Here is a 50,517-nt window from a genome sequence, read left to right on the forward strand (position 1 = left end):
TGTCGAGGGCACCGCCGTGTTCTCGCGACTTTTGTACAGAGCCGCGCATGCTCACCACCTTGCTGAAACCGACCGCGGGCACGGCGACCGTCGGCGGGCACGACCTGCTCACCGACGCGGCGGGGGTGCGCCGCAACATCGGGTACGTCGCGCAGGGCGGCGGCACCGCGCCCGAAGTGCGCGTGGACGAGGAACTGGAGCTGCAGGGCAGGCTGTACCGGATGAGCAAGGCCGACGCGATCGCGCGCGCCAAGGTGCTCACCGAGCAGCTCGACCTGACCGGCCTCGGCCAGCGGGCCACGAAGACGCTGTCCGGGGGTCAGCGGCGCAGGCTCGACATCGCGCTGGGGCTGATCCATTCGCCGGGACTGGTGTTCCTGGACGAGCCGTCCACCGGGCTCGACCCGCAGAGCCGGGCGAACCTGTGGGAGCACATCCGGCGGTTGCGCGCGGAACAGGGCGTCACGATCTTCCTGACCACCCACTATCTCGACGAGGCGGACGCGCTGGCCGACCGGCTGATCGTGATCGACGACGGCCGGATCGTCGCCGAGGGCCATCCGGACGCGCTGAAGGAGCAAGTCTCCGGCGACGGCGTGGCGATCGAGGTGGATCCGCGCTCCGCCGAAGCCGCCGCGGACCTGGCCCGGCAGCTGCCCGGCGCGCACGAGTTCACCGTGCGCGAGGGGTCGATCCGGTTCCGGGTGCCGCGCGGCGACACCGCGATGCCGGAGCTGCTGCGCGCGCTCGACGCCAAGGAGATCCCGACCAGCTCGATGCAGGTCACGAGGCCGACCTTGGACGACGTATTCCTTACTCTCACCGGCCGGTCGCTGCGCGAAGCCGAGCAGCCCGCGCCGGCGGAACCGGAGGTGTCCGGTGTGGCATGACACCTGGCTGATCTTCCGCCGCGACATGTTGGGCGCCCTGCGGAACCCGGCCTGGCTGCTGATCGGCCTCGCCCAGCCGCTGCTGTATTTGTTCTTCTTCGGCCCGCTGCTGGTGAAGTCGCTCGGGGCGCAGGGGATGTCCGAGGTCGACGGCTGGATGGTGCTCACGCCCGCGCTGATCGCGCAGCTGGCGCTGTTCGGCAGTTCGTTCGTGGGCTTCGGGCTGCTGGCCGAGTTCCGGTCCGGCGTGGTCGAACGGCTGCGCGTCACCCCGGTGCACCGGTCCGCGCTGCTGCTCGGGAAGGTGCTGGCGAACGCGTTGCAGGCGGCCGTGCAGGCGGTGCTGATCATCCTGCTCGCCTACCTGGTGTTCGATCTGAACGCACCGTTCGCCGGCGTGTTGCTGAGCCTGCTGATCGTGTTCCTGCTCGCGCTCACGCTGGCGTCCTGCTCCTACGCGCTGGCGCTCACGCTCAAGAGCGAGGAGGCGTTCCCGGCGCTGCTCAACGCGGTGCTGATGCCGTTGCTGCTGCTGTCCGGCATCCTCATCCCGATCACGTCCGGGCTGGCCCCGAAGTGGCTGTACACGATCTCGCAGATCAACCCGTTCCGGCACGTGGTCGACGTGGAGCGCAACAGCTTCCGCGGCGACTTCTCGATGGGCGCGCTGTTCACCGGCAGCGTGGTCGTGCTGGTCATGGCCGTTTTGGCCGTGTGGTGGGGAACGCGCACCTTCCAGCGGGAAAACGCCTGATCAATCCCTATCGACACGCCGGGAAAGGTCACCCCGCTCCGGAACCGCGGACGTAGGGTGGCCTTTCACCCGTCGTGGGGCTGGTCAGGGGTGCTAGGTGGCGGAACCGGAGAGCGGGCGCGGACTCACGCTCACTCATCGCGAGCAGGTGCTCGATTGGGCGGCGGTGCGCGGCGCCGACGTGCGGTTCGCCTCGGTCACGATCAGCGAAAACGTCAATTGGAGCGATCCGGGCGCGGAGCGGACGCTGGCCGCGGCTCAGCACGCGGGCATCCACACCGGGGCCCGGCATTACGCACGGCCTGGCGCGGTGCACGACCAGGCCGACCATTTCGTCCGGACGGCAAGCAGGCTCGGCGCGTTCGCGCCCGGGTCGCTCGCCCCCGCGCTCGAGGTGGACGCGCAGAGCGTCGACGACCGGTTCGTGAAGGCGTGGATCAAGCACGTGCGGCACGCCGCGCGGATCCGCCGGGTGCTCGTGTACGCCGGGCACGACTGCTGGGCGCATCGCCTGCACCCGGACCGCTGGGCCGATTCCGACGTCGTGCTGTGGCTCGTGCGGCACAACGGCATTCCCGGGCGGCCCGGCTGGTTCCATTCGCGGCTCGGGCTGCACCAGCACGCCTTCACGTCAGGAGTGCCGGGTGTCTGCGGTCCGGTCGCCCAGGACGCGGTGGTCTATCCGTTCGCGCTGTCCGATGTGCTGCTCTGATCACCTTTTCCGCTGGTCATCGCCGGTTTCCGGCACAATGGCGCGATGCGTTTCCAGCGGCTGCGGACCGACCTGACGCCTTCGCGGGCGCTTGTTCTGCTGTCCGCGTACGCGCGGGCGCACGGTCTGCCCGAGCCCGCCGCGGTGTGCGGGGACTGGTTCGGGTCGCGGGCGGTGGTGGCACCGTTCGTGGCGGTGACTCCCCGTCCGTTCCCGTCGGATTTTTCGGTGTCGGGTCCTTCCGAGCGCATCGGCGGTGGGTGGTTCGGTTTTCTGGCTTACGACCCGGCGGATCCGTCCGGACGTTCGACCGGGGTTCCCGCGTCGGCCTGGGGCTGGGCGGATCACGTGCTGCGCTGGGACGCGGCGGGCGGGTGCTGGTTCGAGTCGCTCGAAGGGGACGCCGACGCGCAGCTTGCCGTGATTGAGCGGGCGCTGGCTGGTTCGGCGGAGTTCGCGTGGTCCGCTAGTGCGTTGGACCGGCCGTCTGGGCACGAGCTGGCGGTGAAGGCGTGCGTCCACGAGATTGAAGCGGGCGAACTGTTCCAGGCGAACATCTGCTCGCGGTTCACCGGGACGTTCGAGGGATCGCCCGCCGCGCTGTTCGCGGAAGGAGTGCGACGGCTGGCTCCGCGACGGGCGGCTTACGTCACCGGTGAATGGGGTTCGGTGGTTTCGCTGTCGCCGGAACTGTTTGTGGAACGCCACGGCCGCCGCGTGCGGTCGTCGCCGATCAAGGGCACGCTGCCCCGCCGCGGTCCGGCGGACGACGGCAACGCGCTGCGGTTGCGGCAGTCGGCGAAGGACGTCGCGGAGAACGTGATGATCACCGACCTGGTGCGCAACGACCTGGGCCGGGTGTGCGAGGTCGGCAGCGTCGTGGTGCCGGAACTGCTCGCGGTGCGTCCGGCTCCGGGGGTATGGCATCTGGCGTCCACTGTGGAGGGTGTGCTGGCGGACGGCGTGACCGACGCCGAGCTCCTGGCGGCGACATTCCCTCCGGGTTCCGTCACCGGCGCGCCGAAAATCCGGGCTCTGGAACTGATCGCCGAACTGGAACCGGCCGCGCGCGGCGTGTACACCGGCGCGGTCGGGATGGTGTCGCCGCTGGCGGGGCTGGAGCTGAACGTGGCGATCCGGACGTTCGAGATCGCCGGGGACCGGATCGCGCTCGGGGTCGGCGGCGGGATCACCGCGGATTCGGACAGCGCCGCGGAATGGCAGGAATGCCTGCACAAAGCGGCACCGTTGGAGGAACTGCTGGCCAACCCTCGTGAGTGTTGATCACGGTGAGAACCGTGATCAACACTCACGAGGGTTATCGGCGCGGGTCGAGCAGCAGCTTGCCCGTCGTGCCGCGGGAACGCAGCGCCTCGTGTGCCTTCCGCGCGTCCGCCAAGGCGTACTCGCCGCCCGCGATCGCGCGGAGCTTCCCGTCCTGCACCATCGCGAACAGCTCGCTGAGCGCGGTGCCGAAAACGTTGCCCGGCAGGCGGAACACATGCGGCAGCCACATCCCGGCGACGGTCGTGCTGTGGCCGAGAAGATTGCGCAGCTCGATCGGCTTCGGCGACCGCCGGCCGGCCATCCCGTAGAACACCAGACGGCCGAACGGGGCGAGCGCGGCGATGCTCTGGTCGGTCGTCGGGCCGCCGACCATGTCGAGGACGACGTCGACCCGCTTGCCGTCGTTGGCTTCCCGGAGCACCTCGGTCATGTTCTCCGCGCGGGAATCGACCGCGACGTCCGCGCCGAGTTCGATCGCCAGCGCGCGCTTTTCCTCGCTGCTCGCGGTCGCGATGACCCGGCCCGCGCCCCACGCGTTCGCGAGCTGCACCGCGATCGACCCGACCCCGCCCGCCGCGGCGTGCACGACCACGGACTCGCCGGGTTCGAGGTGAGCGTTCTTGCGCAGCATGATCCACGCGGTCGCGCCCTGGACCAGCATCGAGAGCGCGTTCAGATCGTCGACGCCGTCCGGCACCGGGAACGTCATGGCCTCGTCGGCCGCGACGCGCTCGGCGTAACCGCCGCCGTCATTGAGCAGCGCGACCACCCGCTTGCCGTCCGCCGTGCGGCCGACGACCTCGCCGCCCGGCACCAGCGGCAGTTTGCTCGGGGCGAGATACGAGTTCTCCGCCTGATGCGTGTCCGCGTAATTCAGCCCGACGCGGTCGACCTCGATCAGCACCTGCCCCGGCCCGGCCACCGGATCGGGCAGCTCGACCGGCTTCAGCACCTCGGGACCGCCGAACTCGGTCACCTGCACAGCACGCATCTCCGCGGCTCCTCTCGCTCTCGGTGAGACATCCTGCCACATGTCTCATTCCTGCGACACTCTCTGCTAACGTCTCACCCATCGACACGCCACTGTCCGCCCGCGCCTCGCGACCCGACGCCGTCGCGGCCTTCCGTCTTGCCCGCGCCCGGTTCCTCGCCGGAGACCGCGTCGACATGCGAGACCTGGCCGGCGACCTCGGCGTCAGCCGCGCGACCCTGCACCGCTGGGTCGGCAGCCGAGACCACCTCCTGAGCGAAATCCTGTGGGCGGAAACGGCGGCGGTGCTGGATAACGTGAGTTATGCGGGCCGCGGCGGGGACGGCATCGCGGAAGCGATCGGGGCGTTCGTGCGCACGGTCAACGCGTCCCCGCCGTTCCGCGCGTTTTTGCGGCGGGAGCCGGAGCGCGCACTGAGGTTGTTGACGACCAAGGCGAGTTTGGTGCAGTCGCGCACCATTGAGAAGGTGTCCGCGCTGCTGTCGGACGAGCTCGCAGCGGGCCGATTGGAGTCGCCGCTGCCGGTGACGGATCTGGCGTACCTGCTGGTGCGGGTCGGCGAGTCGTTTATTTACACGGACGCGATCACCGGGGAAGAGCCCGACGCGGAAAAGGCTTTGGTGGCAGCGAAAATGCTTCTCCGCGGCGGGAGTGCCTACTAGAGACGGGTGTTCGCTCCAGGCCGTCCTCTGCGAACACCACGTGGCCGCAGACACCCCCGAAGCTGACTCACTTCCGTGCCGCAAGCACCGCCGCGTAAAGCTCCTTTGTGGACACCCCCGCCGCACCGGCCACCTCGGCCGCCACCGTTTTCAGCCGCTCCCCCGAGGCGACCCGGTCCGCCACCTCCGGCACCAGGTCCGATACCTCCACCTGCCGAGGCGTCGCGCCCTCCAGCACCACCGTGATCTCGCCGCGCACCCCGTCCGCCGCCCACTCCGCCAGCTCCGCAAGGGTGCCGCGTTTGACCTCTTCGTACGTCTTCGTCAGCTCCCGGCACACCGCGGCCCGCCGCGACTCGCCCAACGCGGCAGCGGCGTCCGAGAGCAGCGAAGCCACCCGATGCGGCGACTCGAAGAACACCACCGTCCGGCGCTCCGCAGCCAGTTCCGCCAGCCACTTCGTCCGCTCGCCAGGCTTGCGCGGCGCGAAGCCCTCGAAGCAGAACCGGTCGCACGGCAGCCCGGACAGCGCGAGCGCCGTCGTCACCGCCGACGGGCCGGGAAGGCAGGTGACCGGCAGGGCCTCCTCGACGCACGCGGCCACGAGCCGGAAGCCCGGATCGGACACACTCGGCATCCCGGCATCGGTCACCACCAGCACGGTCTCACCGTCGCGCAGCGCCTCCAGCAGCTTCGGCAGCCGGGCAGTCTCGACGTCCTCGTAGAAGCTCACCACCCGGCCGGAAGGCGACACGCCGAGCGCGGAGGCGAGGGTGCGCAGGCGCCGCGTGTCCTCGGCCGCGATCACATTCGCCGAGCCCAGCGCCTCGATCAGCCGGGCGGACGCGTCGCCGGGATCGCCCAGCGGGGTGGCGGCGAGGACGAGCCGTCCGGACGCAGAAGTCATGGCAGTCAGCCTAACCAGACGCCACCGGTGGATCAGGCCGTACTATCGGGCCCCGTGACCGCGCTGCTGACCCGTGCCGACGACGAGAGCGTGCGGCCGGACCCGGTCGACGCGCGCCGTCCCCCGACCGACCGCGAAGCCACCCTGCTCGGCCGGGCGATGCCCGCCGACCGGCTGCGCGGCTGGATCGTCACGATCGTGCTGACCGTGATCGGCGGCGTCGTCCGGATGCAGAATCTGGGCTTTCCCACTGACCACCTCAGTCCCGTCTTCGACGAGAAGCACTACGTGCCCCAGGCCGCGCAGATGCTGCGCAACGGCGGGTACGAGGACAACGCCGGGTACGAGCTGATCGTGCACCCGCCGCTGGCCAAGGACTTCATCGCGCTGGGCGAGTGGCTGTTCGGCTACAACGGCTGGGGCTGGCGGTTCATGTCGGCGGTGGCCGGCACGCTGATCGTGCTGCTCACCGTGCGCGTCGCGCGCCGGCTGACCCGCTCTACGCTGCTCGGCGGCATCGCGGGCGTGCTGGTGATCTGCGACGGTGTGCTGCACCTGCAGTCGCGGATGGGGATGCTCGACATCTTCATCGCGTTCTTCGTGCTCGCCGCGTTCGCCTGCGTGCTCTGCGACCGCGACCAGGTGCGGCAACGGATGGCCGTAGCGGTGCGCGAGGGCTGGGTCAACGAGTCGCCGTGGGGACCGAAGCTCGGCTTCCGCTGGTGGCGGTTCGCGGCCGGGCTGATGATCGGCCTGACCTTCGGCGTCAAATGGTCGGCGCTGTACTACATCGCGGCGTTCGGCCTGCTCACCGTGTTCTTCGACGTCGCGGCCCGGCGCGCGGCGGGCGTGCAGCGGCCGTGGGTCGGCACGATCCGGCGGGACGTCGCGCCCGCGCTGTGGGCGATCCTCGTCGTGCCGGTGCTGATGTACCTGGCGGCGTACTGGGCGTGGTTCGCCAGCGAGACCGCGACGGACCGGCATTACACCGAGATCAAGAACATCGACCCGGGCATGTTCGGCTGGATCCCGCCCGCGCTGCGCTCGCTCGGCAGCTACACGGCCAACGTGCTGCATTTCCACGAAACTCTGGTGACGCCCAAGGACAATCCGCATCCGTGGGAGTCGAAGCCGTGGACGTGGCCGATGGGCCTGCGCCCGATGCTCTACTACTACGACGGCAACGTCACCGGCTGCGGCGAATCGCGCTGCCTCGGCGCGACGATGCTGATCGGCACGCCCGCGATGTGGTGGCTGGCCGTCCCGATGCTCGGCTGGGGCCTGTGGCGCTGGTTCTTCCGCGCGGACTGGCGCTACGCCGCCGTGCTCACCGGCTACTTCGCCGGCTACCTCCCCTGGTTCACCAACATCGACCGGCAGATGTACTTCTTCTACGCCACGCCGATGGCCCCGTTCCTGGTGCTCGGCCTGGTGCTCGCGCTCGGGCAGATCCTCGGCAGCGCCCAACGCGGGTTCGAGCGCCGGGGCACCGGTCTGCTCGTCGTGTCGCTCTACGTCGGGCTGGTGGTCGCGAACTTCGCCTGGCTGTGGCCGATCCTCAACGGCGTCCCGATCACGAACGACCATTGGCAGGCGGAAATGTGGCTGCCGTCGTGGCGCTGAAGTAGGCACCCGGCGGCACCCCGACCGCCCGGCGGAAGGCGGCGACGAACGCGCTGGCCGTCGCGTACCCGACCCGGTGCGCGACGGTCGTCATCGGCGTTCCTCGCGCCAGCAACGGCAACGCCGCGCGCAGCCGGGCTTGCGTGCGCCAGGTGCCGAACGTCATCCGGCAGTCGCGGACGAACGCGCGGGCCAGCGTCCGCTCGCTCGCGCCGACGTCCCGGCCCAGCTCGGCCAGGCCGCGCGAGTCGGCGGGGTCGGCGAGCACCGCGTCGGCGACGTCCCGGGCTCGGGGGTCGGCGGGTGTGGGGACCACGATCGGCGCGACGTCCATCGGCTCCAGCAGGTCGAACGCGACCGCTTCGGCGCGGCGGCGGGCGTCGTCGCTGATGCCGTCCGCGGACAGGTGCTCGAGCAGTTCCCGCAGCAGCGGCCGGACAAGGACGATTCGCGGGGACGGCCAGTCGACCGGGCACTGCTCCGGATCGGCGTAGATACCGCGCAGTTCGACGTTCCCGGCCGCGCCGGTGCGATGGCGGACGCCGGCCGGGATCCAGAGCGCGCGCGTGGACGGCAGCACCCACTGCGCGTCGCCGACCATCACCGCGGCGACCCCGCTCGCGGCCCACACCAGCTGATGCGCCGGATGTTCGTGCCAGGGGAACCAGGCTCCGGCCGCGATCGGGAGGTCGCCGAGCAGCATCGCGCCGGTTTGACCGTACTGCGACATGACGTGACAGCCTATCGTCTTCCAGTCAGCGCGGCGTCTCCCTAGCGTCGAGGCCATGCCGATGAACCTGATGCACCGCAAGCTCTGCAGCTCGGAGAAGTGGGCCGCCGCGGTGGCCGAGGTGCTGCCGGACTGGCTCGCCCGGTTCGAACTGGGCGACGACGTGCTCGAAATCGGGCCTGGTTTCGGGGCGACCACGCGGGTGCTGGTCGACGCTCTCCCTCGGGTGACCGCTCTGGAAATCGACCCGGCGTCGACCCGGCTGCTGCGGGAGAAATACGGCGACCGGGCCGGCATCGTCGAGGGCAGCGGCGCGGAAATGCCGTTCGAGGACGGCCGGTTTTCCGCGGTCGTGTGCTTCACGATGCTGCACCACGTGCCGACCGACGACCTGCAGGACCGGATCTTCGCCGAGGCGTTCCGGGTGCTGCGGCCCGGCGGCGCCTACTGCGGCGTGGACAGTCAGCTCAGCTTCGGATTCCGGCTGCTGCACCTCGGGGACACGATGAACGTCCTCGACGCGGACACCCTGCCCAGCCGGTTGGCGGCGGCCGGGTTCGAGCAGGTGCGCGTGGGGACGGAGCGGAAGCGGCTGGAGTTTTCCGCCGTGAAGCCTTCGTGAGTGCCAATCCCGGTGAGAACCGTGATCACCACTCACGAGACTCAGCGGGGTGAGCGGCGCGGCACGATCTGCGTGACCGGCCCGTCCAGCGCCTTGCCCGACCGGCTCAGCCAGCCGTCGACCTCGCGGCGCACCGAGTTCAGCGTCGGACGGCGGCGCGGCTCCGGATCGAGCGACGCAGCCAGGATCCGCGCGTGCACCGAACGCTGCGGCAGGTGCGTCACCGGATCGGCCCGGGCCGCGGCCATCAGCGCGGCCATCGGCGTCTCGCGGGTGCCGCGCGGCGGCTGGCCGGACAGCGCGTAGCTGACCGTCGCGGCGAGCTGCCAGGCGTCCGACGCCGGGCTCGCCGGGGAGCCCATCGCCTGTTCCGGTGCGACGAAATCGGGCGTGCCGATCATCATCCCGGTGGCGGTCATCTTGGAATCGCCCTGGCTGCGGGCGATGCCGAAGTCGATGAGGTGCGCGATGCCCGCCGGGTCGAGAATGACGTTGGACGGTTTCACGTCGCGGTGCAGCACGCCCCGCTCGTGCGCGGCGACCAGCGCGCCCGCCATCGTCGACCACAGCCGGCCCGCGGCGACGTCGTCGATCGGGCCCTGTGCGTCGACCACCTCGGCGAGCGGGCGGCCCTGCAGGTACTCCATCACGAGCGCGAGCCCGTCCGGCTCCTCGACCAGGTCGTACACGCGAACGCAGTTGGGGTGGTTCACCACGGCCAGCGCCCGCGCCTCGCGCTGCATGCGCTCCTCGGTGTCGCGGTCGGGCGCGTGCGCGATCTTGAGCGCGACGGTGCGGTTGAGCTGCGTGTCGACGGCTTCCCAGACCGTGCCGAACCCGCCGTGCCCGAGCTGGCGGACGCGCCGGTACCGGCTGCTTCCCGCGTTGCGCGAACCGGGCGGCGGCGGGATCGCGCCGGGCGCGGCGGCCAGCATCCCGGCGGGCGGCGGCTCCGGAGCGGACGCGAGCGCAGTGGCGGGGTACGGCTTGTTCTGCGGCGGCGGAGGCGGCGGCAACGGCTCCCGGCGCGACGGCGGCGGCACGGCGGGCGGTTCGTCGCGGCGCGGCTCCGGCCGGTTGATCACCGACCACGGAGGCGGGCCGACCAGCGCGACCGGGATCAGCCCCAGGACGCTGAACGGCAGGAATCCGAGCCAGAAGTGCACGGCGGTGTTGGCCGACATGCCCGCGGTCGCGACCGCCATGACCACGAAGGGAATCCAGAAGAACCGCGACGGCCACTTGGGCCCGCGGCGGAATGCGGTGCGTGCCTGCAGCATCACGAACAGCAGCGAACCGACCGGCAGCACGGTGAAGGCGAGCAGGTAAAGCACGTAGGCGAGCTTGAGGCCGCGCGGGTAGAAGAGCGTCTCGAAGACGTTCGACCCGCCGCCGAGGTAGGTCTTCTGCGTGCCGATGAACGAGCAGTAGTTCGTGCTCAGCGAGGCCCCGCCGGACAGTCCGCTCGCCTGGCCCGCGTTGGCCGCGCGGAAGGTTTCCGAGATGCCCGACGCCATCAGCCACGGCAGCACCAGCACGCTGATCACGCCGATGAGCCCGAACACGGTGAGCGTGGTCGTGTCGTACCGGTTGCCGGTCCCCTTGCGCACGATCGCCACGATCAGCGCACCGGCCGCCGGGAAGAGCGCGACGAGCGCACCCGCTGTGGTCGTCGCCCACACCCAGTCGCCCGGGCAGAACCCCGGGCCGAACAAGGTGTGCGCGAACGAGAGCAGCGCGCTCGCGATTCCGCTCACCGGCTGGTTCCCCTCACTGTCAGTGTTGCCCATGTGCCGCTGCGCGGCCGATCCCCACGGTCCAGCTTAGGACGCACGCGGCCTCCGCGGGGTTGCCGGGTCGCGCCGGGAACGTGATCCACTGCATCGATCTTGCCGGGCCGACGATCTCCGCTGGCCGCACCCGACTCGATCAACTCGCCCGTGCGGCGGCGCTCCCCGCGCTACGTTCCGCGTCCGCACGAACACAGTCCCGCGTGGTGATGCCTGGGGAGGGTCACGTCCTGCCGGCGACCAGTACGCCTGCTGCGCCTCGCCTCGATCACCAGCCTGCCGGAAGCCGTCGCGCCGAGCAGGTCGGGCAGGTGCGGCCCCGCTGACCTGCGACCAGCCGCGGGAAAGGCCATCATGAGGGCAGATTCGGCCGTCAGACGTCAAAGGAGACCTCGTGGGCGCGTACACGGAGACGTATCGGCGCAGCCTGGACGACCCGGAGCACTTCTGGCTCGAAGCCGCCCGGGCGATCGACTGGACCAAGCGGCCCACCCGCGCGCTCGATTCGTCCGCCGCGCCGTTCTACCGCTGGTATCCCGACGGCGAGCTGAACACCTCCTACAACGCGCTCGACCGGCACGCCGACGGCGGCCGCGGCTCGCAGGACGCGCTGATCTGGGACTCGCCGGTCACCGGGCGCAAACGCCGCTACACCTACTCCGAGCTGCGGGACGAGGTCGCGACCTTCGCCGGCGCGCTCGCGTCGCTCGGCGTCACCCGCGGTGATCGCGTGATCCTCTACCTGCCGATGATTCCGCAGGCCGTCATCGCGATGCTCGCCTGCGCGCGGATCGGCGCGGTGCACTCCGTGGTGTTCGGCGGGTTCGCCCCGAAGGAGCTGGCCGCGCGGATCGAAGACGCGAAGCCGAAGCTGATCCTCGCCGCGTCGTGCGGGATCGAGCCGACGCGGATCGTCGAGTACAAGCCGATCATCGACGCCGCTCTCGAGACCACCGAACACCAGCCGGAGCACGTCGTGGTGTTCCAGCGCGAGCAGGCACGCGCGGAGCTTTCCGGCACCGACCTCGACTGGTCCGACCTCGTCGCCGACGCCGACCCGGCGGATCCGGTTCCGGTGAAGGCGACCGACCCGCTGTACATCCTCTACACGTCCGGCACGACCGGGCGGCCGAAGGGCGTGGTCCGCGACACGGGCGGGCACGCGGTCGCGCTGGCGTGGTCGATGGGCGCGCTGTACGACATCCACGCCGGGGACGTGTGGTGGACGGCCTCCGACGTCGGCTGGGTCGTCGGGCATTCGTACATCGTCTACGCGCCGCTGCTGATCGGCGCGACAACTGTGCTGTACGAGGGGAAACCCGTCGGAACTCCGGACGCCGGCGCGTTCTGGCGGGTCATCTCCGAGCACGGCGTGCAGGCGCTCTTCACCGCGCCGACGGCGTTGCGCGCGGTGAAGAAGGTGGACCCGGACGCGGACGAGCTCAAAAAGTACGACCTGTCCCAGTTCCGCACCCTGTTCATGGCGGGCGAGCGGCTCGACCCGGAGACCTACCACTGGGCGCACGACATCCTCGGCACGCCGGTCGTCGACCACTGGTGGCAGACCGAAACCGGCTGGCCGATCGCGGCCAATCCGCGCGGTCTCGAACCGATGCCGGTCAAACCCGGGTCGGCGACGAAGCCGGTGCCCGGCTGGGACGTGCGCATTCTCGACCAGGCGGGCGAGGAGCTTCCGGCTGGCCGCGAGGGTGCGATCACGCTGAAACTGCCGCTGCCGCCGGGTTCGCTGCCGACGCTGTGGGGCGACGACGAGCGCTACCGCGAGGCGTACCTGTCGCGCTACCCCGGCTATTACCTGACCGGCGACTCGGGCTACCTCGACGAGGACGGTTACCTCTTCGTCATGGGCCGCACCGACGACGTGATCAACGTGGCCGGGCACCGGCTGTCGACCGGGTCGATGGAGGCGGTGCTGGCGTCGCATCCAGCGGTCGCGGAGTGTGCGGTCATCGGGGTCGCGGACCAGCTGAAGGGGCAGGTGCCGCGTGGTTTCGTGGTGCTGAAGTCCGGTGTGGACGTGCCCGAGGACCAGCTCCGGGACGAGCTGGTCGCGCTGGTTCGCCGGGACATCGGGCCGGTGGCGGCGTTCCGGGACGTCTCGGTGGTCAGCGCGCTCCCGAAGACGCGTTCGGGGAAGATCCTGCGCAAGACGATGCGCGGTATCGCGGACGGCCGCGACGAGGCGGTTCCGTCGACGATCGAGGATCCGTCGGTGCTCGACGCGCTGCGGGCGATCCTGCGGCCCTGAGCATCCCGGCGAACGGGACACGCATCGCCGGCCGACCCTTTCGGGCGTTGTCAGCGGCACCGCAGTGGTCTATACCTCTTGAGGTCCGCCTTCTCCGCGACGCGACCGGAGGTATGCCGTGAGGAAGACCCTGTCCAGGGCCGTGCTTGGGGTGGCTGTGCTCGGGCTCGCCGCGGTGGGAGCGCCCGGGCCGGCCACGGCGAGTCCGGCGGCCGGCGAACGGCAGGTCACCGATCTCGTGCCGGTGCCGGTGCACGCTGTGGCGAAGGCGGACACCTTCCGGCTCACGCCGCTGACCGTGATCCGAGCCGGGCGCGGCGCCGGTGACGTCGCCGCGTACCTGCGCGGCTTGCTGCGGCCCGCGACCGGATTCCCGCTGCCGGTCGTCCCGGCGAGCCCGGGGCTGTCCGCGATCTCGCTCGACCTCGGCCACGCCGACCCGCGCGTCGGCGACGAGGGATACCAGCTCGACGTCACGAAGAACGACGTCCGGCTGCGCGCCAACACCGCCGCCGGACTGTTCGAGGGCGTCCAGTCGCTGCGGCAGCTGCTGCCGTCGGCGATCGAGGCGAAGACCGTGCAGCACCGCACGTGGACGATCTCCGGCGGCAGCGTGCTCGACTACCCGCGCTTCGCCCACCGCGGCGCGATGCTCGACGTCGCGCGGCATTTCTTCACGCCCGCGCAGGTGAAGAAGTACATCGACCAGATCGTCCAGTACAAGGTCAACACGCTGCACTTGCATCTCAGCGACGACCAGGGTTGGCGCATCGAAATCAAGAGCTGGCCGCGGCTGGCGACCGAAGGCGGCAAAACCGCGGCGTACGGCGACCCGGGCGGCTACTACACGCAGGAGCAGTACCGCGACATCGTCGCGTACGCCGCGAGCCGACACCTGACGGTCGTGCCGGAAATCGACATGCCCGGACACACGAACGCGGCGCAGTCGGTGTACGCGGAGCTGAACTGCGACGGCGAGGCAGTCCCGCCGCGCACGGACATCGAGGTCGGGTACAGCTCGCTGTGCATCAATTCGCCCACCACGTACCGATTCGTGGAAGACGTGATCCGCGAGCTCGCCGCGATCACCCCCGGCAAATACCTCGGCATCGGCGGCGACGAAGCGCATTCGACGTCCGCCGCGGACTACAAAACCTTCTACGAGAAGGTAAGCCCGATGGTCGCCAAGTACGGCAAGCTGATCACCGGCTGGCACGAAATCGCGAAGACGCCGTTGCCGACGTCCGCCGTGCCGCAGTACTGGGACCAGGGCGGCCCGAACGCGGACGTGGCCGCCGCCGCGGCACGCGGGAACAAGTTCGTCATGTCTCCCGCCAATCACGCCTATCTCGACATGAAGTACACGGAATCGACGAAACTGGGCCAGGATTGGGCTGGCCTGGTCGAAGTCCGCGACGCGTACGAATGGGACCCGGCGACGCTCGTTCCCGGCGTCGGGGAGAAGTCGGTCGCCGGGGTCGAAGCTCCACTGTGGACGGAAACCATCCGGACCAGCGACGACATCGAGTACATGGCCTTCCCGCGCCTGCCCGGCATCGCGGAGATCGGCTGGTCGCCTAAGTCGGCCCGGGCCTGGGACGGCTACCGGCAGCGCATCGCCAAGCAAGCACCGCGCTGGGAAGCGCAGGGAATCGACTTCTACCGCTCACCGCAGGTCGACTGGAGGTAGCTCCCGCGTGCGGTCCACTTTGGACTGAATCATCGCCAGATAGGTCTTCGGCAGCGCGGTGCTGGCCAGCACCCGCTCGGCCAGCTCCCGGACGTCCTGCTGCGCGTAGTTCGCCGAGGACGCGAGGAACGCCTCGCTGACGGTCGGCTCCTCGGCCCGTTCGATCAGGTCGAGGGGCCCGGCGGTCGGGACCGTGCCCGGCCGCAGCACGCGCAGGTACCAGCCGCACCGGCCGGTGCTGATCATCGCGGGCACGACGTCCTTGCGGCCGGTGCGCATGGCCAGCTTGAAGCACGGGTTGCGCGGTTGCGAGACCTGCACGATCGCGTCGCCCCACGCCCAGACGTCGCCGATCCGGGTCTCGTCCTCCAGCATGCCCCGCACGGAAAGGTTCTCGCCGAAATCGCCGTGCGCGACGTCGTAGCCCTCGCCGGTCCAGGACGGATAGTGCTCGGCCGGGTAGACGTAGACGGCCTTGTCCGGACCGCCGTGCACGGTGAGGTCGGCTTGCCGGTCGCCGTTCAGGTTGAGCTCGGACAGCGCCAGTTCCGGTGCGTCGACCCGGGTTTTGCGGATGGCGCTCAGGACCGGCGTGTCCCGTCGAAGACCGAGCACCGCGGGTTCTCCGACGTAGACTTCGTTCAGCGACAGCATGGCTCCGAACCTAGCAAGAGCGGGACGGCGTTTCCCCCGGTTTTCCCGGCGGCGGAGCCTGGACGAGCGTCGTCAGCACCGCGGTGAACCGGGTCAGCGCCGGCGGCAGGGATCGTCCGGCCATCGTCTGTACCTGCGCCTCCCGCTTCCGGAAGACCGGGTTGTCCACGAGCACGTACGCGACGCCCTCCGCGGCCGCGTCCTCGTGCGGGTCGCCGAGGCCGCCGACCAGCGCGATGCCGCCGCCGCGCCGGACGAACTCGTACTGCGGGGCCAGTTCGCCGCACTCCAGGACCCCGTTCACCGTCCGGTCCTCGATGCGCAGGGCGATGTCCAGCAGCTCCCGCAGGCTTTGCCCGGGGACGGGCAGCGCGATCGGGTGCTCGCACAGGTCGGCCACGCTCAGCCGGTCGCGACCGGCCAGCGGATGGCCGATCGGCACGATCGCGTACACCGGCACCACCACCGCGCTTTCCACCCGCACGCCGCGCTGCAAACCGGTCGCGTAGGTCACCGCGACGTCCGCCGAACCCTCCAGCACCCGGCGGGTCGCCTCCTCGCGGCCGACGACTTCGAGGCGGAACGCCACTTCGGGATGGTCCTCCCGGAACTGCGCCATCGCCTGCGGCACGACGCGCCGGGCGAATCCTTCAGAACACGCCACGGTCAGCGTCCGGGCCTGCCGGGCGCGGCCGGAACGCAGTTCGCCGAGCAGCGCCGCGGACTCGGCTTCGGTGCGGCGCAGGTAATCGAGCAGCAAGCTCCCGGCTTCGGTCGGCAGCATGCCGCGCGGATGCCGGACGAACAGCGGCACGCCGATCGACGTTTCGAGTTTCGCGATCTGCCTGCTGATCGCCGACGGCGCGACAGTGAGCGCGGCCGCCGCCTCGGTCACCGACCCGGTGCGGGCGACCTCGAGGAAGTAAGTCAGCCCGGCTGGCAGGAGGTGCATCGCAGCGCCCTTCGGTCTGGTTTGCCGAAATGAGAACGACAACCCGCCCAATCGGCAATGGTCAGGACGTATCGGCGCAGCTTACGCTGCCCGGACTGCTGGCACCGACTTCGGGAGAAGCGCCCGTGACACCGACCGAATTGCTCGCGAAAGCCCGGGACCAGGTGGACTCGGGCGCGTTCTTCGCCGAACTGGCCCGGATGGTCAGCTATCCGACGGTGAGCACCAGTCCGGACGGCCGGGTTGCCGTATCGGCATACCTGGACGAGGTGCTGGCTCCCGCGTTGACGACGCTCGGCTGCACGGTCGAGACCTTCCCGAACCCAGATCCGAGCGGCGGGCCGTTCCTCGTCGGCACCCGGACGGAATCGCCTGAGCTGCCGACACTGCTGTGTTACGGGCACGCCGACGTGGTCGACGGGCACGCCGGCCAGTGGAGCGAGGACCGCGACCCGTGGACGCTGACCGCGGACGGCGAGCGCTGGTACGGCCGCGGCGCCGCCGACAACAAGGGCCAGCACCTGGTCAACCTCACCGCGTTGCGGCTGGTGCTGGATCACCGCGGCGCGCTCGGGTTCAATCTGAAGTTCCTCTTCGAAACCGGCGAGGAAATCGGCTCCCCCGGGCTCGCCGACTTCGCCGCTCAGCACCGGGACCTGCTGGCCGCCGACGTGCTGATCGCCTCCGACGGCCCGCGCCTGGACGCCGCGACGCCGACGCTGTTCCTCGGCGCGCGAGGCGGAGTGCGGATCAACCTCGACGTCGACCTCCGGCCGGACGCCTACCACTCCGGCAACTGGGGCGGTCTGCTGCGCAACCCCGCCACGACGCTCGCCGGAGCGATCTCGTCCCTGGTCGACGGACACGGCCGGGTCCAGGTGCCGGAACTGCTGCCGAGCGACCTGCCGGAGACCGTGCGCGAGGCGCTCGCCGACGTGGTCGTCGCGAACACCCCGGGCGATCCGGTCCCCGACCCCGGCTGGGGCGCGCCGGGCCTGAGCGCGGCCGAACGGCTCTACGGCTGGAACACCCTGGAGGTACTCGCCTTCGGTGCGGCCGACGTGGACCGTCCGGTCAACGCGATCCCCGGCCGGGCCCGCGCGGTGCTACAACTGCGTTACGTCACCGGGACGACGCTGGACGGAATGACCGAGGCGATCGAGAAGCACCTTGCCGCGCAAGGGTTCTCGATGGTCGAGGTGAGCCTGTCGGAGAGCTATCCGGCCAGCCGGACGCCGGTCGACAACCCGTGGGTGCGGTGGGCGCAGTCCGTGCTCGCCGGCACCGGTCTCGCCACCCTGCCCAGTTTCGGCGGCGGGCTGCCGAACCACGTCTTCACTGACATTCTCGGCCTGCCCACGCTGTGGCTGCCGCACTCCTACCCGGGTTGCCTGCAACACGCGCCGGACGAACACCTGCTCGCGCCGATCGCCCGTAAAGGTCTCGTCCTCGCCACTTCGCTGTTCGACGCCCTCGGCCAGTCCGGAAAGGATGTTCGATGAGCACCTCCGCGACCAAAACCCGCAGCGGTGCCGTCACGCGCCGCGCCGTCGCCGCGGCGGTCATCGGGAACGCGCTGGAATGGTTCGACATCGCCGTCTACGCGTTGATGGCGGGCTATATCGGCAAAATGTTCTTCCCCGGCCACAATCCCGGCATCCAGCTGGTGGAGGCGTACGCCGTCTTCGGCATCACCTTCCTGATCCGGCCGCTGGGCGCGCTGGTCCTCGGCTCGTACGCCGACCGCCGCGGCCGGAGGCGCGCGCTGGTGGTGACCATCCGGCTGATGGTCGCCGGCACCTTCCTGCTGGCGATCCTGCCCGGGTACGACACGATCGGCGTGTTCGCGCCGATCGGCGTGATCGTCGCGCGGCTCCTGCAAGGGTTCGCGGCGGGCGGCGAATTCGGCGCGGCGACGTCGTTCCTGATCGAGCACGACGACCGGCGCAAGGGCTTCCTCGGCAGTTTCCAGTTCGCCAGCCAGGGTTTGGCGACGCTGCTGTCGTCGGCGTTCGCCGCCGGGCTGACCGCGCTGCTGCCCGCGGCCGAGATGACGTCGTGGGGCTGGCGGGTCCCGTTCGTGTTCGGCCTGCTGGTCGGCCCGGTCGGCTACTACCTGCGCCGGCACGTCGACGAAGCTCCTCGCCCGAAGGAGGACCGGCCGGAGTCCGCGGTGCGCGAGGTGTTCCGCCGGAATTGGGGCGGACTGCTGATCGCCGGCGGTGCGCTGGTGGTGTCGACGTCGCTGAACTTCATCCTGCAGTCGCTGCCCGCGTTCGCGATCAAGAATCTCGGGCTGAACGCGTCGGCCTCGTTCGCCGCGCTGCTGATCACTTCGGTGCTGCTCACGCTGGTGCCGCCGGTGGCCGGGCTGATGTCGGACCGTTACGGGCGGATCCGGATGATGGCCGTCGCGGCGACGGTGATCGGGATTTCCGTGGTGCCGCTGTACGTGTGGGTCACGTCGGCACGATCGTTCGCCGTGCTGGCCGTCGCGATGGCCGTGCTCGGCTTGCTGAAAGCGGTCTACTTCGGACCGTTGCCCGCGGTGATGGCGGACGCGTTCCCGGCGCGGACGCGAGCGACCGGTCTGGCCTTCAGCTACAACACGGCGGTCGGCGTCTTCGGCGGATTCACCCCGGCGATCGCCACCGCGCTGGTCACCACCACCGGCTCGCCGGTTTCGCCGGGCTACTACCTGGTGGCGACCGCCGCGGTGAGCCTCGCCGCGTTGTTCGCCGCTCACCGGACCCGCGGGATCCGGTGAGCGGCCGGCGCTATCCGTTCAGTTCCGCGGATTCCTCGTCGCTGAACAACCGCGACCGGATCAGGAACCGCACGCCTTCCGGAGCCTCCAAGGAGAAACCGCTCCCGCGTCCGGGCACCACATCGATCGTCAGATGGGTATGCCTCCAGTACTCGAACTGCGGCCCGGACATCCACACCGGCACCGCGTCGATCCCTTCCACCGTCAGGTCACCCAGATGCACGTCGCGAGAACCGACCCGGAATTCGCCTACTGGGTAACACATCGGGGCGCTGCCGTCGCAGCATCCGCCGGACTGGTGGAACATCACCGGTCCGTGGGCTGACACCAGCCGCCGCAGCAGGTCGGCGGCGGCCGGCGTCAGGTCCACCCGCTGGGGCATCAGAAGAAGCCCAGCGCCTGGTCGGAGTAGGAGACCAGCATGTTCTTCGTCTGCTGGTAGTGGTCCAGCATCATCTTGTGGTTCTCGCGGCCGATGCCGGACGCCTTGTAGCCGCCGAAGGCCGCGTGTGCCGGGTAGGCGTGGTAGTTGTTCACCCACACCCGGCCCGCCTGGATGTCGCGGCCCGCGCGGTAGGCGGTGTTGCCGTCGCGCGACCAGACGCCGGCACCGAGGCCGTACAGGGTGTCGTTGGCGATCTTCAGCGCGTCGTCGTAGTCGTCGAACTTCGCCACCGACACCACCGGGCCGAAGATCTCCTCCTGGAAGATGCGCATCTTGTTGTCGCCCTCGAACACCGTCGGCTGCACGTAGTAGCCGCCGGACAGGTCGCCGCCCAGGTCGGACTGCGCGCCGCCGGTGAGCACCTTCGCGCCCTCCTGCTTGCCGATGTCGATGTAGGAAAGGATCTTCTCGAGCTGGTCGTTCGAGGCCTGCGCGCCGATCATCGTCTCGGTGTCGAGCGGGTTGCCCTGCTTGATCTTCTTCACGCGCTCGACCGCGTCGCCGAGGAACCGGTCGTAGATGCCGGCCTGGATCAGCGCGCGCGACGGGCAGGTGCAGACCTCGCCCTGGTTCAGCGCGAAGAGCGCGAAGCCTTCCTGCGCCTTGTCGTAGAACGCGTCGTTGGCCGCGGCGACGTCGTCGAAGAAGATGTTCGGGCTCTTGCCGCCCAGTTCGACGGTCACCGGGATGATGTTTTCGCTGGCGTACTGCAGGATCAGCCGGCCGGTCGTGGTCTCGCCGGTGAACGCGACCTTGCGCACGCGGTTGCTCGACGCGAGCGGTTTGCCCGCCTCGACGCCGAAGCCGTTGACGATGTTCAGCACGCCCGGCGGGATCAGGTCGCCGATGATCGACAGCAGCAGGTGGATCGACGCCGGGGTCTGCTCGGCGGGCTTGAGCACGATCGCGTTGCCCGCGGCCAGCGCCGGGGCGAGCTTCCAGACCGCCATCAGCAGCGGGAAGTTCCACGGGATGATCTGGCCGACGACGCCGAGCGGCTCGTGGAAGTGGTAGGCGACGGTGTTGTCGTCGATCTGCGAAATGCCGCCCTCCTGGGCGCGCAGCGCGCCGGCGAAGTAGCGGAAGTGGTCGATCGCGAGCGGAATGTCGGCGGCGAGGGTCTCGCGGACCGGCTTGCCGTTCTCCCAGGACTCGGCGACCGCGATCTTCTCGAGGTTCTGCTCCATCCGGTCGGCGATCTTGAGCAGGATGTTCGCGCGCTCCTCGGGCGAGGTGCGGCCCCACGCGGGCGCGGCGCCCTCGGCCGCGTCGAGCGCCCGGTCGATGTCGGCCGCCGTCCCGCGGGCGATCTCGGTGAAGGTCTTCCCGGTCACCGGGGTCGGGTTCTCGAAGTACTGCCCGCCGGCCGGCGCGACGTATTCGCCGCCGATGTAGTGGTCGTAGCGGGTCTCGTAGTCGACGACGGAGCCGTCGGTGTTCGGTGCGGCGTATACGGCCATCTTGCCCTGCCTCGTTGCTGGTCGGTGACGGTCGGCGGCGACCGTAGGCCGGGCAACGTTGCGCCGACGTTGCAGCCTTGTGACCAGGGTCTCTACTCTCGAGCACGTGGCAGAGCCGCCCGAACCCGACCTGCTGCGCGACCCGGAGTCGTACGCGCAGCTGCTCCGGCACGTCCGCGAGGCGGTGCTGTCCGGGGCCGCCGCGCCGCGCTCGCCGCGCTCGGTGGTGTCGGAATCGTGGGAACGCTCGCTGGCCGCGCACGTCGACCCGGACGCGGGCGAGGCCCCGCTGATCTGCGAGGCGGACGAGCTCACCGACCTGCGCGCGGAGCATCCGCTGGCCCCGGTGCTGCCGCTGTTGCGCGAGATGCTGGTGAGCATCGCCGACGACGCCGAGCACATGATGATCGTGACCGACGCGAACGGCCTCATCCTGTGGCGCGAGGGCGCGACCGGCGTGCTGCTGCGCGCGGACCGGGTCGCGCTCACCGAGGGCACGCGGTGGAGCGAAGAGGCGATCGGCACGAACGCGATGGGCACCACCCTCGCGACCGGCCAGCCGGTGCAGATCTACTCCGCCGAACACCTCGTGCGCCGCTATCACACGTGGACCTGCGCGGCGGCCCCCGTGCGCGACCCGGACACCGGCGCGCTGCTCGGCTCGATCGACGTCAGCGGACCGCTCCGCACGGTGCATCCGGCGATGTTGTCGCTGGTCACGGCCACCGCGCAGCTGGCCGAGGGACGGCTGCGGGCCCAGCTGGCGGTCCGTGACGAGAAGGTGCGGCGGGCGAACATGCCGCATCTGGCGTCGTTGCGCGGCCGCCCCGGCGCGCTCCTTTCCGCGGGCGGACGGGTGCTGGCCGCCGAGGCGTGCACCCTTCCGTCCACTGTGGAGGTGCGGAAAGGCGGCGGCACCGTGACGCTGCCGGACGGCCGGATCGCCACCGTCGACCCGCTCGACGAGGGTTATCTCCTCCGGATCGCGACGTCCGGCTCCGCGCCCCGGCGGAAGTTGTCGCTCGAATACCTCACCGACGGTCCTGGATCGACCACGGTGGACGGTCGAGACATCCCGTTCACCTTGCGGCACGCCGAATTGCTGACCCTGCTCGCGCTGCAGCCGCGCGGCCTGTCGGCGGAGAAGCTGGCGCTGCAGCTGTACGGCGAGTCTGGCAATCCGGTGACCGTGCGCGCCGAGATCCACCGGTTGCGCACCCAGCTCGGCACCGGGGTGTTGCAGACGCGCCCATACCGGATCGCGGCCACAGTGGACGCGGATTTCCTGCGCACCAAAGCCGCCCTGCGTGCCGGTGACGCCGCCGCCGCGGTCCGGTCGTTCCAGGGACCGCTGCTCGCGGAGTCGGAATCGCCCGCGATCCTGGAGGAACGCGAGTCGATCAGCGCGCAGGTCCGGCAACTGGCGCTGAACAGCCGGGACGCGGACACGTTGTGGGCGTTCTGGGAAACCTCCTGTGGCGCGGACGATCTGGCGATTCTGGACGCGTTGTGCGCGGTCCTTTCGCCGTCGGATCCGCGACTGGCCGCGGTGCGGACTCACCGCGCCCGGCTCGGCTGATTCTTACCGCGCCACAGCGGTTTCCCGGATCGCGTCGTCGACTGTCGCCCGGCGGGACGGCTCCAGGTACAGCTCTCGCAGCAGCAGACCGTCCATGTGCTGCACCGTCAGACCGGGTTGCTTTCCGGTGAGCCCGTTGAGGAATCCGCCGAGTTTGAAGGCACCGCGCACCGGCCAGGACGGCATCGGGCGCACCCGGCGCGGTCGTCCCGCCGCCGCGGCCAGCCGGGCGAGCATGTTCGCCCATTGCAGGTTTTCTTCCGCCACCGGGATATCCGCGCCCGATGCCTGTTCCAACGCGTCCACCGTCGCGACGCCGACCCCGCGCGCGCTCGTCGCCGCGGTACCACCGGCAGGCGCGAACAGCGGTGTGTTGGAGCGGACCCACTTCACGATCGGCACCGACCACTGCGGCACGCGATCCTCGGCAACACCGAAAACGAACGGCACCTCGATCACCGCGACCGGCAACCCCGGCCCCGCCGTTTCGCGCGCGACGCGGGCCTGCTCCAGCCGACTACGCACGTACGGATGCTTCGCGGCCAACCCCCACTCAGGGTGTATGCGGTCGAAGTACGTGTAGTACGACCCGAGAACCGCAGCGCGCGTACAGCCTGCTTCGTGCGCCGCGCGCAACAACGCGGCGACAGGTGCGACGTTGCCCGCGCGCAGCCGAGGCTCGACCGGCCCGCGTCCGACCGCACGGTCGTCCATGCCACCGGCGAAGACGACACCGTCATGTCCGTCGAGTGCTTCGCGCAGCTCGTCGTGCGAAGCCTTCGAGACGTCGAGCGTCCGGTCGACACCCTCGCGCGCCGTACGTGCGATCGCGGTCGTCTCGTGCCCGCGTTTCCGCAGTTCATCGAGCACGTGCTGACCTAGCAGGCCGCTGCCGCCCACTACCAAGATCTTCATGCCGCGTCCGTTTCTCCGTGCAGGTCTGAGCTGGCCACGTCGGCGAGTTTGGCAGGCCCGCCGCGTGGCTCTGCTGAGGCCTCACGGCTCGAGGTCGACGACTCCCTTGCCGGTCGCGATGTCGAACGGCACGGACGCCTGGTCGTGGACGATCACCCAGTCGCCGCCGGTCTTCCGGAAGACGAAGGTGGCCCGGACCCACATGCCGTTCGCCTCGGTCCCGTCGCGGAGCAGCCCGCTCACGCGGCCGAAGCCGTGCCCCACGGCCAGGTCGGCGCCCACGGTGACGGTCAGGTCGCGGACCTCGTAGTCCACCTTTTCGAAGAGCGTGAACACCTTCTCCCAGTTCTTCAGCTTCGCGTCGATCCCCACGTGCTGCAACGGCGGCTCGACGTCGAAGGAAACGACGTCCGGGGCGTAGACCCGCTTCAGGCCTTCGAGATCCTTCGCCCGCAACGACTCGATGATCTTGTCGATGCGCCCCCTGATCTCGGCTTCGTCCCCTTCGCGTCGCGCGCGCACCGAGGCGAGCGCGGTGCTCCACCGGACGACGTGATCGAGCAGCATGTCCAGCGCCGCGACGTTGTACTCGCCCGGCTTGAAGACCTCGCCCTCGAACTCGGTGGCCAGGGGCAGCGTGACCTGCGGGGCGACGTCGGCCATTTGCAGCGCCCCGCAGACCAGCCGCAACTGCTCGACCGCGCGTGCCCCGCCGACGCCGCCGTACGACACGAAGCCGGCCGCCTTGTCGTTCCACTCGAAGTACACGGTGTCCATGGCGTTCTTGAGCACGCCGGGCGCGGAGTGGTTGTACTCCGGTGTGACCAGTACGAACCCGTCGAACGACGCGAGGACCGCCGCCCACGCCCGGGTGTGCTCGAACCGGTAGCCGCCCGGCGCCATCGGCGGTTCGTCGAGGTGCGGCAGCGGGTGGTCGCGCAGGTCGACGAGCTCGAACTCGGCGTCCGTACGCCGAGTCGCCGTCTCGTGCACCCATCGCGCGACCTGGTCGCCCATGCGGCCCGGGCGAGTGCTGCCGAGCACGATTCCGATCCTGATCATCGTTCTCCCCTGTTCGGAAGTGTCTTCGCCCGGTACGACGAAACCGCCCGCCGGAACGTCAGGCATGACATTCCGGCACGCTGTTTCGTCGGAGGAGACATGACAACAGCACCGGAGCCGGTCACCGGCGAGCGCAGGCACCTGGTCAACCTCGCGTACCGGCTTCTCGGTTCACTCGCCGAAGCCGAGGACGCCGTTCAGGAGGCGTACGCCCGCTGGTACGCGTTGTCGCGGCCGCAGCGGGAAGCGATCTCCTCACCCGGCGCGTGGCTGACGACGGTCGCCAGCCGCATCTGCCTTGACCTGCTCGGGTCGGCGCGGATCCGGCGCGAACGGTACGTGGGCGAGTGGATCCCCGAGCCGGTGCCCGACCACGCCGAGGGGGCGCACGGCGACCCCGCCGACCGGATCACCCTTGACGAGTCGGTCAGCATGGCGTTCCTCGTGGCGCTCGAAGCGATGACCCCGGCCCAGCGCGTCGCGCTCGTGCTGCACGACGTCTTCCGCTACTCCTTCGCCGAGGTCGCCGAGATCACCGGCCGCACCCCGGCGGCGTGCCGCGAACTGGCCTCCGCGGCCCGTCGCCGCATCCGCACCGCGCGGCCGTCCGCGACCCCGGCGGCGCACCAGGCCGGCCTGGTGCGCACCTTCAAGCAGGCCTGGCAAGCCGCGGACATCGACACCCTGATCGGCCTCCTCGACCCCGACGCCACCTTCACCGCGGACGGCGGCGGTCTGGTCCAGGCCGCCCTGGAACCGATCAACGGCGCCGAGGCGATCGCCCGCTACCTCACCGACCTGGCCGTCCGCGGCGGCGGCTCGATGACCTTGGTGGAGCGTGCCGTCAACGGAAGCCCCGGCCTGGTCATCCGGCGCGGGGAGGAGACCTCGGCGGTGTACGCGTTCGACGCCGCGGGCGGCCGCGTCACGCACATCTGGGCCGTCCGCAACCCGCAGAAGCTCCGGCTGTGGACCGGCGGCTGATGCGATGTCCGTCCGCCTGAAGGTGCCGGCGGCCGGGCGCGCCTAGCTGCACTTCGACAAGTTCGAGCTCGCATCTCCGCCAGATAGTAGCCATGGCTATAGTTTCCATTTACACTATCTACATGGAACCAACGCTCGGGCATCTCGTCTGGCGGCTGTCGATGAAATGGCGGTCCTCCGTCGACCGGGCACTGGCCCCGCTGGGCCTGACCCACGCGCAGTACGTGGTGCTGGCGTCCCTCAGCGGTCTGTCGGCGCGCGGTCCGGAGCCGAGTCAGCGTCAGCTCGCGGACCACGCCGGCCTGGAGCCGATCTACGTCTCGAAACTGGCCAAGGCACTGGAGAACGCGAACCTCATCGAGCGGCCGGTGCATCCGGACGATCCGCGCGCCGTCCGGCTCGTGCTGACCGACCGCGGCCGGAAGACGGTCGCCGAGGCCATCGCGATCGTGCATGCGCTCATGGCCGAGCAGACCGCCGCCATCGGCGGACCGAAAGGCAAGCAGGCCAAGGAGTTCCAGGAAACCCTGCTCGCCCTGCTGGGCGAAACCCCCTCACCGTAAGGAATCAGACATGACCGCGTTCAACGCTCGTACCGTCGTGATCGCCGCCGCCGCTTTGACCGCGCGGCGGGACACCATCCTCGGCCAGGCAGGGCTGGGTTTCGTGGAGTCGCTCGTGCTGCGGGCCGTCGCGGCCGGATCGGCGACGCCGGAAGAAGTTGCGGCCGCCGTCGTGACGCGCAACGTGATCGACGAAGCGCAGGTGTCGGCGGCGCTGGAAAACCTCACCACGGCCGGGCTGATCGACGGCGCGATCTCCGCGACGACGAAGGGCGAAGCTCTCAACGACCGGATCAACGCTGCCAACGCGCGTTCCTCCGCCCTGCTGCTCGACGGGATCGACGAGCGGGACCTGGCCACCGTGACGCGGGTGCTCGATCTGATCACCGAGCGTTCGGCGACGCCCGTGGCGCTGTAGGCGGCCCCCGACTAGCACCTCCGGACACTGCCACCACGGCACCCCGAGGTAGACACCGTCTACATACTTTGATAGACAGTGTCTACAAGATGAACCAGGGGTTACGGAGAGCGGAATGGGTTTCCACACGTTCGTCGCCGTCGGCGACAGCTGCGCGGAGGGGCTGGACGATCCCTACCCGGATCACAGCCAGTACCGCGGCTGGGCGGACTACGTCGCCGGGCGGCTCGCGCGCGACGAAACCGGCTTTCGCTACGCCAATCTGGCCGTTCGCGGGCGGCGGCTCGACCAGATCACCGCGGAGCAGCTTCCGACGGCCGAGCGGCACGAACCGGACCTGATCGCGTTGTTCGGCGGCGGCAACGACGTGATGAGCCGCGGCTGGGACGCTCGCACGGTCGCTCGTCGCGTGGACACCGCGATCCGGCAGTGCACGCAGATCGCGCCGACCGTCGTCACGTTCACCTTGAGCGACATCGCGCATCGCATGCCGCTGGGCGGGCGGATGCGGCCGCGGGTCACCGCGCTCAACGACGCCATTCGCGAGGCTTCGGTCAGCTACGGCGCGAAGCTTGTCGACCTGTGGCCGGACCAGGCCGCGCACGACTCGCGCTACTTCGGGCCGGACCGGCTGCACCTGTCGCAGGCCGGACATCTGCGCGTCGCCGGCCACGTGCTCGACCGGCTCGGCGTCGCGCACGACGGCAGCTGGCTGCAGCCGCTGCCCGGCGCTCCGGCCCCGGGCAGCGCGATCGCCGACCTGCGCTGGCTGTGGCAGGAGGTGCTGCCGGTAGGGATCACGCGGCTGCGCAACCGGCTCATCGGCCGGTCCCCCGGCGACGGCTTCCTGCCGAAGCGTCCCGAGCTGCTGCCGGTGGCGTTCTCCGAAGCTCAGGTATGAGCGCGCGGCAGCGGTTGATCCGTACCGCAGCAGACCTGCTCGTCGGTTCTGGCGTCGAGGCCGTGACCTTGCGCGGGATCGCGAAGGCAGCTGGCGTGTCGCACGGTGCGCCGCTTCGCCACTTCTCGGGACGCGCGGAGCTGCTGTCCGCCGTAGCAACGCTTGGCTTCACACAGCTGCTCCATCGCGGCGCACAGTTGCCCGACGGCACCCCGCGCGAACGCGTCACGGCCGCCTGTCACGCGTACGTCGACTTCGCCGTGACGAACCCCGCCATGTTCGAGCTGATGTTCCGTCGCGACCTCATCGACCCGGCGGAACCAGGGTTGGTCGCGGCCAGCAGCGCCGTCTTCGACACCTTCGCCGAGCTAGTGCGTCTGGACCGCGCCGAAGCGGACGACGACCGACTGCGTCCGGGTACGGATCCACGGCTTGTCGCTGCGTCGCTGTGGGCCGCGTTGCACGGTCTCGCGCAGCTGTGGTTGTGGGGCGGACTGGCCGGAGCCAGCTTCGCGCCTTCGCCGGAATCGGCGTTGGCGGTGACACTCGACGCGTATCTGGGGTGAAGCTCCAGCGGAGAGCCCGGAATCCCCCTGGCTCTCCGCCGAACAGCGGGAATGGATGACCATTCGGAGGTGACGGTAATCGGCCGACCCCTTCCGCGGAATCCGCCCTTAGCCGCAGTCGCGGGCAAACCCTGCCGGTAGGCGGCCTGCCGCGATCGCGGTAGGGATGAGGAAACCGCCGGTCAGGAAGGTAGTTTCAGGGCCGCGATGCGGATCCTCCGGGCGCGGCCGCTGTGCACGGATTCGCTGCTGGCCGCCGCGATCGGACTATTACCTTTTCGCCGGTGCGCCCGGCCTCGAGGAGCTTCCCGCGCTGGTCACCCGGGTCCGCGAAGCCGGGCTGACGGTGCGGCTGCGGGTCGCCGGAACGCCTCGGACGCTGCCGTCGGGTCAGCAGTTGTGCGCGTACCGGGTCGCGCAGGAAGCACCGACGAATGTGCTGAAGCACGCCTCGGATTCCGTCGCGCGGGACGGGCTGGAGGCCGTGCAGGAGCCGGCGCGACTGCGGCCCGAGGTGATCCTGATGGACATCCGGCTGGTCGGCACCGGGATGCCGAACGGGGAGATCGCGGCTCGGCTGCTGGTCAGCGAGGCGACGGTGAAGACGCACCTCAACCGGTTGATGTCGAAGCTCGGGATTTCCAGCCGGGCGCAGGCGGTAGTGGTCGCTTACGAAACCGGCTTGGTCCGGCCTGGCCGGTAGCCGAATTCGTTGCGCAGCACGCGTTCCGCGGCGTGCTGACCGGCCATTCCATGCACTCCGGGGCCGGGCGGCGTCGCGGCCGAGCACAGGTAGACGCCGCGCAACGGGGTCCCGTACGGGTCCCAGCGCAGGACCGGCCGACCCAGCACCTGGCGCATCGTGACCGCGGCGGCGGCGATGTCCCCGCCGACGTAATTGGCGTTGTACGCCTCGAACTCGCTCGCCGGGATCGCGCGCGAGGCGAGGATCGTGTCGCGGAAACCGGGCGCGAAGCGTTCGATGCGGCGGATGATCGCGGCTGTCGGGTCGAGCGGATCTCCGTGCGGGACGTGGGCGTAGGCCCAGATCGGCTGTTTGCCCGGGAGACCGCGGGACGGGTCGGCGGCCATCGGCTGGGAGAGGAGGACGAACGGATCCCGCGCCCGCTTCCCGGCGGTTACCGCGTTTTCCGCCGCGTGCACCTCGGCTCTTGTCCCTCCGATATGGACAGTCCCGGCGCGGGCGAGTTCCTTTTCGCGCCACGGGATCGCTTCGGAGACCAGGAAGTCGACCTTCGCCGCCGCCGGTCCGTAACGGACTTTCTCCAGCGCCCTGCGGTACTGCTGGGGCAGCAATGGACCGGCGAGGTCGAGGACGCCCTTCGGCGCTAGGTCCAACAGCACGGCACGCGCATGCGCCAACTCGCGTACGTCGGCGACGCGCGCGTTGGTGCGTACGCGACCACCGTGGGCCTCGATGTCCGCGACGAGCGTGTCGGTGATGTGTTGCGAACCGCCACGCGGGATCGGCCAGCCCGTGGTGTGCGCGAGATGGCACAGCAGTACCGCTATGCCGCCGCCGATGAGCGACGGCAGCTTGCCAAGCGCGTGCGCCTCGACACCAGCGATGAGCGCCGCTGCCTCCTTGCTCCTGAAGGAATTCACTGTCGCTGCGAGAGCGCGCGTTGCGATGTACGCAGCTGTACGCGGACGCGGCGGGTGGCGGAGGTCGCCGAGGAGCACTTCGGTGATCTCAGCGCTGTGCTCGATCAGCGGTGCCATGAAACGCCGCCACTGCGCACCGTCGGCTCCTAGCCGCGCACAGGTGCGGTCTAGATCCGCGTACGCGATGCCTGTGGTCTTCTCGTCGATCGAATGCGCGTACGGGATTTCCGGATGGCAGAGGTCGAGATCGAACTGGCGGAGAAACGGCGAAGCCGCGGCCATCGGATGGACCGCCGAACAGATGTCATGGACAACGTCGGAGTCGAACAACCGCTTCGACCGCGCCCCGCCGCCCGGCTCGGCCGCCGCTTCGTACACCTCGACCGACAACCCGGCCCGCGCCAGCACCACGGCCGCGGCCAGGCCGTTCGGCCCCGAGCCGACGACCGCGACGTCCAGCGTGATAGGCGGAGACACCTCTCGAGCCTACGGCTGCGACGAACCGGGCGCCCAGTGTCACTCCCGAACATCTGATCGAATATTGTCGTACCCCACGCCTACCGTGCACCCCATGCCGGTCCGCACGGGCCGCGCCTGCTGGAGAGGGGGGTCATGCCCGACCACGACACGTTGCTCGAGCGCGTGCGGAAGCTGCTCGCCAAGGCCGAGGACCCGGCCGTCACGCCCGCCGAAGCCGAGCTGTACAACACCAAAGCGGCGCAGCTGATCGCGCGGCACGGGATCGACAACGCGATGCTGGCCGCGTCCGGGCAAACCGGCGACGACATCACGGTGCTGAAGCTGCCGATCTCCAATCCGTACAGCCGCGACAAAGCCAGCCTGCTCACCAGCATCGCGTATCCGTTGCGCTGCCGGACCTTGCTGCATCGAGTCGGTCAAGGAGTCGAAGAGGTCACCGTGTTCGGCTTCCGCACCGACCTCGCGCGGGTCGAGCTGCTGTTCACCAGCCTGTTGCTGCAGGCGAGCACCCAGCTCACCCGGGTGCGGCCGGAGGAACGGGTGTTCCGCGAATCGCTGGCGGCCTACCGGCGGACGTGGCTGCACGGTTTCGCTCGTGCGGTGCATGAACGGCTGACCGCGGCGGAGGAAAACGCCGCGCGGACGTACTCCGACGTCGCCGGCGGGAAGTCCGCGGAGCTGGTGGTGCGGGACCGGACGGCGCTCGTGCAGCAGGCCTTCGACCGCGAGTACGGCGACCTGCGCTCGGCGGCCCCGCGACGGTTGTCGGGATCGGGCTACCGGGAGGGCCACCGGGCCGGGACCCGGGCGAACCTCGACCCGGCGGCACTGGGCAGGCGGAGGTCGGCGCTTCCGGTGCGGTGAGCTCGATGCCGCTTCCCGAAGCGCGGACGGGCGCGCCAGGCAGCGAGGGGAGATCTCGTGATTCGCGTCGAAGACCTCGCCGCCCGGCCGGAGCTGCGCGCTCCCGCGCTCCAGCTGGGGTTCGTCGGCGGAGAGTTCCTCGGCCACGGCCTTACCGGCGGGCTGGCCAGCTCGAAGCGGATCGCCGCGCACTGGCCCGAGTTCTTCCTGGTCCTCCTCGATGACGACGTTCCCGTCGCGCGGGCGGCCGCGATTCCGGTCGCCTTCCCCACCTCGGAACGGCCTGAACTGCCTGACCACGGCTGGGACGGTGCCCTCGTCTGGGCCGCGGAAGACCATCTCGACGAACGGTCGCCCACCGCCCTTGTCGCGCTGGAGGTGTACGTCGCGGAAACCGCACGCGGGCGAGGCCTTGCCGCACAAGCGCTGTTGGAACTGAAGAACCGGGCGCGCCGGGCCGGGCTTTCCCGGCTGGTCGTGCCGGTGCGGCCGACCGGCAAACCACCCCTGGAGTCCATTGTGGACTACCTCGGCCGCGGCACCGATCCCTGGCTGCGCAGTCACGAGCGGCTCGGGGCCGAGTTCCGGAAGATCGCACCGTTCGCGATGACCGTCACCGGCACGCTCGCGCAGTGGGAGCAGTGGACCGGTATCCGCCTCAAAGACGGGCACACCGTCGTGCCCGGCGGCATCGCGCCCGTGCTCGCGTCGACGGAACAGGATCTGGGCGTATACGTCGAGCCGAACGTCTGGTACGAACACCCGCTCTGACTAGGCCCGTTCCCAGCTGGGCAGCCAAACCCCGTCCCCTGGCTCCGGTCCCGTCACCAGGTAGTCGCGCAGTTTCCGCACGTCCGGATGCGCGGGCTCCCGCCGCCACAGCAGCGACATCGGGTACACCGGCGTCGGGTCGACCACCAGCACCCGGCGGAGGTCGTACTCGTCCGGCCAGAAGTAGCGCGAGCCAGCGCCCACGAAGGTCGACAGGTCCGGCGACGTCGCCAGTTCGTCCAGCATCGTTTCGTTGCCGAAGACCGGACCGGACACGTCGATGGTCAGATCGAACGCTTCCGACAGCTCGGCGTAGTACGCGCCCCATTCCATGGTCGCCGACAGCCCCGGCATCCAGATCCGGTGGCCAGCCAGTTTCGCGATCGGCACCGACGACAGGTCGGCGAACGGGTGCCGGGGGCCGACGAGCAGCTCGTGCGGGTCGTAGTCCACCACGCCGCTCGTCACGCCGCCGGGCAGGTCGCGCTTCGGCACCCCGCGGAACGCCGCGTCGACCGAACCGGCCGCGACCGCGGCGACGGCGGCGTCGAAGCTCAGCTCGGCGCCGGTGGTCACGACCTCCAGCTCCACCTCCGGGAAGGCCCGGTGGAACTTCAGCGCCAGCTGCGCCGACTTGGTCCGCCGGTTCAGCACGTCGACCCGCAGCGGGCGCTTCTCCGGCCGCACCGCGGCGAGCGCGCGTTTCTCCGCGTCGAGCAGCACCCGTGCATGCGGCAGGAACGCCTCGCCGTCGGTGCTCAACCTGGCCCCGCGCGCGGTCCGGGTGAACAACTGCACCCCGAGCTCGCGCTCCAGCGCACCGACGCGCTTGGACACTGCTTGCTGCGTGATCCCCAGCTCCGCGGCCGCTTCCTGGAACTGCCCTCCGTCGACAACGGCGACGAAGGTCCGCACGAATTCCAGCTCCACGAGCCAATCCTAAGCGCTCGCGCCGCCCGCGGCGGGCACCTGCCCCAACACCGCTACTTGTCTGAGGAGTTGTGCTACGCTCCGCCTCGATGTTCACGCGCTTCCTTCTCCTTCGCCGCCACGGCGGGGCCTGACCGGACCGGCCCCCCGCCGTGGGGCAAGCACGCGCGCCGGTCGGCTCCCGACCTCCGAGAAGGACCGCAGATGAACACCGTGTGGAACCGGCAGCGAGCTTCCCGCATGCCGTCGCACCGCTACCGCGACGTCTACCAGCGGGTTGACGTCCCCAACACTGACCGAGCTTGGCCCGGCAACCGGATCACCCAGGCCCCGCTCTGGGTGCCGGTCGACCTGCGCGACGGCAACCAAGCCCTGGCCGAACCGATGGACCCGGCGCGCAAACGCCGGTTCTTCGAGTTGATGACCGGCATGGGATACAAGGAAATCGAGGTCGGCTACCCGTCCGCCTCGCAGACCGATTACGACTTCGTCCGGCTGCTCGCGGACACCGGCCTGGCCCCGGACGACGTCACGATCGTCGTGTTCACCCCGGCACGGCGCGACCTGATCGAACGCACCGTGGAGTCCGTTCGCGGCATCCGCAACGACGTCGTGATCCACCTGTACACCGCCACCGCGCCGACCTGGCGCACGGTGGTCCTCGGCCACGATCGAGCGTCGCTCAAAGAACTGATCCTCTCCGGTGCCCGCGACGTTCTGCGCGCTGCCGGCGACCTGCCGAACGTCCGCTTCGAGTTCTCCCCTGAGGTCTTCAACCTCACCGAACCCGACTACGTGCTGGAGGTCTGCGACGCGGTCACCGAGACCTGGCAAGCGAGCCCAAACCGTCCAGTGATCCTGAATCTGCCAGCGACCGTCGAGATCGCGACGCCCAATGTGTACGCCGACCAGATCGAGTACATGCACCGCAACCTCGCGCGCCGCGATTCGGTGATCCTGTCCGTGCACCCGCACAACGACCGCGGCACCGGCGTCGCCTGCGCCGAACTCGCCGTGCTGGCCGGGGCCGAACGCGTCGAGGGCTGTATTTTCGGCAACGGCGAGCGCACTGGAAATGTCGACCTGGCGACCCTGGCGCTCAACCTGCATGCCCAAGGCGTGGACCCGATGATCGATTTCTCGGACATCGACGAGATCCGCCGCACCGTCGAGTACTGCAACCGGATCGAGGTCCACGCACGGCATCCGTACGTCGGCGACCTCGTGCACACCGCGTTCAGCGGCACCCATCAGGACGCGATCAAGAAGGGTCTCGCCGAACATCACGCGCGTGCCGCGGAAACCGGTGTGCCCGCGCACGAACTGGACTGGCGCGTCCCGTACCTGCCGATCGACCCGGCTGACCTCGGCCGTGACTATGCCGCCGTCATCCGGGTGAACTCGCAGTCGGGCAAGGGCGGAATCGCCTATTTGCTGGAAAACGAGTACGGCATCACGCTGCCGCGTCGGCTGCAGATCGATTTCGCGCGCCGCGTCCAGGACCACACCGACGGCTCCGGCCACGAGGTGACCGCGACGGAACTGTGGCGGCTCTTCGAAACCGCTTACCTCCAGCCGAATCCGGCCATCACGGTGTCCCGCTTCGAAAACTCGGCCGACGAGCACACCAGCATCACCCTGCGCGTCGACGGGATCGAGCACACCAGCACGCACACCGGAATCGGACCGGTCGAAGCGCTCACCGCGGCGCTCGGCGAGCACGGGTGGAAGGTGGACATCGTTGCCCTGCACCAAACCAGCATCGGCTCCGGCAACGGCAGCGAAGCATTGACGCTGCTGGAATACCGCACCGACAGTGGTACACAATGGACAGCCGGGCGCGATCGTTCGGTACTCGCGGCCAGCCTGACGGCGGTGGTGAACGCCGCCTGAGCGCTGCGGTGCGGGCGTGGCCTGGCCGCGCTCGCACCGCTTCAGCCGTTCCCGCGAAGAAATGCCAGCACGGCCAGCACTCGCCGGTTCCCCTCGTCCGTCGGCGGGAGGTCGAGCTTCGACAGGATGCTCCCCACGTGCTTGCCCACCGCGGCGTCGGACACCACCAGCCGCCGGGCGATCGACGCGTTGGAATGGCCCTCGGCGATCAGCGACAACACCTCCCGTTCCCGCGCCGACAACCGGCCAAGCGGATCGGCCCGCCGGCGCAGCAGCTGACGCACCACCTGCGGATCCACCGCCGTTCCGCCGTCGACGACCTGCCGCAGCGTCGCGATGAATTCCTCGACGTCGACCACCCGGTCCTTCAGCAGGTAGCCGACCCCGCGCCCCTCGGCGGAGTCGAGCAACTCGGCCGCGTGACGGTGCTCGACGTACTGGCTCAGCACCACCACGGCCAGCTCCGGCCGCGTGCGCCGCAACTCGACCGCGGCGCGCAGCCCCTCGTCCGAATGCCCGGGCGGCATCCGGATGTCGGTGAGCACCAGATCCGGATCGTGCTCGCGCACAGCGGCGTGCAGACGCTCGGCATCGCCGACCGCGGCGACGACCTCGAAGCCGAACCGCTCCAGCAAACCGCACAATCCCTCGCGCAGCAGCACCTCGTCTTCGGCGAGGACGACCCGCATCGGCTCTTCCCTCAGCACGGCAGCTCCACTCGTACGACGGTCGGCCCGCCGACCGGACTGCGCACCCACATCCGTCCGCCCAGCACCGCGACCCGGTCGCTCAACCCGGTAATCCCGGTGCCACGCGACGGATCAGCACCACCAGCTCCGTTGTCCCATACCTCAATCGTAAGAAGACGACCGACAATTCCAGCGGTCACCGAGGCACAGCTGGCCGCGGAATGCTTGGCGACGTTGGTCAGCGACTCGGCCACCACGAAGTACGCGGTGGACTCCACCGGCTCCGGCAGCCGCGCGGGCACCGTCACGTCAACGGTGACCGGCACCGCGCAGCCGTCGGCGAGTTCCTCCAACGCGGCGGGCAAGCCAAGTTCGGCGAGCGCGCGCGGGTGGATTCCATTGATCAGCTCGCGCAGTTCGACCATCAGCTTCTTGGCCTGGTCATGCGCGTCCGACACCGCCTTCGCCGCCTCCGAATCCGGCGGCAGGTCGACCTTCGCGAGCCCAAGCTGCAAACTCATCCCGACCAGCCGCTGTTGCGCGCCGTCGTGCAGGTCGCGTTCAATGCGCTTGCGTTCCGCGTCGAACGCCGACAGCAGCCGCGTGCGGGATTGCGACACCTCGGTCAGCTCGCCGCGAAGCTTCTCGGCGGCCCCGTCGGTGAGCAACGATCGGGCCAGCATCGCGTGCAGGCCGGCGAATCCGGACAGCAGATAGCCGGACAGCACGAGCAGCACCACACCGGCCAGCGCGTACGGCACCGCCCCCGCGGGAGTGGAAACCTCAGCGAAGCCCACCGAAATCGTCTCGTTCTCGCTGACGAGCAGCGGACTGAGCACCAGGATCGCAGCGAAGAACGCCGCCATGCCAGCTACCGAGTACAGCGCGGGAATCGCGGTGCACAACAGAACCGCGTACCCGAGCTCGCGCCACGACGCCGGTTCGGTATAGCGAGCCCGCATTCGGGGCCACCAGCCTGGTTCGCTGACAGGTCCAAAGGGGACAGTCACCGGGTTGAGGTCGACCATGCGCAGCCGCTGCCGTTCGACCCCGGCCACCACTGCCGCCCACGCCGGCCCCGCGATCAGGAACAGCAGCATTCCGAACACCGAGAACACCGCGACCAGCCCGAGCTCAGAAGTCTGCCCGTGCACGACGCGGCTGACCAGCACCGCGAGCGGCAGCAGGCAGAACCCGAACAGGAGGCCGAACAGCAGCGTCATCGGACCGGTGCTGACCCCGTAGAGCAACGCTCGCCACGGCCAGGAGGAAATCAGGAACGTCCGCTGCGACAAGGCATCCAGCAGAGTGCGCGGTTTCGCGGTCGGAGAGACGGTAGCCACGAGATCCAGACTAGCCAGCGTGCGGCCCGGTTTCGATCAGCTTACCCGTAGTCTCGAAGGTAGGGCTAGGCATACCACGGAGGCTGGACGCCGTCCCGCGCGAGCAAGCGGCGCGGCGGCCTGCACCAGGTCGGCACAGAAGTCCCGGGGCGTGTCCAGAACGCGATCTCGGCATTGACTTCGAGTTAACTTGAGGTCTTACCTTCGGCGTCGTGACCGAAACGACTGACGCCGGAGTGCGGCGCCCACCGAGATCCTTGCTGGCGACGCTGCTCGGCGTCAGCACCATGACCATCATGGCCAGCGCCACGATCACGCCCGCACTGCCGGGCATGCAGCGGCACTTCGCCGCCGAACCGCACGCGGAGCTTCTCGTCCGGCTGGTGCTTACATTGCCCGGACTGGCGATCATGGTGTCCGCGCCGTTGCTTGCCAAACTGAGCGGACGGACCGGACGCGTGCCGGTGCTGCTCGCCTGCCTCGCCCTCTACACCGTCGGCGGCGGATCCGGTCTGCTGCTGGATTCACTCCCCGCGCTGCTCGTCGGACGAGCTGTGCTCGGGATCGGCATCGCTGGGATCATGACCACGTCAACCGCGTTGATCGCCGATCACCACGATCCCGTCGAGCACGGCCGAGTGCTCGGTTTGCAAGGAGCGGCAATGGGTTTCGGCGGCGTCGTCGCCCTGCTGCTCGGCGGCTTGCTGGCCGCGGTGGACTGGCGCGGGCCGTTCGCCATTTACCTGCTGGCGATTCCGATGGTGGCGCTCGTGCTGCGATTCGTGCCGGACGCGCGGGTCCAGCCGACTGACCCGAGGGACACCACCACGGCCGCGTCGCCGTGGCAGCCTCGGCTGCTCGGGCTGTACGCGCTGATCTTCATTGGCGTCGTCGTCTTTTATACCGTTCCGACGCAGGCTCCGTTCTGGCTGGCCGAAGTCGGCGGCGCGGGACCGGCCGTCGCGGGAGCTTTGATCGCCGCGGTCAATCTGGTGATGACCTTGGTGGGCCTGAATTTCCGCCGCCTGCGCGCCCGCTGGTCCTTCCCGAGGCTGGCCATCGCGATGTTCGCCGCGTTCGCCGTGGGGCTGGTCGTCCTCGGGACCGCCAGTGCATTGTGGACGGCCGCACTGGGCATGGTCGTGGTCGGACTTGGCGTGGGACTGCAAAACCCGACCATCAACGGCTGGCTGGTTTCCACCGCATCCCCTGGCGCACGCACCAGGTCACTGGGGTTGCTGACGTCCGCGTTGTTCCTCGGACAGTTCTCGTCGCCGCTGATCGCGCAGCCGGTGATCGACGCCGTCGGAATGGGGACGACGTTTGTCCTATCCGGAGCGCTGGCCGCGGTCGTCGGCGTTGTCATGGCAGCTATCCATTGGCGCTCACCCTAGAGACATAGTCGACGACCTGGGCGTGCGCGGCGAACCAAACCCCGTCGTGCGAAGCGATGTGTTCCAGCAACTCAGCGAGAATCGCGATGCGGGAACGATGTCCGATGATATGCGGATGCATGGTGAGCTGGAAGAGGCCGCCCTCGGCTACGGCGAGGTCGAACTCGTCGCGCCAGATCGGCAGCACCTCCCGCGGCGGGGTGTACGGACGCTGCGGACCGTAGCGATTCATCGTGAAATACGGTGCGTCGTCGCGGATCCATTCCACCGGAATCTCGACGATGCCGGTCGGTTCGCCGTCGGCGAGGATCTCGTAGCAGTCGTTGTCCGCCATCAACGAGGAGTCGTAGGCTAAGCCCAGTTCGCGGATGATTGAGAGGGAGCTTTCGGAAAAGTCCCAGGACGGCGTGCGAATGCCGACCGGACGCTTGCCGGTGAGCCGCTCCAGCGTGTCCGCGGCCCGGAAGGCGAGGTCGCGTTCGGCCGAGGGCGGCAGCTGAGCGTTGCTTTCGTGGATCCAGCCGTGCAACGCGACCTCGTGCCCAGCGTCCACATAGGACTGGGCCTCGCCGTCGTGCAGCAAGGCCGACACCGCGGGCATGAAGAACGTCGACGGCGCACCGAACCGCTCAAGCAGCTTCAACACCCGCGGCACGCCGACCCGCGCACCGTACTCGCCCTGCGACAGCTTGCCCGGCAGCACGTGACCGTCGCGCAGCGAGATCGTTTCGTGGTCGGAATCGAACGACAACGCCACAGCCACCCGCGCCCCGCCCGGCCAGGAATCCGGCCGCAACGGCCGCCCGGCACGCACGCGACCTACGTGGTCCCGCCAGGTCTGGTCGCTCCACTGCCACGGTTCGGTCATGCTTCCTCCCCCTGCGACGCGAGGCTTCCATCGTATCGCTGTGCCACGATGAGGCACATGCACGACGAAGAGGCCGACAAGCCGGCCAGCGGCATCCGGTCGATGAACAGTGTCCTCAGCACGCTGCGAGTCTTCGAGGAAGTTGCCCGGCGGCAGCCGATCGGCGTCTCCGAGCTGGCACGGTGCACGGAGATCCCCAAGAGCACCGTGCAGCGCGGCTTGATCACGCTTCAGCAGGCGGGATGGCTGAGAGTCGTGGACGCGGAACGCGCGCGCTGGGGAGTCGCGCCGAGGGTGCTGGCGCTCGGTTTGCGCGACTGCGGGAAGCCGGACCTCAAGGAGGTCGCCGACCCGGTCGTCAAACGCCTCGCGGCCGAGACCAACGAAACCGTCATGCTGGCCGAACGCGACGGCGACAGTCTCGTGGTCGTCGCCAGCCAGGACACCGACCAGGTCGTGCGGGTCGTGCTCGACGTCGGCACGCGGGTCCCGTTGCTCGCGACGTCCGGCGGCACGGCGATCATGGCACAGCTCGACGAATCCGAGGTCGAGGAGCTGTTCACCCACGAACTTCCCGAGTTCGCCCAGAGCCCGGCACCGGATTTCGCCGCACTTCGCCGCGACATCGCCCAGACCGCGAAGCGCGGGTACGCGCTCAACGGGTCCTCGTCCTGGTACCGCCCGCAGGTGTCGTCGATCGGTGCGGCCATCACGGACCCGACCGGACGTCCAGTGGCGGCGATCACTCTCGCCATTCCCGACACGCGCTACACCCGCGCGCAGGAGAAAACCTTCGCGCCGCTGGTCGTGGCCGCAGCGGCCGAGGTCAGCCGACTGCTCGCCGAGAACTGATCACCATATGTGCCACATCGCGGAATGAGGCGTACCGTGTGGCGGCATGAGTGAGTTCAGTGCGTCCAGCGCGGAGACCACCCCGTTGCGCTTGCGCGACGTCACCTTCCGCAATCGCGTCTGGATGTCCCCGATGGCCCAGTACGCGGCCGGCCCGGACGGCTTGCCGACCGAATGGCATCTCGCGCATTACGGCCCCCGCGCGATCGGGGGCGTCGGCCTGGTCATGGTCGAGGCCACCGCGATCAGCCCGGACAACCGGTGCACCTCGGCCGACCTCGGGCTCTGGAACGAGGAGCAGGCGCTCGCACACCGGAAACTGACCTCCTTCGTCTCCGGCCACGGGGCGGTGCCCGCGGTGCAGCTGAACGCCGTCGGCCGCAAGGGATCGCACCAGGTCCCGTGGGTCGGCGACGGGCAGAACGATCCGGTGCCGGTCGCCGACGGCGGCTGGGAACTGATCGCCCCGTCGGCGATCCCGTTCGGCGACCTCACGATGCCGCGCCCGGCCACGGCCGCCGACCTGGACCAGGTCGTCGAGGAGTTCGCGCACGCGACCCGGATGGCCGAGCTGGCCGGGTACCAGGCCGTCGAAATCCATGCTTCGCACGGCTATCTGCTGCACCAGTTCCTGTCCCCGCTGTCCAATCACCGCACCGACGAGTACGGCGGGAGCCCGCGGAACCGGATGCGCTTCCCGCTGCGCGTGGCCCGCGCCGTGCGCGAGGCGTTCCCCGAGGACAAGCCGGTGTTCGTCCGCATCACGGCGACCGACTGGGTCGAGGGCAGCATCGCGCTCGACGACGCCGCGGAGTTCGCCAAGGAGCTGGCGGCCATCGGGATCGACCTTCTCGACGTCACCTCCGGCGTGCTCGTGCGCGATCGCGGGGCCCGGCCGCCGAACCGGGAAGGCGTGAACGTCGAATTCGCCGCGGCGCTCAAGGAAGCGTCCGGGCTGGCTGTCGCGCCGGTCGGGCAGATCACCGATCTGAAGGCCGCAGGTCAGATCATCCGCGAGGGCAAGGCCGATGCCGTCCTGATGGGACGCTCGCTGCTGCGGGACCCGTACCTGGCCTTGCGAAACCAGCCCAAAGAAGCCTGGCCCGTCCGCTACTACCGCGCTCTCTGAGGACCTACACCATGAACCGCGCAACACGCCGTCCGGACGGCACGAGAATTCATTACACCGCAGCCGGTCCCGCCGACGGTCCCGCGCTGACGCTCATCCACGGCTGGGGCTGCGACCGCGGCGACTTCGACACGGTCATCGAGCACCTCCCGTCCAAGACTCGCGTGCTGGCCGTCGACCTCGCCGAACACGGCGACTCACGGTCGGATCGCGACACCTGGACCATGGAGGAATTCGCTCGCGACGTAGCCGCCGTGTTGGCGGCCGAGTCGGTCGAATCCGCCGTCGTAGCCGGGCATTCGCTCGGCGGAGCGGTCGCGGTCGAGGTGGCGCGTCTGCTTCCGGACACGGTCACCCAGGTGATCGCACTCGACGCGTTGCATTACTTGAACTTATTCCCCGCGCAGAACGAGCAGGACGTCCAAGCGTTGCTGCAGCCGTTCCGGGAGGACTTCGCCGGTGCGATGCTCGGGATGGTCGAGGCCGGCTCACCGGAAGGCACCGATCCGTCCTTAGTGGACTCGTATGCCAAGAAAATGAGTTCGGTACGCCAACCCGCCGGTCTGCACTCGCTCGAAGGCCTGGTGCGCTGGGACATGGACGCGGCGCTGCGCGAGGTCGCCCAGCCGATCGTGCTGTTCGCCGTGCGCTCGATCATCGCCCAGGAGGCGATCGATCGTTACGGCGACCGGCTCCGGATCGAGCTGGTCGACCTCGGCAGCCACCACTTCCCCGTCGAATCGCCCGCGGAGACCGCCAAACTCCTGGCCGACGAGATCTCGTAGTTACGCCCTACGTCCGCCGTCGACCGACAGCGTGGTCCCGGTGACGTAGGACGCGGCGTCCGAACAAAGCCAGACCACGGCCGCGGCGGCTTCTTCCGGCGTCGCCAGCCTGCCGAGCGGAGTGATCGCCTCCTGCCGGGCGATCATGCCGAGGTCGCCAGCCCATTTGTCGAATCCCGGCGTCCGCGTCGGCCCCGGGCACACCGCGTTGACGCGGATGCCGTCCGCCGCGTAGTCCACCGCCGCGACCTTGGTCAAGCCGACAATCCCGTGCTTCGCCGCGACGTAAGCCGGGGCGTTCGGGATCGCGTACAGCCCGCCGTTGGACGCGACGTTCACGATCGCGCCGCCCTTCAGGTGCGGCAGCTCGTACTTCATGCAGAGGAAGGTCCCGGACAGGTTCACCTGCACCACGCGCTCGAACTCGGCGAGCGTCAGCTGGTCGACGCGCTTGCGGGACGGCAGACCGGCATTGTTCACCGCGAAGTCGAGTCCGCCGTACGCCTCGACAGTTTGCTGGATCGCCGCCTGCACCGACGGCTCGTCGGCGATGTCGACCCGGAAGGCCAGCGCCTCGCCGCCGTCCTTCTTGATCACCTCTGCCGTCTCCGCCGCCGCAGCCTCGTCGATGTCCAGCACGGCCACTGCCGCGCCGCCCCGGGCGAACTCGATCGCCGCCGCCCGGCCGATCCCGCTGCCCGCCCCGGTAACGAGGCCGCTCCGCCGCTCGCTCACGCCAGCGACTCGTGATTCGCCCAGGCCACGCGATACGAACGCCGCGCCTGCCACCGTTCGATCACCTCGTGCAGTTCGGGCGCGGTGAAACTCTTGGCCAGCGTGTCGAGGTCGGCGAGGGTGACCTGGACGATCGCGGTCGCGATGAGCGCCGGAATGGCGTCCTCACCAGGGATCGGCAGGTGCCTGCGGGTCTCGACCGACTCGGCGTACCCGGTCGCCAGCATCGCCTGTTTGATATCGCCGAGGTACTGATCCAGCTCGGAGTCCGGGAGCGGCTGGTCGAACGAAACAATCATCGTATGCGTGATCATGCTTCAAGTTTTGCCGCCGGTTCGGGCGTCCGTCCAAGACCGATTCGCTATTCGGCGATAACCTGGAGGCATGGCCGAGCTGGAGACGCGTGAACTCGAGTACTTCCTGGCAGTCGCCAGCGAGCTGCACTTCGGCCGCGCCGCCGTGCGGCTGTCGATCGCCCAGCCCGCGCTCTCCAAGGCGATCCAGCGCATCGAAACGCGGCTCGGCGTGCAGCTGTTCACCCGCTCGAGCCGCCACGTCGAACTGACCGCGGCCGGCGAAGCCCTGCAGGAACACGGAAGGCACGCGCTCAACGCGGTCAGCGCCGCCGCCCGCAACGCCCGCCGCGCCGGGGAAAGTCACCTGCGCCTGGTGCTCAAACCGGGCGGCGACGCCGGCCTGCTGTCCGGAATCCTCGCCGAATACTCCCGCCACCCCGACGCCCACCAGGTCGACATCCTGTTCAGCGGCCCCGCCGACCGCGCCGACTTCCTCCTCAGCGGCCGCGCGGACGTCGGTCTCCTCTTCGTCCCGTTCGACGACTTGACCGGGCTCGCCAGCGAAACCCTGCGCTTCGAGGACCGCGTGGCGATCCTCCCCAGCACGCACCGGCTGGCCGGGCGGCCGTCCGTCCGGCTGTCCGATTTGGACGGAGAGACCCTGCCGTCGTGGAAGGGCGTGCCCGGGGTCGAGGGGACCGGACCGGCGGTGGCGGACGTGGTCCAGCTGCTGCACCTCGTCTCGCTGGAACGAATGGTGGGCGTACTGCCGCGGTCGCTGGTCGACCAGGTCCCGCCGGGCGTGGTCTGCGTGCCGATCGAGGACGCTCCGCCCAGTCAGCTGGTGCTCGCGTGGAACGAGCAGGACCGGCGGCCGCAGGTGGCTTCGTTCGTGAACGCGGCGCTGGATTCGGTCCGGTATAGCCCGGTTTCCCCCGTGGACTAATTGCCTTCAGCCCGGAGGCGGGGAATGTCATGCTGGCCGGCGTGGAGGACATCATCACCGCGATCGGACCCCGGCTCCGTCACTTCCGGCGGCAACGAAACCGCACCCTGGACGAACTGTCGAACGCGACCGGCATTTCCATCAGCACGCTCTCCCGCCTCGAATCGGGCCAGCGCAAGGCCACTCTCGAACTGCTGCTCCCCCTCGCCCGCGCGCACCGGGTCTCGCTGGACGAACTGGTCGGCACCGCCCCACTGCGGCCGATCACGCGCGGCGACCGGACCGTCGTGCCGCTCACCCGGCAACCCGGCCGCCTGCAATCGCTCAAGATGATCTTCGACGCCACCCAATGCGAACCCGCGCCGCGCACTCATCCGGGCCACGAATGGTTCTGCGTGCTCAGCGGCACGGGCAGGCTCGTGCTCGGCGACCACGACGTCGTCCTGAGAACAGGCGAGGTCGCCGAATTCGACACCCGGATCCCGCATTGGTTCGGCAGCACCGGCGAGGGTCCGGTCGAAATCCTCAGCCTGTTCGGCAAGCAGGGCGAGCGCATCCGCGTACGGGCCAAGACGCGCTGATTACTCCGCTTGGCGGCATAACCTGCTTCCGCGCGAAAACCTATACCCGCGGCGACCTGCGCTGATCTGAACACACCGTCGAAAGTCGGTGTCTGGCAACGAAAATTCCGACTTAGCATCCGTGTCCCGCGGACGGACACCCTTTCCCTCCGCGCGTTTCCTTCGCCTACGACGAGGAGATGCATCGATGCGGAAACTCTTTGTCCTAGTCATTTCTGCCATTGCGGCCGCAACTGTCGTCGCTGGCAGCCCGCCGGTCTCCGCGGCACCGGACAGCGGGGTGGTGCCCGGGCTGACCGGTGCCGCCGCGAAAGCCGCCGCCGGGACCGCTGCGGACAAGTTTCTCCAGCTGCGCCGCGAAAAGGCAGGCCGTTCCGTCAAACCGCGAATCGACGCGCAGCAGCACACCTTCTGGGGCCCCGAACCGCAACTGTCCAGCGGCGCGGACGGAATTCTCGTCACGCACAGTGTCGTCCCCGACCTCCGTCTCTCGAACAGCGCGGACGTCGTCTACGCCCCGACGGTCAAGCCCACCGGCCATTCCTGCATCGAGGTCGTCACCGCGTACGGACTCGACCAGGGCGGGCAGGTCTGGGCCTGGGACTGGTGCGGGACAGTCGGACCCGCGAAGGTAGTCCCGCTCGACAGCTCGTTCCTCTCCACCTATACGTCCACAGTGGACGGACACCCGGCGTTCACCGTCCAGGAGGTCCAGACCGACGCGGGCACCAACAGCTGGACCGCCTCGCTGTACAACGTGCAGACCGGCAAGTGGGACGACCTGTTCACGCAAAGCGGGAGCGACCAGAGCACCCTCAACGAGGGCTGGGACATCTTCGAGCTGTACTCGACCGTCGACCCGTCGACCCGTCGACCGGCCAGGCTTACTACTGCTCGGACGCGAAGGGCAAGGTGTTCGAATCCAGCCAGCTGCAACTGCGCATCGGCGGCCAGTGGACACCGGCGACGGAGTCGAACTCGCCGTTGCAGCCGACCGCCAACCCGAACCCCAGCGACTACAGCTGCTCGTCGCTGCAGTTCGAGGTGCCGACGCCGAACAGCAACTGGCGCGTCACCGTCTAAGCGCCCGCCGGCAGGGGTGCGTGCCACCAGCGGTCGAACGCGGCACTGCACCCCTGACGGTTGGCATAGTCACAGGCCACCCGATGAGATATCTCGCTGGCTCGCTCCGCAACCGCCGTGCCCGGCCGGCAACACAACCGCAGCTCCTGCCACAGCGGCGCGTCCTCGATCGCCCGCACGACGATCCCGTCCTGCCGATCCTCCCGAGTCGCCAACGCCGGGGCGACCGCCATGCCTTCGCGCACCAAATCCAGCAAAGTAGCCAGACACTGCGGCCGATGCGGCTGATCCAGCACGACCCCGCGCCGCCGGCAAACCTCGTGCAAGTACGCCGACCACCGGGTCGTCCACGGCGGATCGTCCGCCCAGGGATAGGCGGCAAGCTCCTCCAGCGGTATCTCGCCGTGCGAGGCCAACGGATGATCTTCCGCCAGAATCGCGAAAACCGGCTCGCGCGCCTGCAGCACGACACTCTCGATGCCGTCCGGAACGATCCGATCCGGAAGCGGCGCAAGGTAAATCAACGCGAGGTCAAGCTCCCCGTCCGCGAGCGCCGTCAACGTCCGCGCCTCGTCCTGTTCCTCATGCACCCGAACCGAAGGACACCACGGCTGATCCCGCAACCACCTTGCCAACGCGAGATGCAGAAACCCGCTGTACCCGCCGAGGCGCACCGCCCCAGCGGGTTGCCGCCGCGCCCCAGCCCGCTCGGTCAGCGCCGACATCCCAGCCAGCACCGCGCGCGCATCCGCGACGACGTCCTCCCCAAGCACGGTCGGCACACATCCCGTCGGCGAGCGCACGAACAGATTTCCGCCGACCGACCGTTCGACGCGCCGCAGCAACCCGGACAACGCCGGTTGGGAAACGTGCAACGCCTTGGCCGCGCGAACGAGACTGTGTGCGTCGGCGATGGCCACGAGCGCGCGCAGATGGCGCAGTTCCAGCTCCATGACTCCTCCGGCCCCTCGCTCTGGCCACTGTAACGCCAAAGATCGAGGGGAATTACCGACGCGAGTCGGTACTCGCCCGCTCCCGGCGAAGCGCGTACAGCGCGATGCCCAGCCCAGCCACGGTGAGAACCGCAGCCAGCAGATAAATCGACCGTGGCTCACGGCTGATCACCTGCCCGCCCAGCAGCCCCGCCGCCGCGGCGGCCAACTGGAACCCGGACGCGTTGACCGCCACCGCCAGCGTCGGAGCGCTGCTCCCCGCGGCGATCACCCGCGCCTGCATTCCCGGGACGATCCCGAAGGCGAGCATCCCGAGCACGAAAACCAGCACAGCCATCACCGGTTTGGCCGGACTGCCCAGCCAAGCCCCCGCCAGCGCCACGACCAGCGCCGCCAGCATCCAGGCCAACGACGGCAGCAGCGCCTTGTCCGCCCACCGCCCGCCGAGGTAGTTTCCCGCGACCGCGCCGACACCGTAAAGAACCAGCAGCACCGGAAGTAGTTCACTGCTGAATCCACTGACGTCGGTGAGCAACGGCGCGATATACGTAAAAACGGTCACCACGCCGACGTTGCCGAGCACGGTCAGGCCGATCGCCTGCCAGACGTCGCGATCGGCCAGCACCCGCATCTCCCCGCGCACCGACCCGGTCGCGGCCTGCGGGGGAACGAACCGCAGCACCAGCAGCAGCGCGATTCCGCTGACCACGGCGACCGCCCCGAATGTCGCCCGCCAGCCGAGATGGTGGCCGAGAACCGTGCCGAGCGGGCTGCCCGCGACGATGCCGAGGTTCAACCCCATGGTCACCTTCGCGATGGTCGAAACCGCCTTTCCCGGCGGCGCCATCGACACCACGGTCGCGATCGCGACCGCGAAGAACGTCGCCACCACCAGCCCGGCAACGAACCGCGACACCACCGCGAGCGCGTAGTTCGGAGCGAGCGCCGACCCCAGGTTGCCGGCCATGGACACCGCGATCAGGCCGGCGATCAACGGCTTGCGCGCGACCCGCGCGGTAGCCAGCGTCACCAGCGGCCCTCCGACGATCATCCCGATCGCGTAGGCGGTGACGAGAAGTCCGGCCGACGCCACCGAAACCGACAACCCGGCGGCGACGTCGGGCAGGATGCCGGCAATCACGAACTCGCCGGTCGTGAGACTGAAGACAACGAGCAGCAAGGAAAACACCGAGAGCGGCACGGCACCCCACAGTAGTTCTAGTTCGAATGATTTGAACTAGAACTATCACAGCTCGAAGCAGTTCCGCTAGGATCGGGCGCATGGCAGGAACTCCGGGCCTGGACCGCGACGTGTGCAAGCTGGTCCACCACCTCGCGCACACCCTGGACGTCCACGTGCGCCGGGTAGCCGAGCAGATGGGCCTGACGCCGAGCCAGGTGATCGCGTTGCGCGAGCTGTCCGAGCCGATCACCGCTCGCGAACTGGCCGCCCGGATGGCGTGCGAGGCCTCGAACGCCACCTTCGTCCTGGACCGGCTCGAAGAGCAGGGTCTGATCCAGCGTCAGCCGCACCCCGCGGACCGCCGGGCCAAGCAGATCGTGCTGACTCCAGCGGGCAAACGCCGCCGGACCGAAGCGCTGCGCCACCTGGACGCGCGCTCCCCGTTGACTCCGCTCAGCCCGGCGCAACAGGAGTCCCTGCAGGAACTGCTCCGCGCACTGATGCCGGAGGGCACGGTCTAGCCGCCCCCGGAAAGCCGACTTTCGTCGGCCAGATAGGTCTGGACAGCTTCGCCAGTGGTCTAGACGATGGCGAGCAGGGGGCCGCGTCAGACCGGAGGAACCGAATACGCCGGCGCATTCCGGGAGCTACGCGTTAGCCGTCACCCCAGGCGCGTCTGACGTCGGCCAATGCACCCAAACAGTGCCCGCGCGCCCGAACACGACCTACTCGGTCTCCGCCTGGGTGCAAGGCACACCGGTCTACCTCGGCGTCACCGGCGGATCCTGCACATGGACTAGCGCCTCCGCGTACAGCCAACTTTCGCTATCGTTCACCACCACCGCGAACCAGACGTCCGCGGGGCTGTACCTGCACGGCTGGCACGGCGCCGGCACGTACGACGCAGACGACCTGGTCCTCGACGGCCCCGGCGGCGACACCCCCGACGCACCCGGCATCCCAGGAGCTCCGACCGTCGGCACCGTCACCGACACTTCGATCGCGTTGAACTGGGCGCAGCCGCAGGCACCGTCACCGGCTACCGTGTCTACGAAGACAACATCCTGCGCGCCACCCTCTTCCGCCAGACGCTTCGCGTGCGCCCGTCCCTGACCGCGCTCCGCTCCGGTGATCAACGCGACCTTGCCGTCCACTCTGCCCGTGAAAACCCCTTCTCCGGACCACGCCGTGGACCATTGAAATCCAGGTCACGAGGGTAAGGCCCCGCGTTGATGCCAACCACACCCGGTGAGAGCCACCGAGGCCTCAGGGTTCCGAAGGTTCCTCTCCGGAGGTTCCGTGCCGCTGCTGGCTATGTCGTCGATCAGGTTGCGAAACCCCGAGTCCTGCCAGCCTTGTCGGGTGTGCTCGATTTCGGCTGGGCCGGTTGCGTCCTGCGATTGCTGCTCGGGCAACGGCGGTCAGCGGTCGTGGTGTCGCCCGCTATTTCCGCAGCAGCGCGACGAGCGACACCAACAGCGCGTGAATCGGCGCGACATGTTCCTTTGCCATGTCCCAGGGAGTGCGGCCGCGCAACGGATCTTCCGGTACCCAGCACGGCGCGCGGGGTGAAACTGTTGGCTGCAGCTAGTAGGTCGGCCTTGGCGCTGGCGTGCCGCGCTGTTTCGCTACTGCGGTCAGGTGACATCCGGTGAGGAGCATGAATCCCGCGCTGTTGCCTGCGCTGATGCTGAACTCGGCGCGGTAGCGGTCGTAGAAGTTGGCGTCGTGCGCGCCGGGCTTGTCATTCATGACTTGGGCGTTGGGGTCGAACCCGTAGCGGCTGACGATTCCGGAAACCGTCTTCAGCGCCCTGCTCCAGTCCTTGTCGCTGATCGTTCCCGTGGTGCCCCAGTTGCCGACGCTCTTGGTGACGGCGTCGTTCTGGGGCAGATCGGCGTTCACCGCGTCGAACTCGGGTCCGCATGCGGCGGTGGTGGCGTCCTGCGATTGCGACCAGCTGCCGATGCTCGGGAACTCGGCGGACAGCTGCTGACGCAAGTCGGCGTACATCTGCTGGTAGTGCGCGACGATCTCGTCAATGTCGGGGCGCTGCATCAGTTCGCTGAACTGCCGGTCCTTCGGGCTTGTTTGGTTCACGTGGGTCTCCGGTGGACTGTCGGCACCGCAGCCGGTGAGGGCAAGCGCGGCGGCGAGCGCGATGCTGACCAGGCGGGCGATTCGGGGGCGGCAGGCTCGTGTCATCAGCTCGGCGGGGGTTGCGTGGTGGAGGGCGGCGGCGGGGCGTTCGGGTCCGGCACCCCCCGGGCGCAGAGCCCTGACCATCGCTCCGCGCGTCTCGGACGCCAGCCGCCCAGCGAAGATCAGCCCCGTGTACGGAGTTTCAGTCACCCCGGTCGTTCGACGCTCAATGCCACGATCCTTCGTCCAACGGGGATGCGTTTGGGCGTTAGGTGCGTTCCGTGCACACCACCTGGGTCCCCTGCTCAACGTGTGCCCTCCTCCCTGTTGACCCTGGCGGCTGGCCATATGGTGATCAAGCGCTGCGGGTCTCAACGTTGTCCGAGCTGAGGAGAACGTTCAGGGCGGGCGAGTGGTCCAGCAGCGTTATCAGGAGCGGTGTGCACAGGACGAACGCGATGCCGGCGACCAGCAGGTGCGCCCACAGCGTGCCGCCGCGGACCGTGTACCCGTTCATCAGCCAGCGGCGCACTCGCCCGACGGGCTGGTCCCGCAGCCGGACCCTCGCGAGCAGACCGGCGAGTTGACGCGTGAAGGACAGATTCGCGGCGGCCAGCAGGAGCATACCCCCGGCCTGGGCGAGGAGGAACATCAGCACGCCGCCGTCGTAGGTGGTCCAGAGCAGCCGGAACGTCTTCAGATACGGCGTTGTCGCGACGAGACGTTCGGCGTCGGCGATCGACACCCCGTGAAAGCGAGCGGAACGGGCCACGAAGATCCC

General features: G+C 69.4%; 49 protein-coding genes and 3 pseudogenes. 30 read left to right on the top strand and 22 right to left on the bottom strand.

The genetic code is table 11. The features are described from left to right. The 4 genes from H5411_RS34075 to H5411_RS34090 all read left to right on the top strand — a co-directional run. The coding region (locus H5411_RS34075) for an ATP-binding cassette domain-containing protein (protein WP_183126165.1) at positions 1 to 890 on the top strand (890 nt) is incomplete at its 5' end. Further along, on the top strand, positions 880 to 1,644 hold the full coding sequence (locus tag H5411_RS34080; protein WP_101437609.1) for an ABC transporter permease: 765 nt from the start codon (positions 880 to 882) through the stop codon (positions 1,642 to 1,644). The genes H5411_RS34075 and H5411_RS34080, both read left to right, overlap by 11 nt. A gap of 97 nt (positions 1,645 to 1,741) precedes the next feature. Next, positions 1,742 to 2,356, top strand: coding sequence for a glycoside hydrolase family 25 protein (locus tag H5411_RS34085; RefSeq protein ID WP_101437608.1), 615 nt, complete (start codon positions 1,742 to 1,744; stop codon positions 2,354 to 2,356). 45 nt (positions 2,357 to 2,401) lie between these two features. Beyond that, entirely contained in the window at positions 2,402 to 3,640 is a 1,239-nt protein-coding gene (locus H5411_RS34090) for an aminodeoxychorismate synthase component I (protein WP_101437607.1), read from the top strand. A gap of 34 nt (positions 3,641 to 3,674) precedes the next feature. Here the strand turns inward: H5411_RS34090 and H5411_RS34095 are convergent, their stop codons facing one another. Then, positions 3,675 to 4,634 carry a quinone oxidoreductase family protein gene (locus tag H5411_RS34095; protein ID WP_101437606.1) on the bottom strand — a complete coding sequence of 320 codons (960 nt, stop codon included), beginning with the start codon at positions 4,632 to 4,634 and terminating at the stop codon, positions 3,675 to 3,677. A 176-nt stretch (positions 4,635 to 4,810) separates the two neighbouring features. Between H5411_RS34095 and H5411_RS34100 the strand changes: the two genes are divergently transcribed. Then, complete coding sequence (locus tag H5411_RS34100) at positions 4,811 to 5,296, top strand: QsdR family transcriptional regulator (protein WP_183126166.1); 486 nt, start codon at positions 4,811 to 4,813, stop codon at positions 5,294 to 5,296. A 67-nt stretch (positions 5,297 to 5,363) separates the two neighbouring features. On the opposite strand, the gene rsmI is transcribed toward H5411_RS34100, so the two are convergent. Next, entirely contained in the window at positions 5,364 to 6,203 is an 840-nt protein-coding gene (gene rsmI, locus H5411_RS34105; RefSeq protein WP_183126167.1) for a 16S rRNA (cytidine(1402)-2'-O)-methyltransferase, read from the bottom strand. A 54-nt stretch (positions 6,204 to 6,257) separates the two neighbouring features. Here rsmI and H5411_RS34110 point away from each other — a divergent pair, with 54 nt between their 5' ends. After that, positions 6,258 to 7,826: a dolichyl-phosphate-mannose--protein mannosyltransferase gene (locus tag H5411_RS34110; protein ID WP_101437603.1), complete on the top strand. Its 1,569-nt coding sequence runs from the start codon at positions 6,258 to 6,260 to the stop codon at positions 7,824 to 7,826. Here H5411_RS34110 and H5411_RS34115 read toward each other — a convergent pair. Further along, the gene (locus H5411_RS34115; protein ID WP_244194715.1) at positions 7,777 to 8,556 is read right to left on the bottom strand and encodes an AraC family transcriptional regulator; all 780 of its coding nucleotides are present in this window, start codon (positions 8,554 to 8,556) and stop codon (positions 7,777 to 7,779) included. The genes H5411_RS34110 and H5411_RS34115 overlap by 50 nt on opposite strands. 55 nt (positions 8,557 to 8,611) lie before the next feature. Here H5411_RS34115 and H5411_RS34120 point away from each other — a divergent pair, with 55 nt between their 5' ends. Next, positions 8,612 to 9,178, top strand: coding sequence for a class I SAM-dependent methyltransferase (locus tag H5411_RS34120; RefSeq protein WP_101437602.1), 567 nt, complete (start codon positions 8,612 to 8,614; stop codon positions 9,176 to 9,178). 41 nt (positions 9,179 to 9,219) lie between these two features. Here the strand turns inward: H5411_RS34120 and H5411_RS34125 are convergent, their stop codons facing one another. Next, the gene (locus H5411_RS34125) at positions 9,220 to 10,968 is read right to left on the bottom strand and encodes a protein kinase domain-containing protein (RefSeq protein WP_220817862.1); all 1,749 of its coding nucleotides are present in this window, start codon (positions 10,966 to 10,968) and stop codon (positions 9,220 to 9,222) included. Positions 10,969 to 11,362: 394 nt separating this feature from the next. Here H5411_RS34125 and H5411_RS34130 point away from each other — a divergent pair, with 394 nt between their 5' ends. Beyond that, a complete protein-coding gene (locus tag H5411_RS34130) occupies positions 11,363 to 13,237 on the top strand; it encodes a propionyl-CoA synthetase (protein ID WP_101437601.1) in 1,875 nt (624 codons plus the stop codon). Between the two features lie 118 nt (positions 13,238 to 13,355). Beyond that, positions 13,356 to 14,927 (top strand): beta-N-acetylhexosaminidase, encoded by a 1,572-nt coding sequence (locus tag H5411_RS34135; RefSeq protein WP_167441992.1) that lies wholly within the window; start codon positions 13,356 to 13,358, stop codon positions 14,925 to 14,927. Here H5411_RS34135 and H5411_RS34140 read toward each other — a convergent pair. Then, a complete protein-coding gene (locus tag H5411_RS34140; RefSeq protein ID WP_101441044.1) occupies positions 14,904 to 15,578 on the bottom strand; it encodes an MOSC domain-containing protein in 675 nt (224 codons plus the stop codon). The genes H5411_RS34135 and H5411_RS34140 overlap by 24 nt on opposite strands. Before the next feature lie 13 nt (positions 15,579 to 15,591). Further along, positions 15,592 to 16,533 carry a LysR family transcriptional regulator gene (locus H5411_RS34145; RefSeq protein WP_101437600.1) on the bottom strand — a complete coding sequence of 314 codons (942 nt, stop codon included), beginning with the start codon at positions 16,531 to 16,533 and terminating at the stop codon, positions 15,592 to 15,594. Between the two features lie 125 nt (positions 16,534 to 16,658). Between H5411_RS34145 and H5411_RS34150 the strand changes: the two genes are divergently transcribed. Next, complete coding sequence (locus H5411_RS34150; protein WP_183126168.1) at positions 16,659 to 18,035, top strand: M20 family metallopeptidase; 1,377 nt, start codon at positions 16,659 to 16,661, stop codon at positions 18,033 to 18,035. After that, a complete protein-coding gene (locus tag H5411_RS34155; RefSeq protein ID WP_183126169.1) occupies positions 18,032 to 19,300 on the top strand; it encodes an MFS transporter in 1,269 nt (422 codons plus the stop codon). Before H5411_RS34150 ends, H5411_RS34155 begins: the two co-directional genes overlap by 4 nt. A gap of 10 nt (positions 19,301 to 19,310) precedes the next feature. Here the strand turns inward: H5411_RS34155 and H5411_RS34160 are convergent, their stop codons facing one another. Together H5411_RS34160 and adh are read right to left on the bottom strand one after the other, a co-directional pair. After that, positions 19,311 to 19,682, bottom strand: a complete 372-nt coding sequence (locus tag H5411_RS34160; RefSeq protein WP_183126170.1) for a DUF779 domain-containing protein — start codon at positions 19,680 to 19,682, stop codon at positions 19,311 to 19,313. After that, positions 19,682 to 21,205 (bottom strand): aldehyde dehydrogenase, encoded by a 1,524-nt coding sequence (gene adh / locus H5411_RS34165; protein ID WP_101437597.1) that lies wholly within the window; start codon positions 21,203 to 21,205, stop codon positions 19,682 to 19,684. The genes H5411_RS34160 and adh overlap by 1 nt, the downstream gene beginning before the upstream one ends. Positions 21,206 to 21,311: 106 nt before the next feature. Between adh and H5411_RS34170 the strand changes: the two genes are divergently transcribed. Further along, the gene (locus H5411_RS34170; RefSeq protein WP_312878675.1) at positions 21,312 to 22,784 is read left to right on the top strand and encodes a helix-turn-helix domain-containing protein; all 1,473 of its coding nucleotides are present in this window, start codon (positions 21,312 to 21,314) and stop codon (positions 22,782 to 22,784) included. A 3-nt stretch (positions 22,785 to 22,787) separates the two neighbouring features. On the opposite strand, the gene H5411_RS34175 is transcribed toward H5411_RS34170, so the two are convergent. Next, on the bottom strand, positions 22,788 to 23,699 hold the full coding sequence (locus tag H5411_RS34175; protein ID WP_183126171.1) for an NAD-dependent epimerase/dehydratase family protein: 912 nt from the start codon (positions 23,697 to 23,699) through the stop codon (positions 22,788 to 22,790). An 81-nt stretch (positions 23,700 to 23,780) separates the two neighbouring features. Next, positions 23,781 to 24,761: an NAD(P)H-dependent oxidoreductase gene (locus tag H5411_RS34180; protein ID WP_183126172.1), complete on the bottom strand. Its 981-nt coding sequence runs from the start codon at positions 24,759 to 24,761 to the stop codon at positions 23,781 to 23,783. A gap of 99 nt (positions 24,762 to 24,860) precedes the next feature. On the opposite strand from H5411_RS34180, the gene sigJ reads away from it, so the two are divergent. The 6 genes and pseudogenes from sigJ to H5411_RS49855 all read left to right on the top strand — a co-directional run. Next, positions 24,861 to 25,745, top strand: a complete 885-nt coding sequence (sigJ, locus tag H5411_RS34185; RefSeq protein WP_183126173.1) for an RNA polymerase sigma factor SigJ — start codon at positions 24,861 to 24,863, stop codon at positions 25,743 to 25,745. A gap of 122 nt (positions 25,746 to 25,867) precedes the next feature. Beyond that, positions 25,868 to 26,308, top strand: a complete 441-nt coding sequence (locus H5411_RS34190) for a MarR family winged helix-turn-helix transcriptional regulator (RefSeq protein WP_183126174.1) — start codon at positions 25,868 to 25,870, stop codon at positions 26,306 to 26,308. A gap of 10 nt (positions 26,309 to 26,318) precedes the next feature. Further along, positions 26,319 to 26,726, top strand: a complete 408-nt coding sequence (locus H5411_RS34195; protein WP_183126175.1) for a hypothetical protein — start codon at positions 26,319 to 26,321, stop codon at positions 26,724 to 26,726. A gap of 115 nt (positions 26,727 to 26,841) precedes the next feature. After that, complete coding sequence (locus tag H5411_RS34200) at positions 26,842 to 27,627, top strand: SGNH/GDSL hydrolase family protein (protein ID WP_183126176.1); 786 nt, start codon at positions 26,842 to 26,844, stop codon at positions 27,625 to 27,627. Next, on the top strand, positions 27,624 to 28,193 hold the full coding sequence (locus tag H5411_RS34205) for a TetR/AcrR family transcriptional regulator (protein WP_183126177.1): 570 nt from the start codon (positions 27,624 to 27,626) through the stop codon (positions 28,191 to 28,193). Before H5411_RS34200 ends, H5411_RS34205 begins: the two co-directional genes overlap by 4 nt. Positions 28,194 to 28,722: 529 nt before the next feature. Further along, positions 28,723 to 28,896 (top strand): annotated as a pseudogene (locus tag H5411_RS49855) (response regulator transcription factor); the annotation flags it as partial. Here the strand turns inward: H5411_RS49855 and H5411_RS34220 are convergent. Next, positions 28,863 to 30,296 carry a phytoene desaturase family protein gene (locus H5411_RS34220; protein ID WP_312878676.1) on the bottom strand — a complete coding sequence of 478 codons (1,434 nt, stop codon included), beginning with the start codon at positions 30,294 to 30,296 and terminating at the stop codon, positions 28,863 to 28,865. The pseudogene H5411_RS49855 and the gene H5411_RS34220 overlap by 34 nt on opposite strands. Before the next feature lie 135 nt (positions 30,297 to 30,431). Between H5411_RS34220 and H5411_RS34225 the strand changes: the two genes are divergently transcribed. After that, positions 30,432 to 31,163: a DUF2786 domain-containing protein gene (locus tag H5411_RS34225; RefSeq protein WP_101437588.1), complete on the top strand. Its 732-nt coding sequence runs from the start codon at positions 30,432 to 30,434 to the stop codon at positions 31,161 to 31,163. Positions 31,164 to 31,220: 57 nt separating this feature from the next. Further along, positions 31,221 to 31,934, top strand: a complete 714-nt coding sequence (locus tag H5411_RS34230; protein WP_183126178.1) for a GNAT family N-acetyltransferase — start codon at positions 31,221 to 31,223, stop codon at positions 31,932 to 31,934. Here the strand turns inward: H5411_RS34230 and H5411_RS34235 are convergent, their stop codons facing one another. After that, entirely contained in the window at positions 31,935 to 32,864 is a 930-nt protein-coding gene (locus tag H5411_RS34235; protein WP_183126179.1) for a LysR family transcriptional regulator, read from the bottom strand. It abuts the gene before it with no gap. Between the two features lie 204 nt (positions 32,865 to 33,068). Between H5411_RS34235 and H5411_RS34240 the strand changes: the two genes are divergently transcribed. After that, positions 33,069 to 34,757 (top strand): 2-isopropylmalate synthase, encoded by a 1,689-nt coding sequence (locus H5411_RS34240; protein ID WP_246369602.1) that lies wholly within the window; start codon positions 33,069 to 33,071, stop codon positions 34,755 to 34,757. 41 nt (positions 34,758 to 34,798) lie between these two features. On the opposite strand, the gene H5411_RS34245 is transcribed toward H5411_RS34240, so the two are convergent. Both H5411_RS34245 and H5411_RS34250 read right to left on the bottom strand, forming a co-directional pair. Beyond that, positions 34,799 to 35,446, bottom strand: coding sequence for a response regulator transcription factor (locus H5411_RS34245; protein WP_101437584.1), 648 nt, complete (start codon positions 35,444 to 35,446; stop codon positions 34,799 to 34,801). A gap of 11 nt (positions 35,447 to 35,457) precedes the next feature. Beyond that, a complete protein-coding gene (locus H5411_RS34250; protein WP_220817863.1) occupies positions 35,458 to 36,789 on the bottom strand; it encodes a sensor histidine kinase in 1,332 nt (443 codons plus the stop codon). Positions 36,790 to 37,001: 212 nt separating this feature from the next. Between H5411_RS34250 and H5411_RS34255 the strand changes: the two genes are divergently transcribed. Beyond that, on the top strand, positions 37,002 to 38,183 hold the full coding sequence (locus H5411_RS34255) for an MFS transporter (protein ID WP_183126180.1): 1,182 nt from the start codon (positions 37,002 to 37,004) through the stop codon (positions 38,181 to 38,183). On the opposite strand, the gene H5411_RS34260 is transcribed toward H5411_RS34255, so the two are convergent. Then, positions 38,161 to 39,051 carry a polysaccharide deacetylase family protein gene (locus tag H5411_RS34260; RefSeq protein WP_183126181.1) on the bottom strand — a complete coding sequence of 297 codons (891 nt, stop codon included), beginning with the start codon at positions 39,049 to 39,051 and terminating at the stop codon, positions 38,161 to 38,163. The two genes, H5411_RS34255 and H5411_RS34260, sit on opposite strands and share 23 nt — an antisense overlap. A 57-nt stretch (positions 39,052 to 39,108) precedes the next feature. Here H5411_RS34260 and H5411_RS34265 point away from each other — a divergent pair, with 57 nt between their 5' ends. Genes H5411_RS34265 through H5411_RS34275 form a run of 3 tightly spaced genes read left to right on the top strand, consistent with a single transcriptional unit; the run spans position 39,109 to position 41,817 of the window. Further along, positions 39,109 to 39,903 (top strand): IclR family transcriptional regulator, encoded by a 795-nt coding sequence (locus H5411_RS34265; protein ID WP_220817864.1) that lies wholly within the window; start codon positions 39,109 to 39,111, stop codon positions 39,901 to 39,903. A 46-nt stretch (positions 39,904 to 39,949) separates the two neighbouring features. Then, positions 39,950 to 41,032, top strand: a complete 1,083-nt coding sequence (locus H5411_RS34270) for an NADH:flavin oxidoreductase/NADH oxidase (RefSeq protein WP_183126183.1) — start codon at positions 39,950 to 39,952, stop codon at positions 41,030 to 41,032. Between the two features lie 11 nt (positions 41,033 to 41,043). Further along, a complete protein-coding gene (locus tag H5411_RS34275; RefSeq protein WP_183126184.1) occupies positions 41,044 to 41,817 on the top strand; it encodes an alpha/beta fold hydrolase in 774 nt (257 codons plus the stop codon). On the opposite strand, the gene H5411_RS34280 is transcribed toward H5411_RS34275, so the two are convergent. Then, complete coding sequence (locus tag H5411_RS34280) at positions 41,818 to 42,552, bottom strand: SDR family NAD(P)-dependent oxidoreductase (RefSeq protein WP_312878677.1); 735 nt, start codon at positions 42,550 to 42,552, stop codon at positions 41,818 to 41,820. It lies immediately after the preceding gene. Beyond that, positions 42,549 to 42,866, bottom strand: coding sequence for a hypothetical protein (locus tag H5411_RS34285; protein ID WP_101437578.1), 318 nt, complete (start codon positions 42,864 to 42,866; stop codon positions 42,549 to 42,551). Before H5411_RS34285 ends, H5411_RS34280 begins: the two co-directional genes overlap by 4 nt. A 70-nt stretch (positions 42,867 to 42,936) precedes the next feature. Between H5411_RS34285 and H5411_RS34290 the strand changes: the two genes are divergently transcribed. The 3 genes from H5411_RS34290 (at position 42,937) to H5411_RS47960 (ending at position 45,458) form a co-directional block, all read left to right on the top strand. Next, complete coding sequence (locus H5411_RS34290) at positions 42,937 to 43,794, top strand: LysR family transcriptional regulator (RefSeq protein ID WP_183126185.1); 858 nt, start codon at positions 42,937 to 42,939, stop codon at positions 43,792 to 43,794. A gap of 29 nt (positions 43,795 to 43,823) precedes the next feature. Then, positions 43,824 to 44,375: a helix-turn-helix domain-containing protein gene (locus H5411_RS34295; protein ID WP_183126186.1), complete on the top strand. Its 552-nt coding sequence runs from the start codon at positions 43,824 to 43,826 to the stop codon at positions 44,373 to 44,375. Between the two features lie 912 nt (positions 44,376 to 45,287). Then, positions 45,288 to 45,458 carry a hypothetical protein gene (locus H5411_RS47960; RefSeq protein WP_246369604.1) on the top strand — a complete coding sequence of 57 codons (171 nt, stop codon included), beginning with the start codon at positions 45,288 to 45,290 and terminating at the stop codon, positions 45,456 to 45,458. Here H5411_RS47960 and H5411_RS34305 read toward each other — a convergent pair. Both H5411_RS34305 and H5411_RS34310 read right to left on the bottom strand, forming a co-directional pair. After that, positions 45,455 to 46,411 (bottom strand): LysR family transcriptional regulator, encoded by a 957-nt coding sequence (locus tag H5411_RS34305; RefSeq protein ID WP_183126187.1) that lies wholly within the window; start codon positions 46,409 to 46,411, stop codon positions 45,455 to 45,457. The genes H5411_RS47960 and H5411_RS34305 overlap by 4 nt on opposite strands. 52 nt (positions 46,412 to 46,463) lie before the next feature. Then, complete coding sequence (locus H5411_RS34310) at positions 46,464 to 47,612, bottom strand: MFS transporter (protein WP_183126188.1); 1,149 nt, start codon at positions 47,610 to 47,612, stop codon at positions 46,464 to 46,466. 80 nt (positions 47,613 to 47,692) lie between these two features. On the opposite strand from H5411_RS34310, the gene H5411_RS34315 reads away from it, so the two are divergent. Both H5411_RS34315 and H5411_RS49860 read left to right on the top strand, forming a co-directional pair. Further along, positions 47,693 to 48,115, top strand: coding sequence for a MarR family winged helix-turn-helix transcriptional regulator (locus tag H5411_RS34315; protein WP_183126189.1), 423 nt, complete (start codon positions 47,693 to 47,695; stop codon positions 48,113 to 48,115). A 100-nt stretch (positions 48,116 to 48,215) separates the two neighbouring features. Then, positions 48,216 to 48,416, top strand: a pseudogene (locus H5411_RS49860) (carbohydrate binding domain-containing protein); the annotation flags it as partial. Positions 48,417 to 48,640: 224 nt separating this feature from the next. Here the strand turns inward: H5411_RS49860 and H5411_RS49865 are convergent. The 3 genes and pseudogenes from H5411_RS49865 to H5411_RS34330 form a co-directional block, all read right to left on the bottom strand. Continuing rightward, positions 48,641 to 48,748: pseudogene (locus H5411_RS49865) on the bottom strand (SDR family mycofactocin-dependent oxidoreductase); the annotation flags it as partial. A 433-nt stretch (positions 48,749 to 49,181) separates the two neighbouring features. Continuing rightward, positions 49,182 to 49,694 (bottom strand): LppA family lipoprotein, encoded by a 513-nt coding sequence (locus H5411_RS34325; protein WP_183126190.1) that lies wholly within the window; start codon positions 49,692 to 49,694, stop codon positions 49,182 to 49,184. Between the two features lie 397 nt (positions 49,695 to 50,091). After that, on the bottom strand, positions 50,092 to 50,517 hold a 426-nt coding region (locus H5411_RS34330; protein WP_220817865.1), incomplete at its 5' end, for a hypothetical protein.

The sequence above is a fragment of the Amycolatopsis echigonensis genome (assembly GCF_014174495.1).
In the GTDB taxonomy this organism is placed as follows: Bacteria; Actinomycetota; Actinomycetes; order Mycobacteriales; family Pseudonocardiaceae; genus Amycolatopsis; species Amycolatopsis echigonensis.

What these genes read in the sequence shown, in the direction of transcription:
- H5411_RS34090 (WP_101437607.1), top strand. Translation starts at nt 2,402, where the DNA reads ATGCGTTTCCAGCGGCTGCGGACCGACCTGACGCCTTCGCGGGCGCTT.
- H5411_RS34095 (WP_101437606.1), bottom strand. Translation starts at nt 4,634, where the DNA reads ATGCGTGCTGTGCAGGTGACCGAGTTCGGCGGTCCCGAGGTGCTGAAG.
- H5411_RS34100 (WP_183126166.1), top strand. Translation starts at nt 4,811, where the DNA reads ATGCGAGACCTGGCCGGCGACCTCGGCGTCAGCCGCGCGACCCTGCAC.
- rsmI (WP_183126167.1), bottom strand. Translation starts at nt 6,203, where the DNA reads ATGACTTCTGCGTCCGGACGGCTCGTCCTCGCCGCCACCCCGCTGGGC.
- H5411_RS34115 (WP_244194715.1), bottom strand. Translation starts at nt 8,556, where the DNA reads ATGTCGCAGTACGGTCAAACCGGCGCGATGCTGCTCGGCGACCTCCCG.
- H5411_RS34120 (WP_101437602.1), top strand. Translation starts at nt 8,612, where the DNA reads ATGCCGATGAACCTGATGCACCGCAAGCTCTGCAGCTCGGAGAAGTGG.
- H5411_RS34125 (WP_220817862.1), bottom strand. Translation starts at nt 10,968, where the DNA reads ATGGGCAACACTGACAGTGAGGGGAACCAGCCGGTGAGCGGAATCGCG.
- H5411_RS34145 (WP_101437600.1), bottom strand. Translation starts at nt 16,533, where the DNA reads ATGCACCTCCTGCCAGCCGGGCTGACTTACTTCCTCGAGGTCGCCCGC.
- H5411_RS34155 (WP_183126169.1), top strand. Translation starts at nt 18,032, where the DNA reads ATGAGCACCTCCGCGACCAAAACCCGCAGCGGTGCCGTCACGCGCCGC.
- H5411_RS34160 (WP_183126170.1), bottom strand. Translation starts at nt 19,682, where the DNA reads ATGCCCCAGCGGGTGGACCTGACGCCGGCCGCCGCCGACCTGCTGCGG.
- adh (WP_101437597.1), bottom strand. Translation starts at nt 21,205, where the DNA reads ATGGCCGTATACGCCGCACCGAACACCGACGGCTCCGTCGTCGACTAC.
- H5411_RS34175 (WP_183126171.1), bottom strand. Translation starts at nt 23,699, where the DNA reads ATGAAGATCTTGGTAGTGGGCGGCAGCGGCCTGCTAGGTCAGCACGTG.
- H5411_RS34180 (WP_183126172.1), bottom strand. Translation starts at nt 24,761, where the DNA reads ATGATCAGGATCGGAATCGTGCTCGGCAGCACTCGCCCGGGCCGCATG.
- sigJ (WP_183126173.1), top strand. Translation starts at nt 24,861, where the DNA reads ATGACAACAGCACCGGAGCCGGTCACCGGCGAGCGCAGGCACCTGGTC.
- H5411_RS34190 (WP_183126174.1), top strand. Translation starts at nt 25,868, where the DNA reads ATGGAACCAACGCTCGGGCATCTCGTCTGGCGGCTGTCGATGAAATGG.
- H5411_RS34195 (WP_183126175.1), top strand. Translation starts at nt 26,319, where the DNA reads ATGACCGCGTTCAACGCTCGTACCGTCGTGATCGCCGCCGCCGCTTTG.
- H5411_RS34200 (WP_183126176.1), top strand. Translation starts at nt 26,842, where the DNA reads ATGGGTTTCCACACGTTCGTCGCCGTCGGCGACAGCTGCGCGGAGGGG.
- H5411_RS34205 (WP_183126177.1), top strand. Translation starts at nt 27,624, where the DNA reads ATGAGCGCGCGGCAGCGGTTGATCCGTACCGCAGCAGACCTGCTCGTC.
- H5411_RS34225 (WP_101437588.1), top strand. Translation starts at nt 30,432, where the DNA reads ATGCCCGACCACGACACGTTGCTCGAGCGCGTGCGGAAGCTGCTCGCC.
- H5411_RS34240 (WP_246369602.1), top strand. Translation starts at nt 33,069, where the DNA reads ATGAACACCGTGTGGAACCGGCAGCGAGCTTCCCGCATGCCGTCGCAC.
- H5411_RS34245 (WP_101437584.1), bottom strand. Translation starts at nt 35,446, where the DNA reads ATGCGGGTCGTCCTCGCCGAAGACGAGGTGCTGCTGCGCGAGGGATTG.
- H5411_RS34260 (WP_183126181.1), bottom strand. Translation starts at nt 39,051, where the DNA reads ATGACCGAACCGTGGCAGTGGAGCGACCAGACCTGGCGGGACCACGTA.
- H5411_RS34265 (WP_220817864.1), top strand. Translation starts at nt 39,109, where the DNA reads ATGCACGACGAAGAGGCCGACAAGCCGGCCAGCGGCATCCGGTCGATG.
- H5411_RS34270 (WP_183126183.1), top strand. Translation starts at nt 39,950, where the DNA reads ATGAGTGAGTTCAGTGCGTCCAGCGCGGAGACCACCCCGTTGCGCTTG.
- H5411_RS34275 (WP_183126184.1), top strand. Translation starts at nt 41,044, where the DNA reads ATGAACCGCGCAACACGCCGTCCGGACGGCACGAGAATTCATTACACC.
- H5411_RS34285 (WP_101437578.1), bottom strand. Translation starts at nt 42,866, where the DNA reads ATGATCACGCATACGATGATTGTTTCGTTCGACCAGCCGCTCCCGGAC.
- H5411_RS34290 (WP_183126185.1), top strand. Translation starts at nt 42,937, where the DNA reads ATGGCCGAGCTGGAGACGCGTGAACTCGAGTACTTCCTGGCAGTCGCC.
- H5411_RS34295 (WP_183126186.1), top strand. Translation starts at nt 43,824, where the DNA reads ATGCTGGCCGGCGTGGAGGACATCATCACCGCGATCGGACCCCGGCTC.
- H5411_RS34305 (WP_183126187.1), bottom strand. Translation starts at nt 46,411, where the DNA reads ATGGAGCTGGAACTGCGCCATCTGCGCGCGCTCGTGGCCATCGCCGAC.
- H5411_RS34315 (WP_183126189.1), top strand. Translation starts at nt 47,693, where the DNA reads ATGGCAGGAACTCCGGGCCTGGACCGCGACGTGTGCAAGCTGGTCCAC.